The 56,636-nt window shown below is 63.9% G+C and carries 25 protein-coding genes, 2 tRNA genes and 3 rRNA genes; 27 read left to right on the top strand and 3 right to left on the bottom strand.

Annotated elements, in window-relative coordinates; genetic code table 11:
- The 16 genes from QX071_RS33955 to QX071_RS33880 all read left to right on the top strand — a co-directional run.
- The coding region (locus tag QX071_RS33955) for a non-ribosomal peptide synthetase (RefSeq protein WP_315789750.1) at window positions 1-4,911 on the top strand (4,911 nt) is incomplete at its 5' end.
- The gene (locus QX071_RS33950; RefSeq protein WP_315729516.1) at window positions 4,911-17,300 is read left to right on the top strand and encodes a non-ribosomal peptide synthetase; all 12,390 of its coding nucleotides are present in this window, start codon (window positions 4,911-4,913) and stop codon (window positions 17,298-17,300) included. The genes QX071_RS33955 and QX071_RS33950, both read left to right, overlap by 1 nt.
- Window positions 17,301-17,315: 15 nt before the next feature.
- Complete coding sequence (locus QX071_RS33945) at window positions 17,316-23,762, top strand: non-ribosomal peptide synthetase (protein ID WP_315707328.1); 6,447 nt, start codon at window positions 17,316-17,318, stop codon at window positions 23,760-23,762.
- Complete coding sequence (locus tag QX071_RS33940; protein ID WP_315707327.1) at window positions 23,759-29,785, top strand: non-ribosomal peptide synthetase; 6,027 nt, start codon at window positions 23,759-23,761, stop codon at window positions 29,783-29,785. The genes QX071_RS33945 and QX071_RS33940 overlap by 4 nt, the downstream gene beginning before the upstream one ends.
- A 95-nt stretch (window positions 29,786-29,880) precedes the next feature.
- Entirely contained in the window at window positions 29,881-31,251 is a 1,371-nt protein-coding gene (locus QX071_RS33935; protein ID WP_315707325.1) for an MATE family efflux transporter, read from the top strand.
- A gap of 590 nt (window positions 31,252-31,841) precedes the next feature.
- Window positions 31,842-33,330: ribosomal RNA gene (locus QX071_RS33930) — 16S ribosomal RNA — on the top strand.
- Between the two features lie 219 nt (window positions 33,331-33,549).
- Window positions 33,550-33,626: transfer RNA gene (locus tag QX071_RS33925), tRNA-Ile, on the top strand.
- Between the two features lie 37 nt (window positions 33,627-33,663).
- Window positions 33,664-33,739, top strand: a tRNA-Ala gene (locus tag QX071_RS33920).
- A gap of 436 nt (window positions 33,740-34,175) precedes the next feature.
- Window positions 34,176-37,017 (top strand): 23S ribosomal RNA (locus QX071_RS33915).
- A 78-nt stretch (window positions 37,018-37,095) separates the two neighbouring features.
- Window positions 37,096-37,210 (top strand): 5S ribosomal RNA (gene rrf / locus QX071_RS33910).
- The 16S, 23S and 5S rRNA genes sit together here with 2 tRNA genes alongside, the layout of an rRNA operon.
- A gap of 468 nt (window positions 37,211-37,678) precedes the next feature.
- The gene (locus QX071_RS33905; protein ID WP_315707324.1) at window positions 37,679-39,682 is read left to right on the top strand and encodes a cbb3-type cytochrome c oxidase subunit I; all 2,004 of its coding nucleotides are present in this window, start codon (window positions 37,679-37,681) and stop codon (window positions 39,680-39,682) included.
- Between the two features lie 456 nt (window positions 39,683-40,138).
- Entirely contained in the window at window positions 40,139-41,155 is a 1,017-nt protein-coding gene (locus QX071_RS33900; RefSeq protein ID WP_315707323.1) for a ribonuclease Z, read from the top strand.
- 200 nt (window positions 41,156-41,355) lie between these two features.
- Window positions 41,356-42,579 (top strand): MFS transporter, encoded by a 1,224-nt coding sequence (locus QX071_RS33895; RefSeq protein WP_315707322.1) that lies wholly within the window; start codon window positions 41,356-41,358, stop codon window positions 42,577-42,579.
- Between the two features lie 23 nt (window positions 42,580-42,602).
- Window positions 42,603-42,953 carry a Lin0512 family protein gene (locus tag QX071_RS33890; RefSeq protein ID WP_315707321.1) on the top strand — a complete coding sequence of 117 codons (351 nt, stop codon included), beginning with the start codon at window positions 42,603-42,605 and terminating at the stop codon, window positions 42,951-42,953.
- A 110-nt stretch (window positions 42,954-43,063) separates the two neighbouring features.
- Window positions 43,064-44,146: an Acg family FMN-binding oxidoreductase gene (locus QX071_RS33885; protein WP_315707320.1), complete on the top strand. Its 1,083-nt coding sequence runs from the start codon at window positions 43,064-43,066 to the stop codon at window positions 44,144-44,146.
- A 77-nt stretch (window positions 44,147-44,223) separates the two neighbouring features.
- Window positions 44,224-44,451, top strand: a complete 228-nt coding sequence (locus tag QX071_RS33880) for a hypothetical protein (protein ID WP_315707329.1) — start codon at window positions 44,224-44,226, stop codon at window positions 44,449-44,451.
- Window positions 44,452-44,457: 6 nt separating this feature from the next.
- Here the strand turns inward: QX071_RS33880 and QX071_RS33875 are convergent, their stop codons facing one another.
- The gene (locus tag QX071_RS33875) at window positions 44,458-44,844 is read right to left on the bottom strand and encodes a hypothetical protein (protein ID WP_315707319.1); all 387 of its coding nucleotides are present in this window, start codon (window positions 44,842-44,844) and stop codon (window positions 44,458-44,460) included.
- Window positions 44,845-44,968: 124 nt separating this feature from the next.
- Here QX071_RS33875 and QX071_RS33870 point away from each other — a divergent pair, with 124 nt between their 5' ends.
- The 3 genes from QX071_RS33870 (at window position 44,969) to QX071_RS33860 (ending at window position 47,347) form a co-directional block, all read left to right on the top strand.
- Window positions 44,969-45,673: a glutathione S-transferase family protein gene (locus QX071_RS33870; RefSeq protein WP_315707318.1), complete on the top strand. Its 705-nt coding sequence runs from the start codon at window positions 44,969-44,971 to the stop codon at window positions 45,671-45,673.
- Complete coding sequence (locus QX071_RS33865; RefSeq protein WP_315707317.1) at window positions 45,670-46,632, top strand: oxygenase MpaB family protein; 963 nt, start codon at window positions 45,670-45,672, stop codon at window positions 46,630-46,632. Before QX071_RS33870 ends, QX071_RS33865 begins: the two co-directional genes overlap by 4 nt.
- A 127-nt stretch (window positions 46,633-46,759) precedes the next feature.
- A complete protein-coding gene (locus tag QX071_RS33860; protein ID WP_315707316.1) occupies window positions 46,760-47,347 on the top strand; it encodes a histidine phosphatase family protein in 588 nt (195 codons plus the stop codon).
- A gap of 73 nt (window positions 47,348-47,420) precedes the next feature.
- On the opposite strand, the gene QX071_RS33855 is transcribed toward QX071_RS33860, so the two are convergent.
- Window positions 47,421-47,621 carry a hypothetical protein gene (locus tag QX071_RS33855; protein WP_315707315.1) on the bottom strand — a complete coding sequence of 67 codons (201 nt, stop codon included), beginning with the start codon at window positions 47,619-47,621 and terminating at the stop codon, window positions 47,421-47,423.
- 215 nt (window positions 47,622-47,836) lie between these two features.
- Between QX071_RS33855 and QX071_RS33850 the strand changes: the two genes are divergently transcribed.
- Entirely contained in the window at window positions 47,837-48,193 is a 357-nt protein-coding gene (locus QX071_RS33850; RefSeq protein ID WP_315707314.1) for an ArsC family reductase, read from the top strand.
- A gap of 24 nt (window positions 48,194-48,217) precedes the next feature.
- Here the strand turns inward: QX071_RS33850 and QX071_RS33845 are convergent, their stop codons facing one another.
- Window positions 48,218-48,748, bottom strand: coding sequence for a hypothetical protein (locus QX071_RS33845; RefSeq protein ID WP_315707313.1), 531 nt, complete (start codon window positions 48,746-48,748; stop codon window positions 48,218-48,220).
- Window positions 48,749-49,483: 735 nt separating this feature from the next.
- On the opposite strand from QX071_RS33845, the gene QX071_RS33840 reads away from it, so the two are divergent.
- The 7 genes from QX071_RS33840 to QX071_RS33810 all read left to right on the top strand — a co-directional run bounded on the left by QX071_RS33840 (window position 49,484) and on the right by QX071_RS33810 (window position 56,485).
- On the top strand, window positions 49,484-50,239 hold the full coding sequence (locus QX071_RS33840) for an ABC transporter ATP-binding protein (protein ID WP_315707312.1): 756 nt from the start codon (window positions 49,484-49,486) through the stop codon (window positions 50,237-50,239).
- Window positions 50,232-50,978, top strand: coding sequence for an ABC transporter ATP-binding protein (locus QX071_RS33835; RefSeq protein ID WP_315707311.1), 747 nt, complete (start codon window positions 50,232-50,234; stop codon window positions 50,976-50,978). The genes QX071_RS33840 and QX071_RS33835 overlap by 8 nt, the downstream gene beginning before the upstream one ends.
- Window positions 50,979-51,091: 113 nt before the next feature.
- Complete coding sequence (locus QX071_RS33830) at window positions 51,092-51,955, top strand: branched-chain amino acid ABC transporter permease (protein ID WP_315707310.1); 864 nt, start codon at window positions 51,092-51,094, stop codon at window positions 51,953-51,955.
- A 1-nt stretch (window position 51,956) separates the two neighbouring features.
- Entirely contained in the window at window positions 51,957-52,925 is a 969-nt protein-coding gene (locus QX071_RS33825; protein ID WP_315707309.1) for a branched-chain amino acid ABC transporter permease, read from the top strand.
- 138 nt (window positions 52,926-53,063) lie between these two features.
- Window positions 53,064-53,708, top strand: a complete 645-nt coding sequence (locus QX071_RS33820; RefSeq protein WP_315707308.1) for a DUF47 domain-containing protein — start codon at window positions 53,064-53,066, stop codon at window positions 53,706-53,708.
- A gap of 9 nt (window positions 53,709-53,717) precedes the next feature.
- A complete protein-coding gene (locus QX071_RS33815; RefSeq protein ID WP_315707307.1) occupies window positions 53,718-54,725 on the top strand; it encodes an anion permease in 1,008 nt (335 codons plus the stop codon).
- Window positions 54,726-54,865: 140 nt separating this feature from the next.
- Window positions 54,866-56,485 carry a peptide chain release factor 3 gene (locus QX071_RS33810; RefSeq protein ID WP_315707306.1) on the top strand — a complete coding sequence of 540 codons (1,620 nt, stop codon included), beginning with the start codon at window positions 54,866-54,868 and terminating at the stop codon, window positions 56,483-56,485.
- Window positions 56,486-56,636 lie beyond the last annotated feature (151 nt).

Here is a 56,636-nt window from a genome sequence, read left to right as displayed (position 1 = left end):
CCATTGTCGCCGAACGGCAAGCTCGACCGCAACGCGCTGCCGGCGCCGGAGTGGCAGGGCCGGGGCGAGATCATCGCGCCGCGCAACGCCACGGAAGAAGCGCTCGTCGCGATCTGGCGCGAGGTGCTCAAGCTGGAACGCGTCTCCGTCACCGACAACTTCTTTGAACTCGGCGGCGACTCGATCCAGTCGATCCAGGTGGTGGCGCGGGCCAAGCGGGCCGGGCTGAGCCTGACGGCGCGGCAGGTGTTCGAGCAGCAGACCATCGCAGCGCTTGCGGCGGTCGCCGGTCATGCGACGGCGGTCACGGCCGAGCAGGGGCTGGTGACCGGCGAGGTGCCGCTGAGCCCGATCCAGCACTGGTTCTTCGACCAGGAGCTCGCAGCGCCGCATCACTTCAACCAGGCGGTGCTGCTGGATGCGGCTGCGGCGGTGACGCCTGGACTGGTGAGCGAGGCAATGAGCCATCTGCTGCGCCATCACGATGCGCTGCGGCTGCGCTTCCATCGGCAGGGAGAGAGCTGGCGGCAGCTGCATGGGCAGGACGAGGCTGCCGTTCAGCTCGCCTGCGAGCCGATCGATCTCACCGAGCTTGGCGCGGCGGTGCAGCCCGCGGCGCTGAAGAAGCATGCCGACCGGCTGCAGGCGAGCCTCGATCTGGCCGACGGCCCCTTGCTGCGCGCGGCGCTGTTCGATCTTGGGGAGCAGGGCATGCGGCTGCTGCTGATCGTGCATCATCTGGTGGTGGACGGGGTGTCGTGGCGGATCCTGCTGGAGGACCTCGCCACTGTTCTCTCGACGCTGCAGCGGGGCGAGCCGGTCAGGCTGGCGGCGAAGACCACCTCGTTCCGGGTCTGGGCCGAACGGCTGGCGGCGCATGCCGGCTCGGAGAGCTTGCAGCGCGAGCTGGCCTATTGGCAGGGCCAGCCCTGGGCGGAGGCGTCCCGTCTGCCGCGCGACCATGACGGCGGGACCAACCGTGCCGACACGGTGCGCATGGTGAGCGTGACGCTGGATGCGGCGCAGACGCGGGCGCTGCTGCAGGACGTGCCCGGGGTCTATCACACCCAGATCAACGACGTGTTGCTGACGGCGCTGGTCGAGGCTTGTGCCGAGTGGACCGGACAACGACGGCTGTTGGTTGCGCTCGAAGGCCATGGCCGCGAGGAGCTGTTTGCCGAGCTGGACGTCTCGCGCACGGTAGGCTGGTTCACCAGCCTGTTCCCGGTGCTGCTCGAGGTCGAAGGCACATCCGATGCCGGCGCGGCGCTGAAGGTGGTGAAGGAGCAATTGCGGGCCGTGCCCCACCGCGGCATCGGCTATGGCCTGCTGCGCTATCTCGCTGGCGCAGCCGTGCCGGAGGTCAGCCCCGAGATCAGCTTCAACTATCTCGGCCAGCTCGACGGCAGCGGCGGAGCAGGGGCCTTGCGCTTTGCGCCGGAAGACGTCGGTGCCCAGCAGGACGGGCGCAACCGGCGGGCGCATCTGATCGACGTCTCCGCCCATGTCCGCGACGGCTGCCTGCAGCTGCAGTGGTTCTACAGCTCCGAGCTGCATGAGGCCGCCACGATCACGGCGCTCGCCGAGGATCATGTCGCAGCCTTGCGTGCGCTGATCGCGCACTGCGCGGCGAGTGACGGCGGCCTGACGCCGTCGGACATCCCGCTGGCCGGACTGCGCCAGGACGAGCTTGACCGCGTCGTCGCCTCAGTCGGCGGCCCACGGCAGGTCGAGGACATCTATCCGTTGTCGCCGACCCAGCAGGGCATGCTGTTCCACAGCCTCTATGCGCCCGAGAGCGCGGTCTATGTGATCTCGCTGGCCTGCCGGCTGGAAGGTGCGCTGGATGGCGATGCGTTCGAGCAGGCTTGGCAGACAGTGGTGGCCCGTCACGCGGTACTGCGCTCGGCCTTTGTCGGCCAGGATCTGGCGGTGCCGCTGCAGGTGGTGTTGCGCGCAGCGAAGCTTCCGTTCGTGCGCGAGGATTGGCGAGGCTTGCCTGCCGCCGAGCAGGAGGTGCGGTTCGAGGCCTTGCAGCAGGCCGAGCGCAGCCGCGGCTTCGACTTCGCATCTCCGCCGCTGCTGCGGCTTTGCCTGATCCGGACCGGGGATAATGACTACCGCCTGCTCTGGAACAGCCATCACATCCTGTTCGACGGCTGGTCGATCCCGCTGCTGCTCGATGAGGTGTTCGCAGCCTATGTGGCCCTGAGCCGGCGCGAGGCGCCGCAGCTGATCCCGCTGCGTCCGTTCCGCGACTACATCGCCTGGCTGCAACGCCAGGACATGGCTGCGGCGGAAGCCTATTGGCGGCAGCGTCTGGCCGGCTTCGGCACGCCGAGTTCGCTCGGGCTCGGCCGTCCTGCGGCCTCGGTGCTGACGGAGCAAAGCCAAGACCGCTATGCCGAGCAGGCCTGCGAGATCGCGCTTGGCGCGATCGAGAGCTTCGCGCGTCGGCACCGGCTGACCGTCAACACGCTGGTGCAGGGGGCCTGGGCGCTGCTGCTCGGCCGCTACGGCGACAGCAATGACGTCGTGTTCGGCGTTACGGTGTCGGGCCGTCCGGCCGAGTTGCCTGAGGTGGAGCGCACGGTCGGGCTGTTCATCAACACGCTGCCGCTGCGCGTGGCGCTGCCGGAGCAGGCAAACGTGCTGGAGTTTCTGGGTGAGGTGCAGGCGCGGCAGAGCGAGCTGACCGACTACCAATACTCTCCGCTTGCCGAGGTGCAGCGCTGGAGCGAGCTGCCGGCTGCGACGCCGCTGTTCGAGAGCATCGTGGCGTTCGAGAACTATCCGGCGGAGATGTCGGCGCTGGGCGGGCTCGCCGAGACGATCCGGATCAGCGAGGTCCGTCCGCTGGAGCGCACCAATTATCCGCTGACCCTGCAGGTGACGGTCGGCGAGCAGCTCTCGTTCCGCCTGATCGCGGAGCGCGAACGGTTCGAGACAACCGCGGTCGAGCGCTTGCTCCAGCACCTGGCGCGGCTGCTGGGGGAGATCGTGGCCGATGCGGACCGGCCACTCTCGGCGCTGTCGCTATTGAGCGATGCCGAGCAGCAGCAGGTGGTCAGCGCATTCAACGCCACGGCGGCGGGTACTCCGCAAGGGCTATTGCATGAGCCGTTGGCGATCCAGGCGGCGCGCACGCCTGACAGAATCGCGCTGCGCTTTGCGGACGCCACCTTGAGCTACGGCGAGCTCGACCGCCGTGCTAACCAGCTGGCGCATCATCTGCAAGGGCTGGGTGTCGGCCCCGACGTCGTGGTCGGCGTGCTGGCCGAGCGATCGTTGGAGATGGTGGTCGCGCTGCTTGGTATTCTCAAGGCCGGCGGAGCCTATCTGCCGCTCGATCCGAGCTATCCGGCCGAGCGGCTGGCCTACATGATGGATGACGCCATGGCGCCGGTGCTGCTGACCCAGGCGAACCTGGTCGAGCGCCTGGCTGCGGGCACGGCGAGCGTGGTGCGGCTCGATGCCGACTGGCCCGAGATCGCGCGCCATCCCGACACCGCGCCAAGCACCAGCTGCACGCCGGCCAACCTCGCTTACGTGATCTACACCTCGGGCTCGACCGGCAGGCCGAAGGGGGTGATGAACGCCCATCGCGGCATCGTCAACCGCCTGGCCTGGATGCAGGCGGCCTATCAACTCACGCCCGACGACCGGGTGCTGCAGAAGACCCCGTTCGGCTTCGACGTCTCGGTGTGGGAGTTCTTCTGGCCCTTGGCCCACGGCGCCGAGCTGGTGATCGCCCGGCCCGGCGGCCATCAGGATCCGGCCTATCTGGCCGAGCTGATCGAGCAGGCCAGGGTAAGCATCGTCCACTTCGTGCCCTCGATGCTGCAGGCCTTCCTGGAGGCTGCGGATCTGAAGCGATGCGGCTCCTTGCGCGCGACCATCTGCAGCGGCGAGGCGCTGGCGGTGGAGACGCAGAACCGCTTCCTCGACCTGCTGCCGTCGTGCCGGCTGCATAACCTCTACGGCCCGACCGAAGCTGCGGTCGACGTCAGCGCGTGGGCGTGCCGGCTGGAGCCTGCCGCCACGCAGGTGCCGATCGGCCGTCCGATCAGCAACATCCAGCTCTACGTGCTGGATCATCGCCTCAACCCGGTTCCGATCGGGGTGGCCGGCGAGCTCCATATCGGCGGCATCGGTGTTGCCCGCGGCTATCTGCTGCGGCCTGGGCTGACTGCGGAGCGGTTCGTGCCGAATCCGTTCACGCCCGGCGAGCGGCTGTACCGCACCGGGGATCTCGCGCGCTGGCGCAGTGACGGCGCGCTGGATTACCTCGGCCGCATCGATCACCAGGTCAAGATCCGCGGCTTCCGGATCGAGCTCGGCGAGATCGAGGCGGCGCTCTCGGCCCATGCCGAGGTGGAGCAGGCCGCGGTGGTGGTGCGCGAGGACAGCGGCGAGCGGCGGCTGGTCGGCTACGTCACGACACGCGACGATGCGCGCTGCGAGGCCGACGCGTTGAGGCGGCATCTGCAGGCCACGCTGCCGGACCACATGGTGCCGTCGGCGATCGTCCGGCTGGACCGGCTGCCATTGTCGCCGAACGGCAAGCTCGACCGCAACGCGCTGCCGGCGCCGGAGTGGCAGGGCCGGGGCGAGATCATCGCCCCGCGCAACGCCACCGAAGCCGCGCTCGCTGCGATCTGGCGCGAGGTGCTCAAGCGCGAACGTGTCTCCGTCACCGACAACTTCTTCGAGCTCGGGGGGGACTCGCTGTCGGCGACGCGCGCCATCGCCCGCGTGCAAAGGGAATTGCAGGTGGCCCTGCCGCTCAAGGCGATGTTCGAGACGACGACGCTTGGCCAGCTTGCCGACCGGATCGAGGTTCTTGGCTGGGCGAATGCCGGACCGCTTGCCGTCGAAGCGGAAGCCGAACTGGAGGAAGGGATCATCTGATGATTGAAAACCTGCTCTCCCTGCTGCGGCGCGACGGCGTCCAGATCTGGTCTGAAAATGGTCAGGTACGTTACCGTGCTCCTCGCGGCGTGATGACGCGCGAACGGATTGATGAGGTCCGCGCGCGTCAGCAGGAAATCACCGCGTTTCTTGAAGATATCCGCTCGCAGAACAGCGAGCTGCCGCCGGTCGTGCCTCGCTGTACGAGCGAGCTGCCCTTGTCCTTTGCACAGGAACGACTGTGGTTTCTTGAGCAACTCGGCAGTGCGGGCTCCTCCTACCATGTCGCCGTCGCACTTCGGCTCGAGGGCGAACTCGACGCGAATGCTCTTGAGCAAGCTTTGAGCGAGATCGTTTGGCGGCATGAAATGCTGCGGACCCGGTTCGAGACGGTGAGCGGGCGCGCCGTTCAGATCGTCGATCCTGCGGCGTCGTATCGGCTCGATGTCTTGGACCTCTCACATCTTTCCAGGCAGGAGCAGAACGCTGAGCTGGATCGGCAAAGCCGAGAGCACGCTGCTGAACCATTCGATCTCAGCGCGGCGCCACCCTTCCGCACCCGGCTGATCCGGCTTGGGTCCGAGCAGCACCTCCTGCTACTCGCCATGCATCACATCATCTCGGATGCGTGGTCGTCGGAGGTTCTGATCGGAGAGGTCACCGCGCTGTACCAGGCCTTCCGCGCAGGGAAGCCTTCTCCGCTCGAGCCGTTACCGGTGCAATATGCTGATTATGCGCTCTGGCAGCGGCAGTGGCTCCGAGGCAACGCGCTCGAGCGCCAGCTCACCTATTGGACCGAGCGCCTGGCAGGTTCGCCTCCTCAACTCGATCTGCCGACCGATCGCTCGCGACGACCGGACCCAACGTTCGCCGGCGCTCATCATCGGATCTCCATCGCGGAGGCGACTGTCACAGCGGTTCAGCGCCTGGCCCGACAGGAGAATGCCACTCTGTTCATGGTGCTGCTATCCGCATTTCAGCTGCTGTTGTCGCGCTATTGCGGTCAGACCGACATTCTCGTCGGGTCGCCGGTCGCCGGCCGGCGCCGGCATGAGCTCGAGGGATTGATCGGCTTCTTCGCCAATATCTTGGTGCTGCGCGCGAACTGCTCCGGCCAGCAGAGCTTCAGGGAGCTGCTGCAACAGGTCAAGACGACAGTGCTCGATGCCTATGCGCATCAGGATCTGCCATTCGAGCGGCTCGTCGAAGCGCTTCAGCCGGACCGCGACATGGCTCGGCATCCGTTGGTCCAGGTGATGTTCGCGCTTCAGCAGGCGCCGTTCGAGGGGCTTGTCATTCCTGGTTTGCAACTGACGCCGATCCCTGCCGAGAATAAGCAGGCCAAGTTCGATCTGACTGTTCATGTTTACGACGCGAAGCGAGGTCTGGACGTATCGATCGAATATGCGACCGAGCTGTTCGATCAAACAACGATCGAGCGCCTGGCGTGCCACTTCGCACAACTGCTGGACGCCATTGCTGCCAATCCGGATTGGCGGATTCGCGATCTCCCGCTGCTGAGCGAATTGGAACGACGCGAGCTCTTGGTTGAATTGAACAACACTGCACGGCGCTATCCAGCCGAACGCAGCCTGCACGAGATATTTGCCGACCAAGCCGTGCGCTATCCGAATGCAATCGCGGTGGATGATGGAGGGCGCCGCATCAGCTATCGCGAGCTCGATGCCTGGAGCAACGGGATCGCCGCCGGCCTACGCGGACTTGGCATCGTTCCTGGCGCAGCCGTTGGCCTCTCCGGCGAGCGCTCGGCCGGCCTGATCGCGGGCATGCTCGGAATCCTAAAGGCCGGTGGCTGCTACGTGCCGCTCGATCCGAGCTACCCGGAGGAGCGCCTGACCTTCATGGTAAGAGACGCCGGCTTGGCTGCGGTCGTCGTTGCTCCAGGCGGATGCGCTCCGGCTGAACTGCCCTCGCTCCGCGTGGCCGATGCGCCTTATACGGATGCGCAGCCGTCGGCTGAGCTGGGCGGCGAAGCGGTCGCCTACGTAATGTATACATCGGGCTCGACTGGGCTTCCCAAGGGCATTGCGGTGCCGCATCGGGCGATCGCGCGTCTGGCCATTGGAGCCGACTACATCGCGCTCTCGCCAGGCGATCGGGTGAGCCATCTTTCGAGCCCGTCCTTTGATGCGGCCACGTTTGAATTGTGGGCGGCGCTGCTCAACGGATGCTGCATCGTCATCATTGATCGGGACACTGCACTTTCGCCGAGCCGGTTCGCCGCCACCGTGCGGGAGCGACGTCTCGATAGTGTGTTCGTGACCACGGCGCTGTTCAATCGGCTGGCGCAGGAGGCTCCTGACATCTTCGCGTCCGTCAGGGATGTGTTGTTCGGCGGTGAAGCGGCGGACCCGCAGGCCGTACGCACCGTGCTCGAGCACGGCGCGCCGCGGCGACTGCTGAATTTGTATGGACCTACTGAGGGCACAACCTTCAGCACGTGGATGGAGGTCAAGGCCGTCCCAGCTGATGCGCGAGCGATTCCGATCGGCCGTCCGATCGCCAACAGCACCTGCTACGTGCTCGATGCCGCGCTCCAGCCCGTCCCGATTGGGGTCGCGGGTGAACTCTATGTCGGTGGCGCCGGCCTCGCCCACGGCTATTGGGGCCGGCCGGCTCTGAGCGCCGAAAACTTCATCCCTGATCCGTTTGGTCGGGCCGGTGGCCGGCTCTATGCGACAGGCGACATCGTGCGCCGCCTTGCCGATGGCGCTATCGAGTATCTGATGCGGCGTGACGGCCAGGTAAAAATCCGTGGCTTCCGCATCGAACTGAGCGAGATCGAAGCCGCGTTACGGCATCATGTCGGCGTCGCGCAAGCGGCGGTCTTGGCGCGCGACACCGCGACCGGCAAGCAGCTCGTCGGCTACGTCGCGGCAAAGCCGGACCGGACGCTCTCGACAGATGCGCTGCGACAGCACCTGCAAAGGTCGCTTCCGGACTACATGGTGCCCGTGCACATCGTGGTGCTGGACTCCTTGCCGCTGACAGCGAATGGGAAAGTCGACCGTGCCGCCTTGCCGGAGCCGACGCCTCAGTCGAATGATCAGCGCACGATGCCGACGGGGGGCGTTCAGGAGGTCGTATCCGCAATCTGGTGCGACGTACTGCAGCTCTCGGAGCTGGGTGTCGACGATAACTTCTTTGCGTCCGGCGGCCACTCCTTGATCGCGGCGCAACTGATCGGACGGGTGAATGCCGTATTCCAGGTGGCGATACCTCTGCGGGCAGTGTTCGAGGCGCCGACGATCAGGATGCTGGCGACGAAGATCGATGAAGCGCAGCGCCAGCAGACCGGATTGGTTGCGCCAGCACTCGTCCCAGGGCCACGCGTCCGGACTCTTCCGCTGTCGTATGCCCAGGAGCAGCTCTGGTTTCTCGACCAGGTCGAAGATGTAGGGGCGGCCTATAATATGGCTGGTGCGCTTCGCCTCGACGGTCTGTTAGATGGGCCCGCGCTGCAGTGTGCGTTCTCAGAGATCGTGCGTCGCCATGCGAACCTGCGTACCCGCTTCGAGCTCGTGGATGGCCGCGGCGTCCAGGTGATCGACGAGACGCAGGCGTTTCGGATCGGGTTCACCGATCTTGGGGCGCTTGAGCGCGAAGAACGGCAGATCGAGGCACGCCGGCTGATCAACGATCATGCCAGGCAACCTTTCGATCTTCGCACAGGGCCGCTGCTCCGTGCCATGCTCGTCAAGCTCGGCGAACGCGAGCATCTTCTGCTGGTCAACATGCACCACATCATCTCGGATGGGTGGTCGCTCCGGGTATTGTTGCGGGAACTTGGGCTGCTCTATCGCGCCGAAGTGGAGGGGCGCACTGCGTCGCTGCCGAACCTTGCCGTTCAATACGCCGATTATGCGCTGTGGCAGCGCAACTGGCTCGATGGCGACGTTCTCAGTCGCTACGTCGACCACTGGCGCGGCCAGCTGGCTGGTGCTCCGACGACGCTGGAGTTGCCGACCGACCGGCCGCGGCCGCCGGTGCAGTCCTTTGCGGGCGCGACAGTGCCGTTCGTCGTATCAGGTGAGCTGCGTGCGCAGCTCATGGCCTTGGCACGCCGCGAAGACGCAACCTTGTATATGGTGTTCCTCGCTGCGTTCTCGCTTTTGCTCTCTCGCTACAGCGGCCAGCAGGATATTCTCGTCGGGTCTCCGGTTGCAGGTCGTTCTCGGCTGGAGCTGGAAGGCCTGACCGGAATGTTCGTCAACATGCTGGTCATGCGCTGCGAACTCTCCGGAGATCCTACGTTCAGGGATTTTCTCGGTCGGATCAAGGAGACCGCGCTCGGGGCTTATTCACACCAGGACATTCCGTTTGGGAAGCTGGTCGATGCATTGCAGCCGGAACGCGTCCTGTCGCGACATCCGCTATTCCAGGCCTGTCTGTCATTCGAGAACACGCCGTTCGACTCCCTGGAATTGCCGGGTGTCGCCGTCAGCCGGATTGAAGCCGATGCCGAACATCAGACGGCAAAATTCGATCTCACGCTGTATGTGCAGGAGGTGCCGTCCGGCATCGAATGCTCCCTCGAGTATGCGACCGATCTGTTCGATCGCGCGACCATCGACCGTGTGATCGGTCATTTTTTGCAACTTCTTGATCAGATTGCCTGCAAGCCGGACCGAGCATTGTCCGAAATCGATCTGCTGAGCGAGGCGGAGCGGCGGCGGCTGATCGTGGACTGGAACGACACCGCGGCGAGCTACCCGCAGGATGTCTGCCTGCACGAGCTGTTCGCCGCGCATGCGGAACGCCGGCCGGATGCGGTTGCGGCGATCTGGGAAGATGACGAGCTTTGCTATGGCGAGCTCGATCGCTGCGCCAACCAGCTGGCGCATCATCTGCGCGGGCTGGGCGTCGGCCCCGACGTGATCGTCGGGCTGTGTGTGGAGCGCTCGCTGGACATGGTGGTGGGGGTGCTCGGCATCCTCAAGGCGGGCGGGGCCTATCTGCCGCTCGACCCGCGCTATCCGGCCGAGCGGCTGGCCTACATGCTGGATGATGCCAAGGTTGAGGTGCTGCTGACGCAGGAGGCGCTGCTGCAGCGCCTGCCGGCGAGCGATGCGATCGTGGTGCGGCTCGATGTCGATGGACAGGCGATTGCCGCGCATCCCGAGACGGCGCCGATGAGCGGTGTCGATGCCGATCATCTGGCCTATGTGATCTACACCTCGGGCTCGACCGGCAAGCCGAAGGGGGTGATGATCAGCCATCGCGGCATCATGAACCTTGCCGACGCGCAGCTGGCACGGCTGCCGCTGGAGGAGAGCGACCGCATCCTGCAGTTCGCCTCGATCAGCTTCGATGCGGCGGTGTGGGACCTGGTGATGAGCTGGCGGGTCGGGGCGGCGCTGGTGCTGGCGGCCCAGCACGAGCTGATGCCGGGCGAGCCGTTGCGCGAGCTGCTGCTGCGGCAGCGCATCAGCACGGTGCTGCTGCCGCCGGCGGCGCTGGCCGCCTTGCCTGTCGCCGAGTTCAAGGATCTGAAGACGCTGCTCGTCGGCGGCGAGGCCTGCTCGGCGGAGCTGTTGCGGCCATGGCTGGCGGGGCGGCAGGTATTCAACGCCTATGGTCCGACCGAAGCCAGCGTGTGCACCACCATGTTCCGCTGCGACGGCGCTGGCCGGCCGCCGATCGGCCGTCCGTTGCCGAACACCAGGAGCTATGTGCTGGACCGGCGACTGCAGCCGGTGCCGGTCGGGGTGGCCGGCGAGCTCCATATCGGCGGCATCGGTGTCGCGCGCGGCTATCTGCGGCGGCCGGGGCTGACGGCGGAGCGCTTCCTGCCGAACCCGTTCACGCCCGGCGAGCGGCTGTACCGCACCGGAGACCTGGTGCGCTGGCGCGCCGATGGCGAGCTGGAGTTCTTGGGGCGGCTGGATAGCCAGGTGAAGCTGCGTGGCTTCCGCATCGAGCTCGGCGAGATCGAGGCGGCGCTATCGGCGCAGGACGGCGTTGCGCAGGCTGCAGCCGTCATACGCGAGGATGGCGCCGGCAAGCGGCTTGCCGCCTATGTGGTGGCGGATCCGGAAGCCTCGACCGACATCAGCGAGCTGCGCCGCCAATTGCAACAGATGCTGCCGGACTACATGGTGCCGTCGGCGATCGTGCGGCTGGACCGGCTGCCATTGTCGCCGAACGGCAAGCTCGACCGCAACGCGCTGCCGGCGCCGGAGTGGCAGGGCCGGGGCGAGATCATCGCGCCGCGCAACGCCACGGAAGAAGCGCTCGTCGCGATCTGGCGCGAGGTGCTCAAGCTGGAACGCGTCTCCGTCACCGACAACTTCTTTGAACTCGGCGGCGACTCGATCCAGTCGATCCAGGTGGTGGCGCGGGCCAAGCGGGCCGGGCTGAGCCTGACGGCGCGGCAGGTGTTCGAGCAGCAGACCATCGCAGCGCTTGCGGCGGTCGCCGGTCATGCGACGGCGGTCACGGCCGAGCAGGGGCTGGTGACCGGCGAGGTGCCGCTGAGCCCGATCCAGCACTGGTTCTTCGACCAGGAGCTCGCAGCGCCGCATCACTTCAACCAGGCGGTGCTGCTGGATGCGGCTGCGGCGGTGACGCCTGGACTGGTGAGCGAGGCAATGAGCCATCTGCTGCGCCATCACGATGCGCTGCGGCTGCGCTTCCATCGGCAGGGAGAGAGCTGGCGGCAGCTGCATGGGCAGGACGAGGCTGCCGTTCAGCTCGCCTGCGAGCCGATCGATCTCACCGAGCTTGGCGCGGCGGTGCAGCCCGCGGCGCTGAAGAAGCATGCCGACCGGCTGCAGGCGAGCCTCGATCTGGCCGACGGCCCCTTGCTGCGCGCGGCGCTGTTCGATCTTGGGGAGCAGGGCATGCGGCTGCTGCTGATCGTGCATCATCTGGTGGTGGACGGGGTGTCGTGGCGGATCCTGCTGGAGGACCTCGCCACTGTTCTCTCGACGCTGCAGCGGGGCGAGCCGGTCAGGCTGGCGGCGAAGACCACCTCGTTCCGGGTCTGGGCCGAACGGCTGGCGGCGCATGCCGGCTCGGAGAGCTTGCAGCGCGAGCTGGCCTATTGGCAGGGCCAGCCCTGGGCGGAGGCGTCCCGTCTGCCGCGCGACCATGACGGCGGGACCAACCGTGCCGACACGGTGCGCATGGTGAGCGTGACGCTGGATGCGGCGCAGACGCGGGCGCTGCTGCAGGACGTGCCCGGGGTCTATCACACCCAGATCAACGACGTGTTGCTGACGGCGCTGGTCGAGGCTTGTGCCGAGTGGACCGGACAACGACGGCTGTTGGTTGCGCTCGAAGGCCATGGCCGCGAGGAGCTGTTTGCCGAGCTGGACGTCTCGCGCACGGTAGGCTGGTTCACCAGCCTGTTCCCGGTGCTGCTCGAGGTCGAAGGCACATCCGATGCCGGCGCGGCGCTGAAGGTGGTGAAGGAGCAATTGCGGGCCGTGCCCCACCGCGGCATCGGCTATGGCCTGCTGCGCTATCTCGCTGGCGCAGCCGTGCCGGAGGTCAGCCCCGAGATCAGCTTCAACTATCTCGGCCAGCTCGACGGCAGCGGCGGAGCAGGGGCCTTGCGCTTTGCGCCGGAAGACGTCGGTGCCCAGCAGGACGGGCGCAACCGGCGGGCGCATCTGATCGACGTCTCCGCCCATGTCCGCGACGGCTGCCTGCAGCTGCAGTGGTTCTACAGCTCCGAGCTGCATGAGGCCGCCACGATCACGGCGCTCGCCGAGGATCATGTCGCAGCCTTGCGTGCGCTGATCGCGCACTGCGCGGCGAGTGACGGCGGCCTGACGCCGTCGGACATCCCGCTGGCCGGACTGCGCCAGGACGAGCTTGACCGCGTCGTCGCCTCAGTCGGCGGCCCACGGCAGGTCGAGGACATCTATCCGTTGTCGCCGACCCAGCAGGGCATGCTGTTCCACAGCCTCTATGCGCCCGAGAGCGCGGTCTATGTGATCTCGCTGGCCTGCCGGCTGGAAGGTGCGCTGGATGGCGATGCGTTCGAGCAGGCTTGGCAGACAGTGGTGGCCCGTCACGCGGTACTGCGCTCGGCCTTTGTCGGCCAGGATCTGGCGGTGCCGCTGCAGGTGGTGTTGCGCGCAGCGAAGCTTCCGTTCGTGCGCGAGGATTGGCGAGGCTTGCCTGCCGCCGAGCAGGAGGTGCGGTTCGAGGCCTTGCAGCAGGCCGAGCGCAGCCGCGGCTTCGACTTCGCATCTCCGCCGCTGCTGCGGCTTTGCCTGATCCGGACCGGGGATAATGACTACCGCCTGCTCTGGAACAGCCATCACATCCTGTTCGACGGCTGGTCGATCCCGCTGCTGCTCGATGAGGTGTTCGCAGCCTATGTGGCCCTGAGCCGGCGCGAGGCGCCGCAGCTGATCCCGCTGCGTCCGTTCCGCGACTACATCGCCTGGCTGCAACGCCAGGACATGGCTGCGGCGGAAGCCTATTGGCGGCAGCGTCTGGCCGGCTTCGGCACGCCGAGTTCGCTCGGGCTCGGCCGTCCTGCGGCCTCGGTGCTGACGGAGCAAAGCCAAGACCGCTATGCCGAGCAGGCCTGCGAGATCGCGCTTGGCGCGATCGAGAGCTTCGCGCGTCGGCACCGGCTGACCGTCAACACGCTGGTGCAGGGGGCCTGGGCGCTGCTGCTCGGCCGCTACGGCGACAGCAATGACGTCGTGTTCGGCGTTACGGTGTCGGGCCGTCCGGCCGAGTTGCCTGAGGTGGAGCGCACGGTCGGGCTGTTCATCAACACGCTGCCGCTGCGCGTGGCGCTGCCGGAGCAGGCAAACGTGCTGGAGTTTCTGGGTGAGGTGCAGGCGCGGCAGAGCGAGCTGACCGACTACCAATACTCTCCGCTTGCCGAGGTGCAGCGCTGGAGCGAGCTGCCGGCTGCGACGCCGCTGTTCGAGAGCATCGTGGCGTTCGAGAACTATCCGGCGGAGATGTCGGCGCTGGGCGGGCTCGCCGAGACGATCCGGATCAGCGAGGTCCGTCCGCTGGAGCGCACCAATTATCCGCTGACCCTGCAGGTGACGGTCGGCGAGCAGCTCTCGTTCCGCCTGATCGCGGAGCGCGAACGGTTCGAGACAACCGCGGTCGAGCGCTTGCTCCAGCACCTGGCGCGGCTGCTGGGGGAGATCGTGGCCGATGCGGACCGGCCACTCTCGGCGCTGTCGCTATTGAGCGATGCCGAGCAGCAGCAGGTGGTCAGCGCATTCAACGCCACGGCGGCGGGTACTCCGCAAGGGCTATTGCATGAGCCGTTGGCGATCCAGGCGGCGCGCACGCCTGACAGAATCGCGCTGCGCTTTGCGGACGCCACCTTGAGCTACGGCGAGCTCGACCGCCGTGCTAACCAGCTGGCGCATCATCTGCAAGGGCTGGGTGTCGGCCCCGACGTCGTGGTCGGCGTGCTGGCCGAGCGATCGTTGGAGATGGTGGTCGCGCTGCTTGGTATTCTCAAGGCCGGCGGAGCCTATCTGCCGCTCGATCCGAGCTATCCGGCCGAGCGGCTGGCCTACATGATGGATGACGCCATGGCGCCGGTGCTGCTGACCCAGGCGAACCTGGTCGAGCGCCTGGCTGCGGGCACGGCGAGCGTGGTGCGGCTCGATGCCGACTGGCCCGAGATCGCGCGCCATCCCGACACCGCGCCAAGCACCAGCTGCACGCCGGCCAACCTCGCTTACGTGATCTACACCTCGGGCTCGACCGGCAGGCCGAAGGGGGTGATGAACGCCCATCGCGGCATCGTCAACCGCCTGGCCTGGATGCAGGCGGCCTATCAACTCACGCCCGACGACCGGGTGCTGCAGAAGACCCCGTTCGGCTTCGACGTCTCGGTGTGGGAGTTCTTCTGGCCCTTGGCCCACGGCGCCGAGCTGGTGATCGCCCGGCCCGGCGGCCATCAGGATCCGGCCTATCTGGCCGAGCTGATCGAGCAGGCCAGGGTAAGCATCGTCCACTTCGTGCCCTCGATGCTGCAGGCCTTCCTGGAGGCTGCGGATCTGAAGCGATGCGGCTCCTTGCGCGCGACCATCTGCAGCGGCGAGGCGCTGGCGGTGGAGACGCAGAACCGCTTCCTCGACCTGCTGCCGTCGTGCCGGCTGCATAACCTCTACGGCCCGACCGAAGCTGCGGTCGACGTCAGCGCGTGGGCGTGCCGGCTGGAGCCTGCCGCCACGCAGGTGCCGATCGGCCGTCCGATCAGCAACATCCAGCTCTACGTGCTGGATCATCGCCTCAACCCGGTTCCGATCGGGGTGGCCGGCGAGCTCCATATCGGCGGCATCGGTGTTGCCCGCGGCTATCTGCTGCGGCCTGGGCTGACTGCGGAGCGGTTCGTGCCGAATCCGTTCACGCCCGGCGAGCGGCTGTACCGCACCGGGGATCTCGCGCGCTGGCGCAGTGACGGCGCGCTGGATTACCTCGGCCGCATCGATCACCAGGTCAAGATCCGCGGCTTCCGGATCGAGCTCGGCGAGATCGAGGCGGCGCTCTCGGCCCATGCCGAGGTGGAGCAGGCCGCGGTGGTGGTGCGCGAGGACAGCGGCGAGCGGCGGCTGGTCGGCTACGTCACGACACGCGACGATGCGCGCTGCGAGGCCGACGCGTTGAGGCGGCATCTGCAGGCCACGCTGCCGGACCACATGGTGCCGTCGGCGATCGTCCGGCTGGACCGGCTGCCATTGTCGCCGAACGGCAAGCTCGACCGCAACGCGCTGCCGGCGCCGGAGTGGCAGGGCCGGGGCGAGATCATCGCCCCGCGCAACGCCACCGAAGCCGCGCTCGCTGCGATCTGGCGCGAGGTGCTCAAGCTGGAACGCGTCTCCGTCACCGACAACTTCTTTGAACTCGGCGGCGACTCGATCCAGTCGATCCAGGTGGTGGCGCGGGCCAAGCGGGCCGGGCTGAGCCTGACGGCGCGGCAGGTGTTCGAGCAGCAGACCATCGCAGCGCTTGCGGCGGTCGCCGGTCATGCGACGGCGGTCACGGCCGAGCAGGGGCTGGTGACCGGCGAGGTGCCGCTGAGCCCGATCCAGCACTGGTTCTTCGACCAGGAGCTCGCAGCGCCGCATCACTTCAACCAGGCGGTGCTGCTGGATGCGGCTGCGGCGGTGACGCCTGGACTGGTGAGCGAGGCAATGAGCCATCTGCTGCGCCATCACGATGCGCTGCGGCTGCGCTTCCATCGGCAGGGAGAGAGCTGGCGGCAGCTGCATGGGCAGGACGAGGCTGCCGTTCAGCTCGCCTGCGAGCCGATCGATCTCACCGAGCTTGGCGCGGCGGTGCAGCCCGCGGCGCTTAAGAAGCATGCCGACCGGCTGCAGGCGAGCCTCGATCTGGCCGATGGCCCCTTGCTTTGCGCCGGGCTGTTCGATCTCGGCTCCCAGGGCCGGCGGCTGCTGCTGATCGTCCATCATCTGGTGGTGGATGGGGTGTCGTGGCGGATCCTGCTGGAGGACCTCGCCACTGTTCTCTCGGCCTTGCAGCAAGGTGAGCCGGTCAGGCTGGCGGCAAAGACCACCTCGTTCCGGGCCTGGGCCGAACGGCTGGTGGTGCATGCCGGCTCGGAGAGCTTACAGCGCGAGCTGGCCTATTGGCAGGGCCAGCCCTGGGCGGAGGCGTCTCGTCTGCCGCGCGACCATGAGGGCGGGACCAACCATGCCGACACGGTGCGCATGGTGAGCGTGACGCTGGATGCGGCGCAGACGCGGGCGCTGCTGCAGGACGTGCCCGGAGTCTATCACACCCAGATCAACGACGTGCTGCTGACGGCGCTGGTCGAGGCTTGTGCCGAGTGGATCGGGCAACGACGGCTCTTGGTTGCGCTCGAAGGCCATGGCCGCGAGGAGCTGTTTGCCGAGCTGGACGTCTCGCGGACGGTGGGCTGGTTCACCAGCCTGTTCCCGGTGCTGCTCGATCTCGGGGCAGCATCCGATCCCGGCGCGGCGCTGAAGGCGGTCAAGGAGCAGCTGCGGGCCGTGCCCCACCGCGGCATCGGCTACGGCCTGCTGCGCTATCTCGCTGGCGCAGCCGTGCCGGAGGTCAGCCCCGAGATCAGCTTCAACTATCTCGGCCAGCTCGACGGCAGCGGCGGAGCAGGGGCCTTGCGCTTTGCGCCGGAAGACGTCGGCGCCCAACAGGACGGGCGCAACAGGCGGGCGCATCTGATCGACGTCTCCGCCTACGTCCGCGACGGTCGCCTGCAGCTGCAGTGGGTCTACAGTCCGGCATCTCACGACGCATCGACCATCGAGGCTCTTGCAGCGGGTCTTGTCGCATACCTGCAGGCTCTGATCGAGCACTGCGAAATCAGCGATGGCGGCTTCACGCTGTCTGATTTCCCACTCCTCCAGGGCCACCTCACTCTCTGAGATCGGAGCCGATCGATGAACATGCATACGAGCAAGACCAAGGGACAGCCCAGGATCGGTCAGCAGCACCTCGATCGCCTCATCGCCTCAGTCGGCGGCCCACGGCAGGTCGAGGACATCTATCCGTTGTCGCCGATGCAGCAGGGCATGCTGTTCCATAGCCTCTACGAGCCCGACTCCGCGCTCTACGTGATCTCGCTGGCCTGTCGGCTGGAGGGAGCGCTCGATGTCGATGCCTTCGAGCAGGCCTGGCAACTGGCGGTGGCGCGTCATGCCGTGCTGCGGAGCGCCTTTGTCGGCCAGGATCTGGCAATACAGCTACAGGTCGTCTTGCGCAGGGCTGTGCTGCCTTTCGCGCGCGAGGATTGGCGAGGCTTGCCTGCTGCCGAGCAGGAGACTCGGTTCACGGAGCTGCAGCAGGCCGAGAGGACCCGCAACTTCGATTTCGACCGCCCGCCGCTGATGCGGCTCTGCTTGATCCGAACCGGTGAGCGCGCTTACGGCCTGCTCTGGAACAGCCATCACATCCTGTTCGATGGCTGGTCGATGCCGCTGCTGCTCGATGACGTCTTTGCTGCCTACGTCGCTCTGAGCCGGCGTGAGGCGCCGCAGCTGATTCCGGTGCGTCCGTTCCGTGACTACATCGCCTGGCTGCAGCGCCAGGACATGCCGGCGGCGGAAGCCTATTGGCGGCAGCGTCTCGCAGGCTTCGACACGCCGACCTCCTTGCTCCTGGCGCGACCCCAGCCTGACGCCACGCGAAGCGAGCGTTATGCCGAGCATAGCCACGTGATCGGGACGGAGTTGACCACGCTCGAGAGCTTCGCACGCCATCACAAATTGACCATCAACACGCTGGTGCAGGGAGCCTGGGCTCTGCTGCTTGGCCGCTACTGCGACAGGGATGACGTGGTATTCGGCGTCACGGTATCAGGACGCCCAGCTGATATACCGGACGTCGAGCGCACAGTCGGCCTGTTCGTCAACACGCTGCCGCTGCGTATCGCACTGCCGCGTCATCACCATGTGCTGGATTGGCTGCGCGAGGTCCAGGCGCGCCAGACGGAGTTGCTGGAACATCAATATAGCCCGCTGTCCCTGGTCCAGCGCTGGAGCGAGGTGTCGGATGGCACACCGCTGTTCGAGAGCATTGTCGCATTCGAGAACTATCCGACGCAACTATCCGCGGTGACCGCTCTCACGCGGACCTTGCGGATCAGGAGTGTCACCACGTCCGAGCGGACCAACTATCCGCTGACCCTGCAGGTCATCGGCGAACAGTCGCTGCTGGTCAAGCTGATCTATGATGCCGAGCGGTTCGAGGCGTCGGCGATCGAACGGCTGATCGGTCATTTTGAGCAGATTTTGGATCAGATCATCGTCGATCCGGCGCGGCCGCTGTCGGCGATGTCATTACTGAGCGAGGACGAGCAGCGCCAGGTCGTGACGGAGTTCAACCCAGCGCCGGCGAGCTATTCGACAGCTGTGCTGCACGAGCTGTTTGCTGCGCAGGCTGCGCGGACGCCGGACGCGGTTGCGCTCAGCTTCGAAAGCGAGACGCTGACTTACGGTGAACTCGATCGTCGCGCCAATCAGCTAGGGCATCACCTGCAGGAACTCGGCGTCGGTCCCGAGGTCGTCGTCGGCCTTTATCTCGAGCGCTCGATCGACGCTGTGGTCGGCCTGCTCGGCATCCTCAAGGCGGGCGGCGCCTATCTACCGCTCGACCCGAGCTACCCGGCCGAGCGGCTCGCCTACATGCTTGATGATGCCAGGGCGCGGATCCTGCTCACCCAGCAAGGCCGCGGCGATCGCCTGCCTGCGAATGACGCCATCGTGGTGCAACTCGACCGCGACTGGCCAGATATCGCGCGCCATCCTGAGACGGCGCCGGCAAGCAACTGCGCGTCCGACAACCTCGCTTATGTCATCTACACGTCAGGTTCTACCGGCAAGCCCAAGGGCACGCTCATTCCCCATGATCGTGTCACCAGGTTGTTGGCTGCCACGGATGCCTGGTTCAGCTTCGGCCCAGAGGACGTCTGGACCTTGTTTCATTCGCTCGCCTTCGATTTTTCTGTCTGGGAGGTGTGGGGTGCGCTGCTCAAGGGCGGCAGGCTGGTGGTGGTGCCCTACTGGATCAGCCGGTCGCCCGATCTGTTTCATGAGCTTTTGGCGCGCGAAGGCGTCACGGTCCTCAATCAGACGCCGTCGGCCTTCGCCGGGCTGATCCGGGCCGATCGCGATGCGGCCCGGGAGCTGGCGCTCCGCTTTGTGATCTTCGGTGGCGAGGCGCTGAATTTTGCCGAGCTTGCGCCTTGGTTCGAGCGGCATGGCGACACGCAGCCACAACTCATCAATATGTACGGCATCACCGAGACCACGGTCCATGTGACCTGGCGGCCCGTCAGGCGGGCGGATGTCGAGGCCGCCGCGAGCGCGATTGGCTGCCCGATTCCCGATCTGCAGACCTACGTTCTCGACCGGGGGCTCGAACCTGCGCCGATCGGGGTTGCGGGCGAGCTTTATGTTGGCGGCGCAGGCCTTGCCCGCGGCTACCTCGGCCGGCCCGGCCTGACGGCCGAGCGCTTCGTGCCAAGCCCGTTTGCATCGGGTGAGCGGCTCTACCGTACCGGCGACCTGGTGCGTTGGAGGGCGAACGGTCAGCTCGATTATCTCGGCCGCATTGACCATCAGGTGAAGATCCGCGGTTTCCGTATCGAGCTCGGCGAGATCGAGGCAGCGATGCTGGCGCAGCCCGGGGTCGAGCGAGCAGCCGTGGTGGTACGCGACGGCACTGCCGGCAAGCAACTTGTCGCCTATGTGGTGCCGTCTCGGGATGTCGCCCTCGATGTGAGTGAGGTGCGCGCTCGACTGCAGCAATCCCTTCCGGACTACATGGTGCCTTCGACTGTGATGCGGCTCGATCGTTTGCCGCTGACCTCGAACGGCAAGCTCGATTACAATGCGCTGCCGGCGCCGGATCGGCACGGAGAGGATGACTACATTGCGCCCCGCAACGCGGCTGAACTGACATTGGCGGCTATCTTCGCCGATGTTCTCGGTGTTGATCGCGTTGGCGTCAATGACGATTTCTTCGCGCTCGGGGGACATTCACTGCTTGCGACCCAAGTGGTGGCCCGTGCACAGCAGGAACTCGCAGTCCAAGTCCCTTTGCGCACGTTGTTCGAGTCGCCCACGGTCGCAGGCTTGGCCGAGCGGCTGCAGCTCGCGCCAGCGCCATCAGCGCCACTGTTGTTGCCGGTACCGCGCGATGCGCCGTTGCTGTTGTCGCATGGTCAGGAGCGGCTTTGGTTTGTGGAGCAGCTTGGGCTTGCGGGCGGGACCTACAACATCTCGGCGGCGGTGCGGCTGGTGGGCCGGCTTGATGGCGCGGCACTGTCGGCGGCTTTGAGCGAGGTGGTTCGACGGCACGAGGTGTTGCGGACGCGGTTCGAGCCGCAGGGTGAGAGCGCGGTGCAGCGGATCGATCCGCCCTGGCAGGTCGAGCTGGAGCCGGTTGTGGTCTCCGCGGAGGAGGCGCGGCAGCGGGCGGAGCGCATCATGCAGCAGCCGTTCGACCTGGCCCGTGACCGGCTGTTGCGGGCGGCGCTGCTGCAGCTGGCGCCCGAGGACCACGTGCTGGTGCTGTCGATGCATCACGTGGTGTCGGACGGCTGGTCGATGGGGGTGCTGGTCGGGGAGGTGGAGCAGCTATATGCGGCCTTTGCGGCGGGACGTTCCTCGCCATTGCCAGCCCTGCCGATCCAATATGCCGACTATGCAGTGTGGCAGCGGCGCTGGTTGGCGGAAGAGACGCTGCAGCGGCAGCTTGGCTATTGGACGCAGCAGCTGTCCGGCGCACCGGCCGGGCTGGAGCTTGCAACCGACCGGCCGCGGCCGGCGGTGCCGAGCTTCCGCGGCGCTTTGCATCGCTTCACGATCGACGAGAGGCGCACCGTGGCGCTGTCGCAGCTGGCGCGTGCGGAGGGCGCGACCCTGTTCATGGTGCTGCTGGCGGCGTTCGACGTCGTGCTGGCGCGCTGGAGCGGCCAGGACGATGTGGTGGTGGGGACGCCGATCGCAGGACGGACACGGGCCGAGACGGAGAACCTGATCGGCTTCTTCGTCAACATGCTGGCGCTGCGCACCGATCTTGCGGGTGCGCCGTCGTTCCGCCAACTGCTGCGGCGGGTGAAGGCGACCGCGCTCGATGCCTATGCGCATCAGGACCTGCCGTTCGAGAAGCTGGTGGAGGCGCTGCATCCGGTTCGCGACCTGAGCCGGGAGCCGATCTTCCAGGTGGTGTTCGCGCTGCAGAACATGCCGCAGCGGGCAGGGCGGATGGCGGGCCTTTCCATCGAACCGTTCGCGACCGGAACGGTGGCGGCCAAGTTCGATCTGGAGCTGTCGCTGGCGGAAGCCGATGGCGCGCTACAGGGCTCGCTGGTCTATGCCGCCGATTTGTTCGAGGACAGCACGATCGCACGGCTGGTGGAGCACTTCATGCGGGTGCTGGACGGGATCGTGGCGGAGCCCGACCGACCATTGTCTGCGCTCGATCTGCTGAGCGAGGCCGAGCGGCGGCGGCTGATCGTGGACTGGAACGACACCGCGGCGAGCTACCCGCAGGATGTCTGCCTGCACGAGCTGTTCGCCGCGCATGCGGAACGCCGGCCGGATGCGGTTGCGGCGATCTGGGAAGATGACGAGCTTTGCTATGGCGAGCTCGATCGCTGCGCCAACCAGCTGGCGCATCATCTGCGCGGGCTGGGCGTCGGCCCCGACGTGATCGTCGGGCTGTGTGTGGAGCGCTCGCTGGACATGGTGGTGGGGGTGCTCGGCATCCTCAAGGCGGGCGGGGCCTATCTGCCGCTCGACCCGCGCTATCCGGCCGAGCGGCTGGCCTACATGCTGGATGATGCCAAGGTTGAGGTGCTGCTGACGCAGGAGGCGCTGCTGCAGCGCCTGCCGGCGAGCGATGCGATCGTGGTGCGGCTCGATGTCGATGGACAGGCGATTGCCGCGCATCCCGAGACGGCGCCGATGAGCGGTGTCGATGCCGATCATCTGGCCTATGTGATCTACACCTCGGGCTCGACCGGCAAGCCGAAGGGGGTGATGATCAGCCATCGCGGCATCATGAACCTTGCCGACGCGCAGCTGGCACGGCTGCCGCTGGAGGAGAGCGACCGCATCCTGCAGTTCGCCTCGATCAGCTTCGATGCGGCGGTGTGGGACCTGGTGATGAGCTGGCGGGTCGGGGCGGCGCTGGTGCTGGCGGCCCAGCACGAGCTGATGCCGGGCGAGCCGTTGCGCGAGCTGCTGCTGCGGCAGCGCATCAGCACGGTGCTGCTGCCGCCGGCGGCGCTGGCCGCCTTGCCTGTCGCCGAGTTCAAGGATCTGAAGACGCTGCTCGTCGGCGGCGAGGCCTGCTCGGCGGAGCTGTTGCGGCCATGGCTGGCGGGGCGGCAGGTATTCAACGCCTATGGTCCGACCGAAGCCAGCGTGTGCACCACCATGTTCCGCTGCGACGGCGCTGGCCGGCCGCCGATCGGCCGTCCGTTGCCGAACACCAGGAGCTATGTGCTGGACCGGCGACTGCAGCCGGTGCCGGTCGGGGTGGCCGGCGAGCTCCATATCGGCGGCATCGGTGTCGCGCGCGGCTATCTGCGGCGGCCGGGGCTGACGGCGGAGCGCTTCCTGCCGAACCCGTTCACGCCCGGCGAGCGGCTGTACCGCACCGGAGACCTGGTGCGCTGGCGCGCCGATGGCGAACTGGAGTTCTTGGGGCGGCTGGATACTCAGGTGAAGCTGCGTGGCTTCCGCATCGAGCTCGGCGAGATCGAGGCGGCGCTGTTGGCGCAGCCCGGCGTGACGCAGGCTGCAGCTGTCATACGCGAGGATGGCGCCGGCAAGCGGCTGGTGGCCTATGTGGTGGCGGATCCGGAAGCCTCGGCCGACATCAGCGAGCTGCGCCGCCAGCTGCAACAGGGGCTGCCGGACTACATGGTGCCGTCGGCGATCGTGCGGCTGGACCGGCTGCCGTTGACCCCGAACGGCAAGTTCGACCGCAACGCGTTGCCGGCGCCCGACCGCAATCGCGGGGCCGGCGAGCAGCCGCCGCGCAATCCGGTCGAGACCGTGCTGGCCGGCCTGTTCGCCGAGGTCCTCGGCCTCGACCGCGTCGGCATCAATGACAACTTCTTCGAGCTCGGAGGCCATTCGCTGCTGGCGATGCAGCTCATCGGCCAGGTGCGGGCCACGCTTGGAATTGAGCTGCCTGTCCGTGTGATCTTCACGGGACCCACGGTGGCTGACATTGCGCTGCATGTTGAAGAGGCGCTCGCCGGCGATATCGAGTCGATGACAGCCGAAGAGCTCAAGATCGCCTTGCAGGATCTGGACGATGTCAGCGCCAAGCGCGACCAATCCGAGGCCGTGATCGGGAGCATGGGATGACCAACATTGCATCGTTGCGGCGTGAACTGCTGCAGCGGCGAATGGCCGCCGCTGCCGAAGGACGGCGTGTCGTTCGGGATATCCCGTGCGCTCCGCGCGATGCGCCGTTGCTGTTGTCGCATGGTCAGGAGCGGCTTTGGTTTGTGGAGCAGCTTGGGCTTGCGGGCGGGACCTACAACATCTCGGCGGCGGTGCGGCTGGTGGGCCGGCTTGATGGCGCGGCACTGTCGGCGGCTTTGAGCGAGGTGGTTCGACGGCACGAGGTGTTGCGGACGCGGTTCGAGCCGCAGGGTGAGAGCGCGGTGCAGCGGATCGATCCGCCCTGGCAGGTCGAGCTGGAGCCGGTTGTGGTCTCCGCGGAGGAGGCGCGGCAGCGGGCGGAGCGCATCATGCAGCAGCCGTTCGACCTGGCCCGTGACCGGCTGTTGCGGGCGGCGCTGCTGCAGCTGGCGCCCGAGGACCACGTGCTGGTGCTGTCGATGCATCACGTGGTGTCGGACGGCTGGTCGATGGGGGTGCTGGTCGGGGAGGTGGAGCAGCTATATGCGGCCTTTGCGGCGGGACGTTCCTCGCCATTGCCAGCCCTGCCGATCCAATATGCCGACTATGCAGTGTGGCAGCGGCGCTGGTTGGCGGAAGAGACGCTGCAGCGGCAGCTTGGCTATTGGACGCAGCAGCTGTCCGGCGCACCGGCCGGGCTGGAGCTTGCAACCGACCGGCCGCGGCCGGCGGTGCCGAGCTTCCGCGGCGCTTTGCATCGCTTCACGATCGACGAGAGGCGCACCGTGGCGCTGTCGCAGCTGGCGCGTGCGGAGGGCGCGACCCTGTTCATGGTGCTGCTGGCGGCGTTCGACGTCGTGCTGGCGCGCTGGAGCGGCCAGGACGATGTGGTGGTGGGGACGCCGATCGCAGGACGGACACGGGCCGAGACGGAGAACCTGATCGGCTTCTTCGTCAACATGCTGGCGCTGCGCACCGATCTTGCGGGTGCGCCGTCGTTCCGCCAACTGCTGCGGCGGGTGAAGGCGACCGCGCTCGATGCCTATGCGCATCAGGACCTGCCGTTCGAGAAGCTGGTGGAGGCGCTGCATCCGGTTCGCGACCTGAGCCGGGAGCCGATCTTCCAGGTGGTGTTCGCGCTGCAGAACATGCCGCAGCGGGCAGGGCGGATGGCGGGCCTTTCCATCGAACCGTTCGCGACCGGAACGGTGGCGGCCAAGTTCGATCTGGAGCTGTCGCTGGCGGAAGCCGATGGCGCGCTACAGGGCTCGCTGGTCTATGCCGCCGATTTGTTCGAGGACAGCACGATCGCACGGCTGGTGGAGCACTTCATGCGGGTGCTGGACGGGATCGTGGCGGAGCCCGACCGACCATTGTCTGCGCTCGATCTGCTGAGCGAGGCCGAGCGGCGGCGGCTGATCGTGGACTGGAACGACACCGCGGCGAGCTACCCGCAGGATGTCTGCCTGCACGAGCTGTTCGCCGCGCATGCGGAACGCCGGCCGGATGCGGTTGCGGCGATCTGGGAAGATGACGAGCTTTGCTATGGCGAGCTCGATCGCTGCGCCAACCAGCTGGCGCATCATCTGCGCGGGCTGGGCGTCGGCCCCGACGTGATCGTCGGGCTGTGTGTGGAGCGCTCGCTGGACATGGTGGTGGGGGTGCTCGGCATCCTCAAGGCGGGCGGGGCCTATCTGCCGCTCGACCCGCGCTATCCGGCCGAGCGGCTGGCCTACATGCTGGATGATGCCAAGGTTGAGGTGCTGCTGACGCAGGAGGCGCTGCTGCAGCGCCTGCCGGCGAGCGATGCGATCGTGGTGCGGCTCGATGTCGATGGACAGGCGATTGCCGCGCATCCCGAGACGGCGCCGATGAGCGGTGTCGATGCCGATCATCTGGCCTATGTGATCTACACCTCGGGCTCGACCGGCAAGCCGAAGGGGGTGATGATCAGCCATCGCGGCATCATGAACCTTGCCGACGCGCAGCTGGCACGGCTGCCGCTGGAGGAGAGCGACCGCATCCTGCAGTTCGCCTCGATCAGCTTCGATGCGGCGGTGTGGGACCTGGTGATGAGCTGGCGGGTCGGGGCGGCGCTGGTGCTGGCGGCCCAGCACGAGCTGATGCCGGGCGAGCCGTTGCGCGAGCTGCTGCTGCGGCAGCGCATCAGCACGGTGCTGCTGCCGCCGGCGGCGCTGGCCGCCTTGCCTGTCGCCGAGTTCAAGGATCTGAAGACGCTGCTCGTCGGCGGCGAGGCCTGCTCGGCGGAGCTGTTGCGGCCATGGCTGGCGGGGCGGCAGGTATTCAACGCCTATGGTCCGACCGAAGCCAGCGTGTGCACCACCATGTTCCGCTGCGACGGCGCTGGCCGGCCGCCGATCGGCCGTCCGTTGCCGAACACCAGGAGCTATGTGCTGGACCGGCGACTGCAGCCGGTGCCGGTCGGGGTGGCCGGCGAGCTCCATATCGGCGGCATCGGTGTCGCGCGCGGCTATCTGCGGCGGCCGGGGCTGACGGCGGAGCGCTTCCTGCCGAACCCGTTCACGCCCGGCGAGCGGCTGTACCGCACCGGAGACCTGGTGCGCTGGCGCGCCGATGGCGAACTGGAGTTCTTGGGGCGGCTGGATACTCAGGTGAAGCTGCGTGGCTTCCGCATCGAGCTCGGCGAGATCGAGGCGGCGCTGTTGGCGCAGCCCGGCGTGACGCAGGCTGCAGCTGTCATACGCGAGGATGGCGCCGGCAAGCGGCTGGTGGCCTATGTGGTGGCGGATCCGGAAGCCTCGGCCGACATCAGCGAGCTGCGCCGCCAGCTGCAACAGGGGCTGCCGGACTACATGGTGCCGTCGGCGATCGTGCGGCTGGACCGGCTGCCGTTGACCCCGAACGGCAAGTTCGACCGCAACGCGTTGCCGGCGCCCGACCGCAATCGCGGGGCCGGCGAGCAGCCGCCGCGCAATCCGGTCGAGACCGTGCTGGCCGGCCTGTTCGCCGAGGTCCTCGGCCTCGACCGCGTCGGCATCAATGACAACTTCTTCGAGCTCGGAGGCGACTCGATCCAATCCATGCAACTCGTCTCGCGTGCGCGCGCCAGCGGTGTGACGATCACGCCGCGGCAGATCTTTCAATACCAGACCGTCGCGACACTGGCCCAGGTCGCGGATCGATCGCAAATTGTCGTCGATGTCGATAGCGCGCCGGACCGTGCACCTTTGACTCCGATTCAGCGCTGGTTCTTCGAACAGCCGGGACCGATCAACCACTTCAACCAGTCTGTCCTGCTTGAAGTGCCGGCTGATATCAAACAGGCTCACCTCGAGCGCGCGCTCGCATCGCTCCTGATCCATCACGATGCGCTGCGCAGCCGATTTGTCCGAGAGGAGGCCGGCTGGCGGCAGCAGCTTTTGCCGGTTGATGAGGTCTCCGTCACGCTCTCACATTTCGATTTGGCGGAGCTCGCCCCCGCCGCGCGAATATCTCAGCTGGAAATTGCAGCGACCGCGCTTCAGCAAGGTCTCGACCCCAGCGCCGGCCGGCTGGTTGTTGCCGCCTGGTTCGATTTCGGTGCCGAGGCCCCCGGCAGGCTTCTGTTCATCATCCACCATCTCGTCGTCGACGGCGTGTCCTGGCGCATCCTGATCGAGGATTTCATGGCCGGCTACGATCAGCTCGAACGCCGCGAGACGATCACTCTTGCCAACAAAACCACTTCGTTCGGGACATGGGCCACACGAATTTCAAGCCATGCGCACTCGGCGGAAGTATTGGACGAACTCGATTTTTGGACCGCCACCTGTCGGGATGCGCCGGAATTTCCGACCGACCACGCCGTTGATTTCAGCTTTGCAACCTATGGTGAAACCGAAGGTCTGACGACAGGATTGTCTGCTGAAGACACTGAAGCGCTGCTCACGATCGTGCCGAAGGCCTATCATACTCGTATCAACGACGCTCTGCTCGCAGCGCTCGCCGTCGCACTGACCGATTGGCGTGCGGCCCGAGGCGAGACCGAGACCGCGACGCTTGTCGATCTTGAGGGCCACGGTCGTGAAGACATGGTTGCGGCCGTAGATCTGTCGCGGACCGTCGGTTGGTTCACCACCATGTTTCCGGTTCGGCTCGATGCGGGACAACTGGACGTTGCCGATTTCAGGGATGGCGGCTTGGCGGCAGGCATCGCGCTCAGGCGCATCAAGGAGCATCTTCGCCGGGTACCCCAAGGTGGCATCGGCTGGGGATTGTTGCGCTATCTCAACGACGAGACCGTGGACGTCTTGCGATCGCTGCCACGAGCCGCGATCAGCTTCAACTATCTCGGACGCTTCGATGAAACCACGGAGCAAGGCTGGCGTCTCGCGGGCGAGAGTTCGGGCGTTCAGATCGCACCGGAGCGGGGCAGGGACCATCTGCTCGAGGTGGTGGCGCTCATCAGTGGCGCCAGGCTGAAGCTCGAGTGGCGCTGGTGGCCGGCGGCGCATGATCGGGCCTCGATCGACGATCTGGCCGAGCGCTTCACGGCAGCCTTGCGCGGGGTGATCCGCCACTGCGCTGCACGCCCGTTAGGGCAATTTACACCGTCCGATTTCTCGTTGGTTCGCCTCGACGAGGCGCGGCTTGCTGCCCTGCAGCAGCACTATCCCGATATCGAAGACATCTGGCCGCTCGGGCCGATGCAGCGGATCATGCTGGCGCACGCCCGGCGGTCACCGGATAGCGTAGCTTATCACGAGCAGATCTGGCTGCATCTGGAAGGCGAGCTCGATTGTGCTGCGTTAGAGGCAGCATGGTACGAATTGGCGGCTCGGCATCCTGCGTTGCGCGTCGCCTTTCCGGACGACGAGGGGGAGCCATTGCAGGTCGTGCGGCGGAACGCAAAGCCGCGCTGGTCCGCCACTGACAATTCGGTGGCCGCGGCTGACATTGCCGAGCAGCATCTGCAGGAGTTTCTCTCCGAGGATCGAAAGCAGGGGCTCGATCTTGCTGCGGGAGACGTGCTGCGTGCGAGCCTTCTGCGCCACGCGTCCACACAGCACACCCTGGTTCTGAGCTTTCACCATCTGCTCCTCGATGGTTGGTCGATTGCGCCTCTGTTGCGGGAGTTCATGGACCTCTATCTCGCCGCGCGCGGAGTTCGCTCGGCCATGCCTGTACCCAGATCGTTTCGCGACTATCTCGCCTGGCTCGTCTCCGCCGATCAAATCGCTAGCCGTGCGTTCTGGCTCGACCGCCTGGAAGGTGCAGCCTTGCCCTATCGGTTGAATTTGCCGCCAGGTGATCCAACAGCTCCGGCCGATGCATGCGCGGAGCATCGCGCGATACTCTTGGAGCGGTTGACCGCACGGCTCCAGGCCACAGCCCAAACTCAGCACCTGACAATGAATACCCTTGTTCAGGGCGCGTGGATTTTGGCTCTCGTGCGTCAAGCAAACAAGAACGAGATCGTGTTCGGCATGACGACCGCTGTCCGCCCCGGCGAATTGCCCGGCGTCGAGCAGATCCTGGGATTGTGCACCAACATCCTGCCGCGGCGTATTCATATAGATCCGGGAATGCTCGTGACGGATTGGCTGACGGATTTGCAGGTTCGGCAGGCCGAGGAACAGGTGTACGACCGAAGTCTGTTGAGCGACATTCAACATTGGGTCGGTGTGCCGTCGGACCAGGCTCTGTTCGAATCGGTCGTTGTCTTTGAGAACTATCCGACCGGGAGTTCGCTTGCGAGCAGCACAGCTGTGCCGCCGGCTGAAGTCAGGGTCACCGCGACCGGCAGCTTCGAAGCGGGCATTGATTTTCCATTATGCCTCGTGATTGCACCGGCCGCGCGGCTGGGCTTCCGGCTGGTCTTCAGCCCGCATCGCTTTGATGCGACGGCGATGAAATGTTTGTTGGACGATGTGGTTGAACTGCTGATGGCGATCGCCGCCGATCCCAAGTTGCCTCTTGCGATGTTTCGGCGAGACGTTCCAGCGCTCGGCGCAAGGCAAAGCCAACGAACCGCGCGGGTCGATCCGGTTACACAGCTATGACGCCGAGCAGCACGCGCGGCGCGCCGAGCACCGCCTTGCCGAACGCTGCGGCCACCCGGACGGAAGCAGCGTCGGTTGAAGATCGGTCGGCAGCAGTGCGACTGACGGCAGCCGAGCGGTCCAACTCGACCGGCGAGGCGCCGCTATGGCGGGAGATGGTGCGGTTTGCGATCCCGCAGACTGCAAGTGCGGCGCTGCAATTGCTGTCCGGCACGATCACGGCCATCTATTTCGGCCAACTCCTTGGGTCATCGGCGCTGGCCGTTGCGTCCGCATTCTTTCCGATCTTCTTTCTCCTCGTCTCCTTTCTGATCGGGCTGATTTCCGGTGGCGTCGTGCTGGTCGCGCGGGCCCATGGGGCAGGGGACATTCTTCAAGTCAAAAGCGCCGCTGGAACGACGCTTTCTGTCTGCGCCTTGCTCAGCGTTGCCGTCGCGATCGTTGGCTATCGCATCTCTCCGGAGTTGCTCGAGATCATGGCCACGCCGCAAGACATCATGACCTCCGCCATCGACTATGCGCGCGTGACCTTCATCTCGTTGCCTGCGGTGACGTTGGTCTTTGCGTATATGTTTCTTTTGCGCGGCACGAGTGACGTGCAAACACCGCTTCTGGTTATGGTCATCTACATCGGTATCACGCTGGTGCTGACGCCGGCCATGATCCAGGGGTGGTGCGGACTGCCGCAGCTTGGCGTGACGAGTGCTCCATGGGCGAGCTTCATCGCCTGCGCCATATCGCTGCCGTGCCTCATCGTCTATCTGCGCGTGCGGCGGCATCCTATGGCTGTCGACCGGGAGTTCCTGCGTCGGCTTCGTATCGATTCCAAGATCGCTGCGCCGTTTTTCGGAATCGGCGTGCCCGGCGGGATCCAGACCGCGGTGACCTCGCTGTCGGAAGTGGCGATGGTCGCACTGATCAACCCGTTCGGATCGAGCGCGACTGCGGCTTATGGCGCCGTCAATCAGGTGGTCGGATATCTGCTCGTGCCCATGCAGGCGTTCGGGCTCGCCGCGACAGTTTTTGCTGCACAGGCGATCGGTGCAGGCAAGCCCGACCGCCTGGGAAAGGTCACGCGGATCGCAATCACGCTCGACCTGGCCGTAGGAATTTCGACGGTGATCGCGCTCGGCGTGTTTTCGCGGGCGGTTCTATCGTGGTTCGTGGTCGATCCCGCAACATTGGCGATTGCCGAGCGCGCGCTGCTGATCTCGCTGTGGAGCTATGTGCTCGCGGGTGTCAGCGAGGTTCTTGCCGGCGTCATGCGCTCGACCGGAACGGTCGTCTGGCCAACAGTGATTGCATTGGCCGGGATCTGGCTGGTGCAATTGCCGGCTGCCGATCTGCTGTCGCGTTGGGTTGGGCTGGAGGGCGTCTGGATGGGGTATCCGGCGGGCTTCACTGCGGCGCTCGTCGTGCAACTGGCGTACTACGGATTGATCTGGCGGGGACGAAGTCGCGGGTAAGGGCGGGGCGCATGCCTTCGCTTCAGCAGTTTTCTCAGTCGGAACATGCGGCGATGACCAGGACGCGTTTGCGAGATTGAGCCGCCTTGTGCATTGCGCGCGCTGCGCGATGCGGGGTTATCCAGAAATATTCACAGGCGTCGCAAAAAGTTCTTGTGTCGAATGCGGCATCGCACTATCACCCCGCCACGCCAGCCGGACATCACTGATGACTGAGGCCTGAACTTTCGGGACGAAGTTATTTTCTGGTTGGCCCTTGACGATCTCGGAAAATAAGCTATGTGAAGCGCCCCGGCTTTCGGGACTTCCTCGCTACCGAAATAATCGAGGTTGAAGCTCTTCGCAGCCTTTATGGCTTCGAAGCGCAGGCTGTTTGACAAGTGAAGATGAAGAAAGAGAAACGTGGACGGCGGAGTCCTTGCGGGTCTTGGGGTTGAGAGCTTCGGCTTTTGGTTCTGAGATCGGACGAGAAGACTTCGGCGGACAATGTTTCAAAGGTAACACCATGATCATTTGCGCTGTGAAGCGTGGGTGATTGATAGGTGGGACCTCGTCAAACGTTGTGATCAGCCGGTTCAAAGCTTCAAGTTCAACTTGAGAGTTTGATCCTGGCTCAGAGCGAACGCTGGCGGCAGGCTTAACACATGCAAGTCGAGCGGGCGTAGCAATACGTCAGCGGCAGACGGGTGAGTAACGCGTGGGAACGTACCTTTTGGTTCGGAACAACACAGGGAAACTTGTGCTAATACCGGATAAGCCCTTACGGGGAAAGATTTATCGCCGAAAGATCGGCCCGCGTCTGATTAGCTAGTTGGTGGGGTAAAGGCCCACCAAGGCGACGATCAGTAGCTGGTCTGAGAGGATGATCAGCCACATTGGGACTGAGACACGGCCCAAACTCCTACGGGAGGCAGCAGTGGGGAATATTGGACAATGGGCGCAAGCCTGATCCAGCCATGCCGCGTGAGTGATGAAGGCCCTAGGGTTGTAAAGCTCTTTTGTGCGGGAAGATAATGACGGTACCGCAAGAATAAGCCCCGGCTAACTTCGTGCCAGCAGCCGCGGTAATACGAAGGGGGCTAGCGTTGCTCGGAATCACTGGGCGTAAAGGGTGCGTAGGCGGGTCTTTAAGTCAGGGGTGAAATCCTGGAGCTCAACTCCAGAACTGCCTTTGATACTGAAGATCTTGAGTTCGGGAGAGGTGAGTGGAACTGCGAGTGTAGAGGTGAAATTCGTAGATATTCGCAAGAACACCAGTGGCGAAGGCGGCTCACTGGCCCGATACTGACGCTGAGGCACGAAAGCGTGGGGAGCAAACAGGATTAGATACCCTGGTAGTCCACGCCGTAAACGATGAATGCCAGCCGTTGGTGGGTTTACTCACCAGTGGCGCAGCTAACGCTTTAAGCATTCCGCCTGGGGAGTACGGTCGCAAGATTAAAACTCAAAGGAATTGACGGGGGCCCGCACAAGCGGTGGAGCATGTGGTTTAATTCGACGCAACGCGCAGAACCTTACCAGCCCTTGACATGTCTGGGACCGGTCGCAGAGATGTGACCTTCTCTTCGGAGCCCGGAACACAGGTGCTGCATGGCTGTCGTCAGCTCGTGTCGTGAGATGTTGGGTTAAGTCCCGCAACGAGCGCAACCCCCGTCCTTAGTTGCTACCATTTAGTTGAGCACTCTAAGGAGACTGCCGGTGATAAGCCGCGAGGAAGGTGGGGATGACGTCAAGTCCTCATGGCCCTTACGGGCTGGGCTACACACGTGCTACAATGGCGGTGACAGTGGGAAGCTAAGGGGCAACCCTTCGCAAATCTCAAAAAGCCGTCTCAGTTCGGATTGGGCTCTGCAACTCGAGCCCATGAAGTTGGAATCGCTAGTAATCGTGGATCAGCACGCCACGGTGAATACGTTCCCGGGCCTTGTACACACCGCCCGTCACACCATGGGAGTTGGCTTTACCTGAAGGCGGTGCGCTAACCAGCAATGGAGGCAGCCGACCACGGTAGGGTCAGCGACTGGGGTGAAGTCGTAACAAGGTAGCCGTAGGGGAACCTGCGGCTGGATCACCTCCTTTCTAAGGATGATCCTTCAGTGAACATCACGTTCACTATCGGATCGTTTTAGAAACATTCAGGGGCCATCACGATCGCCAGATCCTGATGAGCTCCATTGGCGGGATTTCGCCGTCTTCGTTTCTCTTTCTTCGCGGACGAACACGCGCCAGGGGCTGAGCGCAACGATCGGGCGCGACAGCGTCGTGGATCGCGGCACCGCAGGCCTCGTTAAGCGTTAAGGGCTTGTAGCTCAGTTGGTTAGAGCGCGCGCTTGATAAGCGTGAGGTCGGAAGTTCAAGTCTTCCCAGGCCCACCACTTTTCTGGCGCAGCATGGCATTCGTCTTCTGGTTACGGGGCCATAGCTCAGCTGGGAGAGCGCGTGCTTTGCAAGCATGAGGTCGTCGGTTCGATCCCGTCTGGCTCCACCAGATGGTTTGATTGCCGGTCGGCAGCTTGAGAGAGCGCAGGTTCGACATCGTCCGCGAGACACCAATTCGCATCTCATTGTCCTCACCAGGACTTGAGGCTGCGTGTTATCTGACATCGTGAAGAGGAGATCGATCCGAGTTGGGATCGTGCAGGCTGAGGGCATTCACTCGAGCAATCGAGCGGGAGCTTTCGGCATTAAACTGTGCGTGACCTTCACTATCTCCGGGCCGTTTCGGCGCAAGACGGAAGCTGTGAAGCTTTCGTGTTGTTGTAAACGGCTCTGTTAGCGAAGCTTGACCGCCTCGCTATCGGTTCGATCTTAAGAAGCAAGCTGGTCTTTCTAAATCAGTGTCCGCGCCGCCTTGACGCCTGTCCTTCGGGAGAGGTGAGGGCGGTGAACATTCTGCCGAGTGTGTGGACATTGATGATGAGAGCAATCAAGTGCCTTAAGGGTGTTCGGTGGATGCCTTGGCGCTGAGAGGCGATGAAGGACGTGCTACGCTGCGATAAGCCGTGGGGAGCTGCGAAGAAGCTTTGATCCGCGGATTTCCGAATGGGGAAACCCACCTTCGATAGCCGGAACTCCAAGACCTTGGTTTTGGAGTTTGATCAGATACTGAGAGAATTCGAGGCCGTGAGGTCTTGGATTTCCGGTTATCAAGAGAAGGTATGAGACTTCTGAATACATAGGAGGTTTCAAGCGAACCCAGGGAACTGAAACATCTAAGTACCTGGAGGAAAGGACATCAACCGAGACTCCGCTAGTAGTGGCGAGCGAACGCGGACCAGGCCAGTCATGAATGAACGACAACCAGAACCTGTCAGGAAAGCAGGGCCTCAGAGGGTGATAGCCCCGTATGGGTAATTCAATCATTCATGCTCGAGTAAGGCGGGACACGTGCAATCCTGTCTGAACATGGGGGGACCACCCTCCAAGCCTAAGTACTCCTCAGCGACCGATAGTGAACCAGTACCGTGAGGGAAAGGTGAAAAGCACCCCGACGAGGGGAGTGAAATAGACCTGAAACCGGACACCTACAAACAGACGGAGCCCAAGATGCGTTCTGGGTGACGTCGTACCTTTTGTATTATGGGCCAGCGACTTAATTTAACGAGCAAGCTTAAGCCGATAGGCGTAGGCGCAGCGAAAGCGAGTCTGAATAGGGCGCCAAGTTCGTTGTATTAGACCCGAAACCTAGTGATCTAGCCATGAGCAGGTTGAAGGTGAGGTAACACTCACTGGAGGACCGAACGGGTGCCTGTTGAAAAAGGCTCCGATGACTTGTGGTTAGGGGTGAAAGGCCAATCAAACTGGGAAATAGCTGGTTCTCCGCGAAAGATATTTAGGTATCGCCTCGGACGAATACCTCAGGGGGTAGAGCACTGGATGGGCTAGGGGGACTTACCGTCTTACCAAACCCAACCAAACTCCGAATACCTGAGAGTACTATCCGGGAGTCACACGGCGGGTGCTAACGTCCGTCGTGGAGAGGGAAACAACCCTGACCTACAGCTAAGGCCCCCAATTCGTGGCTAAGTGGGAAAGGATGTGGAAATCCCAAAACAACCAGGAGGTTGGCTTAGAAGCAGCCATCCTTTAAAGAAAGCGTAACAGCTCACTGGTCTAAATAAGGGTTTCTGCGCCGAAGATGTAACGGGGCTCAAGCCACGAGCCGAAGCTTAGGGTGCATCGCAAGATGCGCGGTAGCGGAGCGTTCTGTAAGCCTGCGAAGGGCGACTCGTGAGAGCGCCTGGAGGTATCAGAAGTGCGAATGCTGGCATGAGTAACGACAAACACTGTGAAAGACAGTGTCGCCGAAAGTCCAAGGGTTCCTGCGTAAAGTTAATCTTCGCAGGGTTAGCCGGTCCCTAAGGCGAGGCCGAAAGGCGTAGTCGATGGGAATGCAGTGAATATTCTGCAGCCAGTGGATGGTGACGAATCCCGTGTGTTGTCCGACCTTAACGGATTGGTCGGGCCTCGAAGGGGTTCCAGGAAATAGCCTCCACATCAGACCGTACCCGAAACCGACACAGGTGGACTGGTAGAGTATACCAAGGCGCTTGAGAGAACTATGTTGAAGGAACTCGGCAATTTACCTCCGTAACTTCGGGATAAGGAGGCCCATTGTATGCGCAAGCATGCAGTGGGGGCACAGACCAGGGGGTGGCAACTGTTTAACAAAAACACAGGGCTCTGCGAAATCGTAAGATGACGTATAGGGTCTGACGCCTGCCCGGTGCCGGAAGGTTAAGAGGAGAGGTGCAAGCCTTGAATCGAAGCCCCGGTAAACGGCGGCCGTAACTATAACGGTCCTAAGGTAGCGAAATTCCTTGTCGGGTAAGTTCCGACCTGCACGAATGGCGTAATGACTTCCCCGCTGTCTCCAACATAGACTCAGTGAAATTGAATTCCCCGTGAAGATGCGGGGTTCCTGCGGTCAGACGGAAAGACCCCGTGCACCTTTACTGTAGCTTTGCGCTGGTATTCGTGACTGTTTGTGTAGAATAGGTGGTAGGCTTTGAAGCTCGGGCGCCAGCTCGGGTGGAGCCGCAATGTGAAATACCACCCTAATGGTTATGGATATCTAACCGCATCCCGTCATCCGGGATCGGGACAGCGCATGGTGGGCAGTTTGACTGGGGCGGTCGCCTCCCAAAGAGTAACGGAGGCGTGCGAAGGTAGGCTCAGAACGGTCGGAAATCGTTCGTCGAGTATAATGGCAAAAGCCTGCCTGACTGCGAGATCTACGAATCGAGCAGAGACGAAAGTCGGTCATAGTGATCCGGTGGTCCCGCGTGGATGGGCCATCGCTCAACGGATAAAAGGTACGCCGGGGATAACAGGCTGATGACGCCCAAGAGTCCATATCGACGGCGTCGTTTGGCACCTCGATGTCGGCTCATCACATCCTGGGGCTGGAGAAGGTCCCAAGGGTTCGGCTGTTCGCCGATTAAAGTGGTACGTGAGCTGGGTTCAGAACGTCGTGAGACAGTTCGGTCCCTATCTGCCGTGGGTGTTGGAATGTTGAGAGGATTTGCCCCTAGTACGAGAGGACCGGGGTGAACGTACCTCTGGTGGAGCTGTTGTCGCGCCAGCGGCAGTGCAGCATAGCTATGTACGGACGGGATAACCGCTGAAGGCATCTAAGCGGGAAACCCACCTCAAAACGAGCATTCCCTTGAGAACCGTGGAAGACGACCACGTTGATAGGCCGGATGTGGAAGTGCAGTAATGCATGCAGCTTACCGGTACTAATCGTTCGATCGGCTTGATTGCTCTCATTGTCAGTGTCCATTTGGACCTCGATCGCATCGCGATCGAACAGCTTGCTTCTTACCCGTTGTCCTTCGCCGGCCTGGTGGTCTTAGCGAGGAGCCTGAACCCGATCCCATCCCGAACTCGGCCGTTAAACTCCTCAGCGCCAATGGTACTAAGGCTCAAGCCTTGGGAGAGTAGGTCGCCGCCAGGCCTGCAAAGGACAATCCAACACCTCTTCACAAACCCCACATCAAAACCGCCGCGAAGGAAACCCCTCCGCGGCGGTTTCGTTTTGGCAATTTGTCAAATGGACTCGGATGAGTAATCGGTGCTTCGGATTCCGAACATTCGCTCGCAGCAGCCTTCATCCGATTCGTTTGCGGCCTTGCCGGCCCAGACGCGGTGATGCGGATGGTGGCCGCGGCGGGCAGTGCCAAGCAGCGAGCGCGCTCGGCCCCGGTCGATAAAGTCGATAAAGCGGAAGTTGACCGGCGCGCAGCCGCCATAAGGTCGCCTCATCCGGGTGACGCGTCTCGCGAAACTCTCTGGAACCGAATCGGTTCTTTTCCGTATTCAACGGGCAATGTAGACGCGTGGCCCTTTATCCGGGCACGCGCCAATGGAACCGGCCGGCTGCCGAGCGATTCCGGATCGGCAGCCGCACACGTCGGAGCGACCGATGCTTGGCAAGCTCACCTGGTCGGCAATTCCATTCGATCAACCGATTCCCCTGGTCGCCGCCGGCGTGGTGCTTGCCGTGATTCTCGGCGTTCTGCTGTGGGTGCTGATCAAGGGCTACATTCCCTATCTCTGGCGGGAGTGGATCACCAGCGTCGATCACAAGCGGATCGGCATCATGTATGTGCTGCTCGCCTTCGTGATGCTGCTGCGGGGCGGAACCGACGCCATCATGATGCGCTTGCAGCAGGCGATCGCGTTTCACTCCAACGGCTATCTGCCGCCGGAACATTACGACCAGATCTTTTCCGCCCACGGCACGATCATGATCTTCTTCGTGGCGATGCCGTTCGTGATCGGGCTCATGAACCTCGTCGTCCCGCTGCAGCTCGGGGTCCGTGACGTTGCATTCCCCACCTTGAACTCGGTAGGCTTCTGGTTGACCGCGACCGGTGCGCTCCTGGTCAATCTCTCACTCGTCGTCGGCGAATTCGCACGCACCGGGTGGCTGCCGTTCCCGCCCTTGTTGGAGCTGACCTATTCGCCCGGCGTGGGCGTCGATTATTACCTGTGGGCGCTGGAGATTTCGGGCGTCGGGACGTTGGTGGCCGGCATCAATCTCGTGACCACCATTCTCAAGCTCCGCACCAGAGGCATGAGCTACCTGCGGATGCCGATGTTCTGCTGGACCACGCTCGCGTCGAATCTCCTGATCGTGGCGGCGTTTCCGATCCTGACAGCGACGCTGACCATGCTGATCCTGGACCGCTATTTCGGCTTCCATTTTTTCACCAATGAAGCCGGCGGCAACGTCATGATGTTCATGAACCTGATCTGGGCCTGGGGCCATCCCGAGGTCTATATCCTGGTGCTGCCGGCGTTCGGCATCTATTCGGAAATCGTGCCGACCTTTTCCGGCAAGTCGTTATTCGGCTATCGTTCGATGGTGTTGGCCACCATGGCGATCTGCATCGTCTCGTTCATGGTCTGGCTGCATCACTTCTTCACGATGGGGGCGGGGCCGGAGGTGAACGCCATCTTCGGCATTGCCAGCATGGTGATTGCGATCCCGACCGGCGTGAAGATCTATAATTGGCTGTTCACGATGTATGGCGGTCGTGTCCGCTATTCGACACCGATGCTGTGGTCGGTCGGCTTCATGGTGACGTTCCTGTTCGGCGGGCTCACGGGCGTGCTCTTGGCGATGCCGCCGGCGGATTTCCTGCTGCACAACAGCCTGTTCCTGGTGGCGCATTTCCACAATGTCATCATCGGTGGCGTCCTGTTCGGGGCGTTTGCCGGCATGACCTACTGGTTTCCGAAGGCCTTCGGTTTCCGCCTCCATGAGGGATGGGGCAAAGCGGCGTTCTGGTTCACCCTTGCCGGGTTCTATGCGACCTTCGTGCCGCTCTATGCGGTCGGGCTTCTCGGGATGACGCGTCGCATGCAGCACTACGATGTCGCCGAATGGCGGCCATGGATGCTGGCTGCCGGTGCTGGAATGGTGCTCCTCGTCATCGGAGTCGTCCTGCAGATCCTGCAGCTTGTCTTCAGCATCCGTGATCGCGAACTGCTACGCGATCGGACTGGCGATCCCTGGGACGGACGTTCGTTGGAATGGGCGACGTCCTCGCCGCCGCCCGCGTTCAATTTCGCCGTCCTGCCCAATGTGACCGGGCTCGACGCCTATTGGACGATCAAGGAAAAGGCCACGGCCGAGCAGCTTCGCGAGAAGGAGTCGCGGGAATACGAGGACATCGAGATGCCCCGCAATTCACCGACCGGATTCGTCTGTGCCTTCTTCGCGACCGTAATGGGGTTTGCGCTGATCTGGCACATCTGGTGGATGGTTGCGCTGGGCGCCGTCGGTGCGTTTGCGACCTTCGTCGTCTTCGCCTGGCGCGATCGCGACGAGTATGTCATCCCCGCTGCCGAGGTGGCGCGGATCGACCGTGCGATCATTGCGTCGCGCCGCGGGCTCGTCACGGCAGCAGGCGACATCTGATGCTGAAGGGCGGAATTGCGAAGTGGGCCGTGGCTTGGACCGGGCGGCCGAGGTCGGACGGCTGGTCGGATCAGGTCTGCCTTCGATGGCCAGCCGCGCGGCCCGATTATGGAATCGCCGCGCGGGATCGCTTTACATTTTGCAGACTCGAAAAGCAGCAAGGTTTTGAGGCGCTCAGCGCCTCATCGTTCCGTTCGATCACTTCCATCGGGCTGATTCAACATGGTCGCTCTGAGCAGCCCGAATAGCCGACGCGGCCATCTGCATCCGCACACGTGATGCTGTGCATCGGCACGCTCCGCCAGGGCTCGCATTGGCTGGCGACGGCTGTTGAAGGAGAGTGGTATACAGATCGTTCAGAGAGTTGAACGCCCGTATCGTCACCGTGCCATAGATTTGACGGCGGGCTCAACCATCGGGCAGCTCCCATGAGCAGGTCACTATGAGCAGGTCACCATGAGCTGGTTGGTCCAGTCGCGTCTGATCAATGATGTATTCGGCGATCCCGGCCTCTACGTCGATTTTCGCTTTGGCCGTCGCGCGATGCTGTTCGATCTCGGCGACCTCGGTCCGTTGTCGGCGCGGGAGTTGTTGCGGGTGAGCGACGTCTTCGTCAGCCACCGTCACCTGGACCATTTCTGCGGCTTCGACCGGTTGCTGCGAGTGCGTCTCAACCATGAAGGAGTTCTTCGTATCGTCGGGCCGGCAGGCCTGATCGATGGCATCGCCGCCAAGCTCGCCGCTTATGAATGGAATCTGCTCGGGGAGAATTCGCCCGATTTCTCGATCGTCGCGGCTGAGTTCGTCGAAGACCGTCTGACGCGATCGGTCACGTTCAGGGCGCGTGACGCATTCGAAGCTCGGCCGCTGGGTCTCACCCCATTGCCCGAGGGCGTCGTGTTCGACGATGGCGAGGTGCGGATTGAGTCGCGGATGCTGGAGCACAGCCTTCCTTGCCTGGGATTCGCGTTGCAGGAAGCCCTGCGTGTCAACGTCTGGACTGAGGGGGTGAATGCACTGGGGCTGCAGGTTGGGCCCTGGCTCAATCGCGCCAAGAGTGCTGCGCGGCGAGGTGAGGGCGATGAGACGCCGATCGATGTCGGCAATGGTCGCGTCGAACTGCTCGGCCGATTACGTCGGCATGTGCTCAAGAGCGGGCCGGGACAGCGCATCGCCTATGTCACCGATGCTGCCTTCACGCCGGCGAATGTCGAGAGCGTCCTTATGCTCGCGAAGGAGGCCGATCACCTCTTCATCGAGAGCGCGTTCGCGGGAGCTGACGAGGACATCGCCCGTCAGCGCCGGCACCTGACCGCAACGCAAGCCGGCGAGCTCGCGCGCAAGGCGGGCGCGAGGCGGCTCACGACCTTCCATTATTCGCCGCGCTATCTTGAGGAGCCGGAGCGCCTGCGGCAGGAGGCGGAGGCGGCATTCCACGGCGATGTCCTCGCACGGGAGCCGACCAGCCCGTAGCGCTGGGTATCGGCGAGAGGCAATACCTGCGAGAGCGCTTTGCGGTTATCATGGCCCCAAATCCTCCATCGCGAACAGCTTCTGCGCTCGCCGCAAGGGCTTCGGTCATACAGGCAGCACAGGGCTGCTATCCCGACCGACAGTCGATTTGCCGCGACCTTTCCTGCTATTGCGTTGCAGCAGGAAAAGGGATTTCCAGGATGAAAGCGGTCGAGACGAAGCAGCCCGTCGCCAGGGCAGGCGAGATTGGGCGCGGGACGCTGCTCGCCATGGCGGCGGCGACCGGCATTGCCGTCGCCAATATCTATTACAACCAGCCGATGCTGGGGCTGATCGAGCGCGAATTCCATGGCCAGGCGGCGGCCGGCTACGTTCCGACCGCCACCCAGCTCGGTTATGCCCTGGGGCTGTTCTTCCTGGTGCCGCTCGGCGATATCCACCGGCGCCGCACGCTGATCATCGCTCAGTTCGTCCTGCTTGCCGCGGCGCTCGCTGCAACGGCGCTTGCGCCCTCGGCGATCTGGCTTGCGATCACCTCGCTTTTGACGGGCGCCGGCGCCACCGTCGCGCAGCAGATCGTGCCGTTCGCGGCATCGCTGGCCTCTGCCAAACGGCGCGGCGCGACCATCGGCACGGTGATGTCCGGACTTCTGCTGGGCATCCTGTTCAGCCGTACCCTGTCGGGCTTCGTCGGCGAGCATGCCGGATGGCGCGACATGTTCTGGCTCGGCGTCCCGCTCGCACTGGTGGCCGCGCTATTGATGGCGGTCGCCTTGCCGGATCATGCGGCGGCCTCGCGAATGGGCTATCACACCGCGCTGCGTTCGCTCGCCACGCTGTGGATGCGGCAGCCCGCACTGCGCACGTCGACCCTGGTGCAAGCGGCGCTGTTCGGCTCCTTCAGCGCTTTCTGGACCATTCTGGCGCTCTATCTGCAAGGTCCCCAATTCCATCTTGGTGCTGATGTCGCCGGATTGTTCGGAGTTGTCGGCGCGGTCGGCGTTCTCGCTGCGCCGTTCACCGGCAAAGCCGCGGATCGCCGCGGCCCGCACGTCATGATCTGGCTCGGCGCCACGTTGGTGTTGTTGGCGTGGGTTATTTTCGGCCTGTGGGCTACGCTTGCAGCCTTGGCGCTGGGCGTCGTCCTGCTCGATTTCGGCATTCAGAGCGCGCTGATTTCCAACCAGCACATCATCTTTGCGCTCGATCCGGAGGCGCGCAGCCGGGTCAACACGATCTTCATGACCGGCATGTTTCTTGGCGGAGCTTTCGGTTCTGCCGTTGCAACGTTCGCCTGGACCACGCATCATTGGATCGGCGTCAGCTGTCTCGGCGGCGCGCTCGTCGTCGTGGCGCTGGCGGTGAAGGCGCTGGAGTATCGCTCGCGACGCGCCGCCAAAGCCGCCGTAGCTCTGAACCAATGAGCCGATTTTGAGAGGATGTTTTCATGGCACGCGTGCGCTGTATCACCGAAATGGGCATGGGTGTCGACGTGCACGGGCGCGATGCCACGAAGGCTGCGAAGCGCGCGGTCTCGGACGCGATCCGCCATTCGAGCGTGGGCTTTTTCCGCCTGCTCGGCAAGACGCCGCACGACATGTTCGTTGACGTCACGGTTGCGGTCCCCAATCCTGAGACTGTCGACACCGACGCGGTCGCCAAGGAGCTGCCCTATGGCACGGTCAAAGTCACCGCCGTGAAAGGCGGGCTGGAAATTCCAGCCGAGCAGGGCGTCGATGCGATCATCATTGCCAATGCCGCGGTGCTCGTCAGCCTGGATGACGAGAAGGGCGGCTAAACGGGTCCTGTTTTCGGAGCGCTGCGGAGCAGCTTGATCTGCGGCAACGCATCGGCCGGAGAGCCGATGCAGAATTCGTGTCGGCGCTTTTAGCTTCGGCACGACACCGCATGAACAGACGAACTTTGCTCATTGGCGCCGGCACTCTGCTTGCCGCCGGCACGGGCCTCTCGGCATGGCGCAGGGCGGCCGGATCGATGGCGGACTACGAGGCCTATTCTGCGCAGCTCCGCGCAGCGATGACGTCCGACATCGCCGATGTGATCCGTTACGCTGTCCTCGCGGCGAATAGCCACAATACCCAGCCCTGGCGCTTTCGTGTGACCGGCGAGGCGATCGACATCCTGCCGGATTTTGCAAGGCGCACGCCGGTCGTCGATCCGGACGATCATCATCTTTTTGTCAGCCTCGGCTGCGCTGCGACCAACCTTGCGACTGCAGCATCTGCGAGCGGTCGTCCCGGTGAGATCGCCGTGCTGCCGGACGCGTCTGGGGTGCGCTACGCCTTCGCAAGCGGACAGCCCCGGCCGGAGCCGTTGCTTGCAGCCATCGCGAAACGGCAGTCGACGCGCGCGGATTATGATGGCCGCACGGTCCCTGCCGCCGATCTCGCTAAGCTGCAAGCCGCCGGTGCCGAACCAGGCGTCAATCTTGTCGTCGTCACTGCGCGCGCGGAGATGGCGAAGATCGGAGACCTCGTGATTGCCGGTAATTCCGCGCAGATGGCCAATCCCGCCTTCATGCGCGAGCTTGAGCAGTGGGTACGCTTCAATCCTCGCAGCGCCATGGAGATGGGGGACGGACTGTTCTCGGCTGCGAGCGGAAATCCATCTTTGCCGACCGCATTGGGCCGCATCGCCTTCGACCATGTGATCAGTGCTGCTTCGGAGAACGATAGATATGCGCGCCAGATCGCATCCTCGGCCGGTCTGGCGATCTTCATCGGCGACGAAGCCACATCGGCGCATTGGATCAAAGTGGGACAGGCGTGCCAGCGCTTCGCGCTTGAGGCGACGCGGCTCGGATTGAAGCTTGCCTTCATCAACCAGCCCATTGAGGTGGCGAGCTTGCGGCCGGAGCTCGCACGGCTGATCGGGACGGCCAAGCGCCCGGACCTCGTCCTGCGCTTCGGCTACGGGCCGACGCTGCCTTATGCACCGCGCCGTCCGGCCTCCCAAGTGCTCAGTTCATGAGTCGTTCCTGTCAAGATTGACGGATTGGCAAAGCGGTGCATGGTAAAGCCATGTTCGAGAACACCCGATTGGCGCGGATGAGCGATGGGCATTATTGCCTGGTGCGCGACCTTGGCCTGGTCAAGGGCGGCAAGGGCATGCGCTATCATGAGGTGGTGATCGACTTCAGCTTTCGCGGCATGAAGGTGCTGGTGAAGCAGGGCGCCAGCGCGCTGCTGCGGTGGGCCGTCGTGAAGCTCGAGCAGCACGATGCGACGGCGAAACTGCCGGCGCTGCTGCGGACGCGGACGCGCGAGCCGCAATAAGCGGCATCAACGCCGGGGTCTTTTGCGGGACCGAGATGAACCGACGTTGGTTACGAGTCGCCGCTTCGGGTCGTAAGGGCTCTCCGGGTTCACATCGATATCGACGTCATCGACGCAGTGTTGCGCCTCGGTGTGGCTGCTGCCTGAATACCAGGGGCCGGCACGCAGTGTGACATCGCTCATCTTTGCAAGCTCCAGACACTTCCAATCGCCTCCCGGCGGCAAGTTCTTGCTGGAGGCGCCTGCGAACTGAAAAGCCAGCGTCTTCTCCCGTCCGTTCTTGTGGCCCAGGATGATTGGACACACCTCGCGGGCAAAGCCCTCGTACACGCAGAGCACCTGTTTGCGCTCCGTCATGGCCTGCGCGATCAGCTCATAGGTCGGACTGGGCATGATGTCCTCCTCCTGTGCTATTGCTGTAACTCGCTTTGCAGCTGTGCCGTTCCCAAGAGGGGGGCCTTGCCCCTTGGCTCCTGCGTCATAGATTGACGTCGAGCCATTTCGCGCGAGCCACAAGATGACCGATCTCTCCAGCTTTTCGATCACCAGGCGCTGGCCGGCGCAGCATCCGGATCGACTGCAACTCTATTCACTGCCGACCCCGAACGGGGTCAAGGTTTCGATCATGCTCGAGGAGATCGGTCTGCCATACGAGGCTCATACGGTCGATTTCGGCAAGGACGAGCAGAAGTCACCTGAATTCCTCTCGCTCAATCCGAACGGCAAGATTCCGGCGATCATCGATCCCGACGGACCGGGCGGCAAGCCGCTTGGTCTGTTCGAGTCCGGGGCGATCCTGCACTATCTCGCCGAGAAGAGCGGCAAGCTCCTCCCGTCAGATCCGGCGAAACGCTGGCACACGCTGCAATGGGTGCATTTTCAGATGGGCGGCATCGGGCCGATGTTCGGCCAGGTCGGCTTCTTCCACAAATTCGCCGGTAAGGAGATCGCCGACAAGCGGCCGCTGGAGCGTTACGTCGCTGAGAGCAAGCGCCTGCTCGGCGTGCTCGAGGGGCGGCTCGCCGGCCGGCAGTGGATCATGGACGACGAGTATACGATCGCCGATATCGCCTCGCTCGGCTGGGTCCGCAACCTCATCGGCTTCTATGGCGCGCGCGAACTCGTTGCTTTCGATGACCTGACACGTGTGCCGGCCTGGCTGGAGCGCGGGCTGGCGCGACCGGCGGTCCAGCGTGGGCTGGAGATCCCGAAACGGCCGTGACGGTCTCGGCAGCAGATTTCGATCATTGCCTCGAGATGGTGCGCGCCGCGCCCGAAGCGCGCGGCGGCGGAATCTTCGGACCTGAGAGCGTGACGTGGCAGGTCAATCGCGAGGCCGCGATCTTCTTGGGAGCGGGGCGCGCGTTGCTGCTGCAACTGGCGCATCCCTGGGTCGCGGCGGGCATCGCCGATCAGTCGCACGTATTTGCCGATCCGCTTGGGCGTTTCCACCGCACCTTCAACATCGTCTTCACCATGGTGTTCGGCACCCGCGATCAGGCGATTGCGGTGGCCCAGCGGCTGTACCGGCGGCACGCGGCGGTGGTGGGTGAGATGCCCGAGGCCGTCGGGCCGTTCGCTGCCGGCTCGCGCTATTGTGCCAACGAGGTCAATGCATTGCGCTGGGTTCATGCCACTTTGGTGGAAACGGCGCTGCTGGCGCATGATCTGATGCTGGCTCCGCTCGGCCCCGTGGAGCGGGAGCGTTATTGGACCGAGGCGAAGCTGTTTGCGACTCTGTTCGGCATTCCACAGGAGGCGCTCGCACCGACTTGGGGCGGGTTTCAGGCCTACGCGACTGAGATGCTGGAGTCCGACGTTCTCACCGTCAGCGCGGCCGCGCGCGACATCGCCCATCGCATCTTTTCCGGCGCGGCCACGCGGCTCGCTCCACCATTCTGGTATCGTGCGTTGACAGCGCAGATGCTGCCGGAGCGGCTGCGTCTTGCGTTCGACCTGCCGTTTGGCACGGCGGAGCAGCGCAGCGCCCAACGGGCAGTGCGCTGGCTGCGGCGCATCTATCCCATGCTGCCGGATGCGCTCCGGACCGTCGGCCCCTATCAGGAGGCGCAGGTGCGGATCGCCGGCCGGGCTGAGCCGACACTCACCGTGCGGTTTCTGAACCGCGCCTGGATCGGACAGCCCGGCATGGGCGGCGGCGAGCGACGCACCAGAGCCTGACATTCGATCGCCATCGCTGGGCGAAGCGCGGCCTTGAAGACGGTATGCGTTCCCGCGGAAGTTGTTAAACTTCGTGCGACGCCCACCCACTGGATCCGTGCGTCACGCACGCAACAGGGAGGACAACATGAACGCGCTGACCATCCTGATCATCCGCCATGCCGAAAAACCTGATGGTGACATCACCGGCCCCGGCCTCACCCACAAGGGTCAGGAAGATCCGAAAGCGCTGGTGATCAGCGGCTGGGAGCGGGCGGGGGCATGGACCGCGCTGTTCGGCAGCGGGCTCGGTGGAACCGATTATCCTACGCCACACGCGATCTATGCCGCCGATCCCGACAGCGGCACCAGAGACTCCGAGCCGAGCCGCCGGCCGTATGAAACGGTGCAGTCGCTCGCTGCGCGGGTCGGGCTATCGAAGCCGGATATCTCGTTTGGCAAGGGCCACGAGGCTGCGCTCGTAGCGGCGCTCCTCAACCTCTCCGGCGTCGTGCTGGTGTCCTGGGAGCACAAGGCCATCGTTTCCGATATTCTTCCGCGGCTGCCGGTCAGCAATAAGCAGGACCTTCCGGCGCACTGGTCGAGCAAGCGCTTCGACGTCGTTTTGCGCTTCGACCGCGAACCGGGCGAGACCGAGTTCAAGTTCAAGGAGCTGTTTCCTTGCCTGATGCCCGGGGATTCGAACTCCCCGCTGAGCAGTGATCCCGGCGAGTGAATGCGTTCGTGATAATCTGAAACTCGATCTTCTAAGCACGGATTGGCGTTGCAGGACGAGCCGCGGCTGGTGGTCAGGCCACCTCGACCGATTTGCCGTGACGGCTATCCTCGACCCAGGCATGGGCGGCAAACCATTCATGGTGGATGCGGCAGTGCGGGCAATATGAACGCGAGAAGAACACCGGCATACGCTGAAAGCGCGCGGCATCCATCTCCATTCCCGTCTCGATGGTCTGCCCGGTCTGCGGACAACGTACCATGATCTTGCCCATCGCGGCCTCCTGCTGCGGGCCTGATACGCGGGCGATGCGAAGAAATTGTAATGCTCTGCGGACAGTTTCGTGGCAAAGCACGACGACAAGTTACCCATGGAACTCTTGCTGTTGCAGCTGTCAAAAGCCGGTCAGTTCAAGCCCTGGCACGATGGCAAAATGTCGCGAACGGTGCGAGAGCTGCGGCTGTACACAGGCTTTTGAGGACGCCTTGCATGAGCATCACGATTTACGGAATCAAGAACTGCGACACCATGACGAAGGCGCGTGCCTGGCTCGACGACCACAGCGTCGCGTATGACTTTCACGACTACAAGACGGCAGGAATCGAGAAGAGCAGGCTCAAGCAATGGAGCGACGAACTCGGTTGGGAGACGCTGCTCAATCGTGCCGGCACGACCTTCAAGAAGTTGCCCGACGCCGACAAGGAAGGTCTCACCGAAAGCAAGGCAATCGCGCTGATGCTGGCGCAGCCCTCGATGATCAAGCGTCCGGTGCTCGATCTCGGCGGCAAGCTCCTGGTCGGATTCAAGCCGGACATCTATGCCAAAGAGGTAAAGGCTGCGAAGTAGGGGCCGGCGTATCTGAAGTTCAGATCAGCTGGCCTCGACGATGTCGACGTCATCGTCGGCACCGAGCGCGGACTGCATGACGGTTTCGACGTTGATCACGGTGTTGACCGCCCGCACGGGGGCGCAGCGCGCGTCGGGTCCCATCAGATTAGCCAGCCGGAACGCGCCTTCGATGCTGATGGACTTGTAGGAGCCGACGATCTGTTCGACTCCGTCGTCGTTGCCAAATGGAAGCAGCAGCCGTTCGAAGCTGACCTCCTTGCCATCGGCATCGCAAACCGTCGCGATCGAATAGGTCGGCCGTCTGTGGCGGACGCAGGCGAGATAGTACGGCGCGACCCGGGCGTAACGTTCCGGTCCGATTGCATCGTCCAGATAGCGATTGATCCGCTCCTCTGGCCGAAGGTGGTCGCCGCCGTAGGTAGTGGTCAGGTGTGCGCCTTCCTGGGTGATGAAAAAGCGAACGCTTGCCCCCTCGGTTTCGACAGCGAAGCGCATCATGTCGGGCAACTCGTCGGCGATGTCCTCGGGGTGAAAGCCGGCGAGCCCGGGCAAGGGCCGTTCGTTCTGCCTCGCGCGCAACCAAGCGTTCAGCAAAACGCGCTGCCTGATGGATTTGACAACCGAAGGGCCGGCACTCTCAAATTCCATAGCTCGCAGCCCGAATCAAATGGCCTTTGCCCGGCCGCTTCAATGCGGGTCCGAGTTCGCAATTGCAGGAGCACATACAGCCTTCAATACCGGATTCGCAATGTCGGCTCGGTAAAATGATTGGTTGGATCGGCTCCCACATGGTCGCGGGGATTTCAATCGAGCCGATCATCCGTCCTGGTGTTGCCACGCGTGCGGTGCACGGGTTCACGATCGATCGCGGGCGCGGAGCCTCATGTAGTCGCGCGCACATGCAGCGGACCTGCGTAGACAGCCTGAGCAAGCAACTTGAGATCGCACTGCTCAATTTGTCGGACGACGCGAAGCCATGATGCATTCGAAATGTCTAAGCTGCGCTCCGGCTGTGAATCGCATCGGATCAGGCGGCAGACGAGCGCAAGAGATTCTCTGAGAGCGCGAATTGGCTGGCTTATTCAACGACAGGTCAATGTCCGCCGCGGGGATGTGAATGCACAGCTTTCCGCCTTGCCTAACTGCCTCGTTTGACGGCATATTCCGCGCCAGGAGGCGGCCGGCCTAGGATAGTCAAAGGAAATGTCCAGGCTTCCAAAGGGTCAGCCGAGAACGAATAATGATCCGGGCGTCCGCTTTGATGGCGCCGGGCAGGGGGAAATTTGTTTGGCTGATGAGTTCATTCTCGAAACCCACGGATTGACCAAGGAGTTCGCGGGGTTCTTCGCCGTACGCGATGTCTCGCTCAAGGTTCGCCGCGGGAGCATCCATGCGCTGATCGGCCCGAACGGGGCCGGCAAGACCACCTGTTTCAACCTGCTGACCAAGTTCCTGCGGCCTTCGGCCGGCAAGATCGTCTATAACGGGCAGGACATTACCGCGATGGCGCCGGCCGATGTCGCGCGCCTCGGGCTGGTCCGCTCGTTTCAGATCTCGGCGGTATTTCCGCATCTGACGGCGTTGGAGAACGTCCGCGTCGCATTGCAGCGCCAGCACGGCAGCTCCTTCGATTTCTGGCGTTCCAAGTCGGTGCTGAACCGTTTCAATGGCCGGGCGCACGAGCTTCTGAACGACGTGGGCCTGAGCGAATTCGCCAACACGCCGGCGGTCGAGATGCCGTATGGACGCAAGCGTGCACTTGAGATCGCGACGACGCTGGCGCTCGATCCGGAAATGATGCTGCTCGACGAGCCGATGGCCGGCATGGGGCACGAGGACATCGACAAGATCGCGGCGCTCATCAAGCGGATCTCCGCCAAGTACACCATCCTGATGGTCGAACATAATCTGAGCGTCGTCGCCAATCTCTCCGACATCATCACCGTGCTCACGCGCGGCCAGGTGCTGACCGAAGGTCCTTATTCCGAACTCTCCAAGGACGAACGGGTCAAGGAAGCCTATCTGGGAGCCGGTCATGCCTGAGGTGATGGTCGCGACCCGAGGCGCAGAGACCGCTGCGACCGACACCATTCTCGAGGTCAAAAATCTCGAGGCCTGGTACGGCGAATCCCACATTCTGCACGGCATGAACTTCAACGTGAATGCCGGCGAGGTGGTTACGCTGCTCGGCCGCAACGGCGCCGGCAAGACCACGACGTTGAAGTCGATCATGGGGATCATCGGCAAGCGCACAGGCTCGGTGCGCTTCAACGAGCGCGAATTGATCCGCATGACCTCCGACAAGATCGCGCGGCTCGGCATCGCGCTGTGTCCGGAGGAGCGCGGCATCTTCGCGAGCCTGGACGTGCGTGAGAACCTGCTGCTGCCGCCGGTAGTCCGCGCCGGCGGACTTTCGCTCGAGCAGATCTTCGAGCTGTTTCCGAACCTGAAGGAGCGCTTGAAGAGCCAGGGGACCAAGCTCTCCGGCGGCGAGCAGCAGATGCTGGCGATCGCGCGCATCCTGCGCACCGGTGCGAGCCTGTTGATGCTGGACGAGCCGACCGAGGGCCTCGCTCCGGTGATCATTCAGCAGATCGGCCACACCATCGCGCGGCTGAAGAAGGAGGGCTTTACGATCCTCCTGGTCGAACAGAACTTCCGTTTCGCCTCCACCGTGGCCGACCGCTATTTCGTCGTCGAACACGGCAAGGTGATCGACGGCTTTTCCAATGCCGAACTGCCGGCCAATATGGACAAGCTGCACAGCTATCTCGGCGTCTGACGGCCGCCGAGGCCTTGCGCCGACGGATGCCGGGACGGAAAGCATCAGGATAGGCGTCGCCAAACGACGCCAACGCAATCGACGACGAGCGAAACGACGAAGAGACACCAAGGATGCAAGCCCTCTACGCACAGCTTCTGGTCGGACTGATCAACGGCTCGTTCTACGCGCTGCTCAGTCTCGGGCTTGCCGTCATCTTCGGCATGCTCAACATCATCAACTTCGCCCATGGCGCGCTCTACATGATGGGCGCGTTCTGCGCCTATTTTCTCCTGAACGTCACTGGACTCGGCTATTGGTGGGCGCTGATCCTGGCGCCGATCGCGGTCGGGATCTTCGGTATGATCCTGGAGCGCACGCTCCTGCAGTGGCTGGCCGGCCTCGACCATCTCTACGGCCTGTTACTCACCTTCGGCATCGCGCTGATCGTGCAGGGCGTCTTCCAGAACTATTTCGGCTCCTCTGGTCTGCCCTATTCGATCCCAGAGCAGCTCCGCGGCGGCATGAATCTCGGCTTCATGTTCTTGCCCGTCTATCGCGGCTGGGTCGTGGTGTTTTCGCTCGTCGTCTGCGTCGCCACCTGGTTCCTGATCGAGCGCACCCGGCTCGGTGCTTACCTGCGCGCCGCGACCGAAAATCCCACCTTGGTGCGTGCCTTTGGCATCAACGTGCCACGCATGATCACGCTGACCTACGGGCTTGGTGTCGGTCTTGCCGCGCTCGCCGGCGTATTGTCGGCGCCGATCAACCAGGTCCGCCCGCTGATGGGGGCCGACCTCATCATCGTCGTCTTCGCGGTCGTCGTGATCGGCGGCATGGGCTCGATCATGGGCTCGATCATCACCGGCTTTGCGCTCGGCGTGATCGAGGGATTGACCAAGTATTTCTATCCCGAGGCTTCCAACACCGTGGTCTTCGTACTCATGGTCCTGGTGTTGCTGGTGAAGCCGACGGGTCTGACCGGACGGGCCGCCTGACATGACTTCGATCACCGACGCTACATTGCCGATCACCCCGCGCGCGATGCGCGACGAAATGATCGCCTTCGTCATCATGGCAGCGCTGCTTGCGCTGGTGCCGTGGACCGGGATCTATCCCTTCTTCGTGATGCAGGCGCTGTGCTTTGCGCTGCTCGCCTGCGCCTTCAACCTCTTGATCGGCTATGGCGGCCTGCTGTCATTTGGCCACGCGATGTTCCTGGGCACGGCCGGCTATTGCAGCGCGCACGCCTTGAAAGTGTGGGGCTTGCCGCCGGAGCTCGGCATCCTGGTCGGCGTCGCGGGAGCCTTCGCGCTTTCGGTCGTCACCGGCTATATCTCGATTCGGCGCCAGGGCATCTATTTCTCGATGATCACGCTGGCGCTGTCGCAGTTGCTCTATTTCATCTATCTGCAGACGCCGTTCACCCATGGCGAAGACGGCATCCAGGGCATCCCGCAGGGGCACCTGTTCGGCATCTTCGATCTGTCGAAGTCGACGGTCCTGTACTATGTCGTGCTGGTGGGCTTTCTCGCCGGCTTTCTGCTGATCTTCCGGACCATCAACTCGCCCTTCGGCGAGGTGCTGAAGTCGATCCGGGAAAACGAGCAGCGGGCCATCTCCCTCGGTTACAAGACCGACCAGTACAAGCTGCTGGCCTTCATCCTGTCGGGGACGATCGCAGGCTTTGCCGGCGCGCTGAAAGTGTTCGTGGCGCAGAACGCCTCGCTGACCGACGTGCACTGGTCGATGTCGGGCGAGATCGTGCTGATGACCCTGGTCGGTGGTCTGGGGACGGTGTTCGGACCGGTCGTCGGCGCCTTCGTGATCATCGCCATGCAGCAATATCTGGCCGGGTTCGGCCAGTGGGTGACAGTGATCCAGGGCGTGATCTTCGTCGCCTGTGTGCTGACCTTCCGCCGCGGCGTGGTCGGCGAGATCGCCCATTTGTTTCGGCGCTCGCTCTAGCCGTTGATATTGCAGCAATTTTTTGCCCAAGAAAGCGGTGGACGACGAGGCTTCCGCTTCTATCGGAACGCGATCCGCGTTATGACAGATTTGTGACGGGCCGCCCTCGGCCCGTTTCCGATCGATGGATCTCGTCTCATGCTGCACTTGTTTCGCGCCGTCCTCCCCAAGGAGGAGCGCTTTTTCGACCTGTTCGCTCGCCACAACAAGGTGGTGATCGAGGGGGCACTGGCGCTGCAGGACATGCTGAAGGGTGGCGATGACATCCTTATGCACTGCCAACGGGTCAACCAGTTCGAGAACGAGGCCGACAACGTCACCCGCGAGGTGCTGACGGCTGTTCGCCGGACCTTCATCACGCCGTTCGATCGCGGAGATATCAAGAGTCTGATCACCTCGATGGACGACGCGATCGATCAGATGCAGCAGACCGCCAAGGCGGTCATGATGTTCGAGGTCAAGGAGTTCGAGCCGACCATGCGCGAGATGGGCGGGCTCCTGGTCGAATGCGCCAATCTGACCGGCCGGGCTTTGCCGCTGCTGCGGGCGATCGGCCAGAATGTGCCGATGATCACCGCCATCACCGAAGAGATGACCAAGCTCGAGGGCCGCGTCGACGATCTCCACGACATCGGGCTGAAGGAGCTGTTCCTCAAGCACCGCCACGCCAACACCATGGACTTCATCATCGGCGCCGAGATCTACGACCACCTGGAGAAGGTCGCCGACCGTTTCGACGACGTCGCCAATGAGATCAATTCGATCATGATCGAACAGGTGTAGGGCGCCGTCGTGGATGCTCCTCTCGGTCTTCCGCTCCTGGTCGGGTTGATCGCGGTCGCGCTCGCCTTCGATTTCCTGAACGGGCTGCATGACGCCGCCAACTCCATCGCGACGATCGTGTCGACGCGGGTGCTGCGGCCGCAATATGCGGTGTTCTGGGCGGCCTTTTTCAACTTCATTGCCTTCGGGGTGTTCGGTCTGCATGTCGCCCAGACCATCGGCACCGGCATCATCGAACCTTCGGTCGTCGACGCGCAGGTGATCTTCGCCGCGCTGCTCGGCGCCATCGCCTGGAACCTGATCACCTGGGCGGCCGGCATTCCATCGTCCAGCTCCCACGCCTTGATCGGGGGCCTGGTCGGGGCAGGGGTGGCCAAGGCGGGTCTGTCGGCGACCGTGTGGAGCGGGCTGTCGAAGACGGTGCTTGCGATCGTGCTGTCACCGCTGCTCGGGCTGGTCCTGGCCATGATCCTGGTCGCGATCGTCTCCTGGGCCTCGGTGCGCTCCACGCCCTTTGCGGTGGACCGGGCCTTTCGCATCCTGCAGTTCGCCTCGGCCTCGCTCTATTCGCTCGGCCATGGCGGCAACGACGCCCAGAAGACGATGGGCATCATCGCGGTGCTGCTCTATTCGCAGGGGTATCTCGGGGGCGACTTCGGCATTCCATTCTGGGTCGTGCTGTCGTGCCAGGCGGCGATGGCGCTGGGCACCCTGATGGGCGGATGGCGGATCGTGCGCACCATGGGCCTGCGCATCACCAAGCTGACCCCGATGCAGGGTTTCTGCGCCGAGACTGGGGGCGCGATCACGCTGTTCATGGCGACTGCGCTGGGCGTGCCGGTCTCGACCACCCACACGATCACGGGCGCCATCGTCGGTGTCGGAGCGGCCCGCCGGGCCTCGGCGGTCCGCTGGAACGTGGCCGGATCGATCGTCTATGCCTGGATCTTCACGATTCCGGCCTCGGCCCTGGTCGCCGCGCTGGCCTATTGGCTGGTCTCGGTGCTGCGGCACTGACCCGAAGGGACCGTTCCGGCAGTATTTCGCCGGTTGGAGTTGCGCTGCAAAACCCCTATATGAGGGGCGCGCAGCGGCCGTGATCCCGCGCGCTTCCCGTCACACATCACGTCCGACGCCCTCAAGACGCTCGCCGCCTCATGTCCGATTCCGCGCTTATGACCGAAACGCCAATCCGCTCGCCGCTCTCCGACGAGGTGGCACGACGGCGCACCTTTGCCATCATCTCGCATCCGGACGCCGGCAAGACCACGCTGACGGAAAAGCTGCTGCTGTTCGGCGGTGCCATCAATCTGGCCGGACAGGTCAAAGCCAAGGGCGAGCGCCGCAACACCCGCTCGGACTGGATGAAGATCGAGCGCGAGCGCGGCATCTCGGTCGTCACCTCGGTCATGACTTTCGAGTTCGAGGGGCTCGTGTTCAACCTGCTGGACACGCCGGGCCACGAGGACTTCAGCGAGGATACTTACCGCACGCTGACCGCGGTCGATTCCGCGGTCATGGTGATCGACGCCGCCAAGGGCATCGAGGCGCGCACGCGAAAACTGTTCGAGGTTTGCCGCCTGCGCGACATCCCGATCATCACCTTCATCAACAAGATGGATCGCGAGAGCCGCGATACTTTCGAGCTGATGGACGAGATCGAGAAGACGCTGGCGCTCGACACCACCCCGATGACGTGGCCCGTGGGCCGCGGCCGCGACTTCATCGGCACCTACGACATCCGTGACGGCGGCGTGCGCCTGCTCGAAGGCGGCGGCGCCAAGACCGGTGCTGCGCAGCAGATCGAGATCGGCGAACTTTCCAAGATCAATGCCAATCTCGATATCGGCCAGATCAAGGACGAGCTCGAACTGGTCAGGGAAGCCTGCAAGCCGTTCGAGCTGGAGGCGTTCCGAGAGGGCCATCTAACCCCGGTCTATTTCGGCAGCGCGCTGCGCAATTTCGGCGTCGGCGATCTGCTCGAAGGCCTCGGGCGCTATGCGCCGTCGCCGCGCGCCCAGGATTCCGACCTGCGCAAGGTCGACGCGGCCGAGCCGCGCATGAGCGCCTTCGTGTTCAAGATCCAGGCGAACATGGATCCCAACCATCGAGACCGCATCGCCTTCGCGCGGCTGTGCTCGGGCAAGCTCAGCCGCGGCATGAAGGCGAAGCTGGTGCGCACCGGCAAGACCATGCCGCTGTCGAGCCCGCAATTCTTCTTCGCGCAGGACCGTTCGGTGGCGGATGAGGCCTTTGCCGGCGATGTCGTCGGCATTCCCAATCACGGCTCGCTTCGCATCGGCGACACCCTGACCGAGGGCGAGGACCTGACCTTCGTCGGCGTGCCGAGCTTTGCGCCGGAAATCGTCCGCCGCGTGCGACTGACGGACGCGATGAAAGCGAAGAAACTGAAGGAAGCGCTGCAGCAGATGTCGGAGGAGGGCGTCGTGCAGGTGTTCCGGCCGCGCGATGGTGCACCGGCGCTGGTCGGCGTCGTCGGCCCGCTGCAGCTCGACGTCTTGAAGGCGCGGCTCGATGCCGAATATTCACTCCCGGTCGAATTCGAAGTCTCGGAATTCTCGCTGGCGCGCTGGATCTCGTGTGACGACAAGAAGAAGCTGGAGGCGTTCATCGCTGCCAACAATTCCGGCGTCGCCGACGACGTCGATGGCGATCCGGTGTTCCTGGCCAAGAACGAGTTCTATCTCGGCTACACCAAGGAGCGCGCCGAGGGCATCACCTTCTCCAACGTCAAGGACGTGAAGAAGCGGGCGTGATTTGATCATCTAAGGTCGGTCGTCCTCGCGAGGACAAAGGCTGTCCACCTCGTCATTCCGGGGCGTGCGCAGCACGAGCCCGGCGACTGTCTTAGCTGTCAAGCGATTGCTGGGTATATCGGGTGTTGTTTTTGACCATGGTGTTTGCGGT

This window comes from Bradyrhizobium sp. SZCCHNS1022, assembly GCF_032484835.1.
Lineage (GTDB): Bacteria > Pseudomonadota > Alphaproteobacteria > Rhizobiales > Xanthobacteraceae > Bradyrhizobium.
The sequence above is the reverse complement of the archived record's forward strand: the minus strand, read 5'-3'. Positions and strand labels throughout refer to the sequence as shown.

Bases quoted from the DNA above. Each gene is read 5' to 3' on its own strand.
- QX071_RS33820 (WP_315707308.1), top strand. From the start codon at position 53,064: ATGCTGCACTTGTTTCGCGCCGTCCTCCCCAAGGAGGAGCGCTTTTTC.
- QX071_RS33890 (WP_315707321.1), top strand. From the start codon at position 42,603: ATGGCACGCGTGCGCTGTATCACCGAAATGGGCATGGGTGTCGACGTG.
- QX071_RS33850 (WP_315707314.1), top strand. From the start codon at position 47,837: ATGAGCATCACGATTTACGGAATCAAGAACTGCGACACCATGACGAAG.
- QX071_RS33940 (WP_315707327.1), top strand. From the start codon at position 23,759: ATGACCAACATTGCATCGTTGCGGCGTGAACTGCTGCAGCGGCGAATG.
- QX071_RS33810 (WP_315707306.1), top strand. From the start codon at position 54,866: ATGTCCGATTCCGCGCTTATGACCGAAACGCCAATCCGCTCGCCGCTC.
- QX071_RS33860 (WP_315707316.1), top strand. From the start codon at position 46,760: ATGAACGCGCTGACCATCCTGATCATCCGCCATGCCGAAAAACCTGAT.
- QX071_RS33875 (WP_315707319.1), bottom strand. From the start codon at position 44,844: ATGCCCAGTCCGACCTATGAGCTGATCGCGCAGGCCATGACGGAGCGC.
- QX071_RS33945 (WP_315707328.1), top strand. From the start codon at position 17,316: ATGAACATGCATACGAGCAAGACCAAGGGACAGCCCAGGATCGGTCAG.
- QX071_RS33900 (WP_315707323.1), top strand. From the start codon at position 40,139: ATGAGCTGGTTGGTCCAGTCGCGTCTGATCAATGATGTATTCGGCGAT.
- QX071_RS33895 (WP_315707322.1), top strand. From the start codon at position 41,356: ATGAAAGCGGTCGAGACGAAGCAGCCCGTCGCCAGGGCAGGCGAGATT.
- QX071_RS33835 (WP_315707311.1), top strand. From the start codon at position 50,232: ATGCCTGAGGTGATGGTCGCGACCCGAGGCGCAGAGACCGCTGCGACC.
- QX071_RS33905 (WP_315707324.1), top strand. From the start codon at position 37,679: ATGCTTGGCAAGCTCACCTGGTCGGCAATTCCATTCGATCAACCGATT.
- QX071_RS33885 (WP_315707320.1), top strand. From the start codon at position 43,064: ATGAACAGACGAACTTTGCTCATTGGCGCCGGCACTCTGCTTGCCGCC.
- QX071_RS33880 (WP_315707329.1), top strand. From the start codon at position 44,224: ATGAGCGATGGGCATTATTGCCTGGTGCGCGACCTTGGCCTGGTCAAG.
- QX071_RS33870 (WP_315707318.1), top strand. From the start codon at position 44,969: ATGACCGATCTCTCCAGCTTTTCGATCACCAGGCGCTGGCCGGCGCAG.
- QX071_RS33830 (WP_315707310.1), top strand. From the start codon at position 51,092: ATGCAAGCCCTCTACGCACAGCTTCTGGTCGGACTGATCAACGGCTCG.
- QX071_RS33950 (WP_315729516.1), top strand. From the start codon at position 4,911: ATGATTGAAAACCTGCTCTCCCTGCTGCGGCGCGACGGCGTCCAGATC.
- QX071_RS33855 (WP_315707315.1), bottom strand. From the start codon at position 47,621: ATGGGCAAGATCATGGTACGTTGTCCGCAGACCGGGCAGACCATCGAG.
- QX071_RS33825 (WP_315707309.1), top strand. From the start codon at position 51,957: ATGACTTCGATCACCGACGCTACATTGCCGATCACCCCGCGCGCGATG.